This window comes from Prosthecobacter sp. (assembly GCF_044222345.1).
Taxonomy (GTDB): Bacteria; Verrucomicrobiota; Verrucomicrobiia; order Verrucomicrobiales; family Verrucomicrobiaceae; genus Prosthecobacter.
In genome coordinates this window covers 1-57,671 of record NZ_JBGANL010000023.1, presented here as the reverse complement: position 1 = coordinate 57,671, position 57,671 = coordinate 1, and the positions used below count along the sequence as shown (strand labels likewise).

The following is a 57,671-nucleotide window of genomic DNA, read 5'->3' as shown; positions in this document are numbered from 1 at the left end:
GCAAATCCCGCGAGAAGCCCGAGGTGCTGAAGCCCGGGCAGATCGAGGAAGTGACCGTCGATTGCTGGTCCACCAGCCTCGTCATCAACACCGGCCATCGGGTGCGCGTGATGATCACCTCCAGCAATTTTCCGCGCTTTGATGTGAATCCCGGCACAGGCCAGCCGTGGAGTGAGGAAGGTGAGAAGGTGAAGCAGACGAACCGGATTTATTGCGATGCGGAGCATCCGTCGCGGCTCATTGTGCCGGTGGTTGGGGTCGCGGCAGATGCTGAGTAGCGGGGCACGGAGAGAGCCGTGCGGACGCGTGCAGTTGAGGTGGTGGTGGCCCTACGGGCTTGCCGGAGGGGGGGGGCAGCGAAACACGTGCACGGGGGCGAGGGGCCTTGGTGTGTGCTTTCGTGAAGCGGAGCTTTCCTGATCCAGTTGCGGCGCAACTGGGCAACTTGGTTAGAGCATCTTCTGCATCCAGAGCACATCGAGCCAGCGGCCGTGCTTGTGGCCGACTTCCTTGAGGTGGGAGACTTTGATGAAGCCGAATTTGGCGTGCAGGGCGATGCTGCCAGCTTGATCGGCATCGATGCCGCCAAGGACGGTGTGGTGGCCGATTTTTTTGGCGAGTGCGAGGAGCTCGCCGAGCAGCAGGCTGCCGATGCCTTTGCCCTGATGCTGATGGTGCAGATAGATGGAATCCTCCACGCTGTGGCAGTAGGCCTGGCGCGGATGGAAGCGGCTGAGAGAGCCCCAGCCGATGATCGTGCCATCTTCTTCGGCGACGATGACGGGGTGCTCCGGGCCGTGGGCGTCAAACCAGTCGCGGCGCTCCTGCTCGGTGCTGGGGACGGTTTGATACGTGCAGGTGCTGTGCTCCACGTAGTGATTGTAAATGGCATTGATGGCCGGGAGGTCGGCGAGCGTGGCTGGACGGAGAGAAGGCATGGGGAAGCAGGGGGTGGGGGAATGAAAGCGTCCAAATGACGAATGTCGAAATCAGAATGACGAAGTGTGAACGGAGCGGGTCTGCGGGGCCCGTTTTCAAATCTTGACTCGGTGGCGGGGAATCTCCATTCTCGCGACCCTCAGTCAGAATTCACCAATCACTTAACGAACACATTTATTATGGCCATCAAAGTCGGAGTCATCGGAGCAGGCGGCATGTTGCAGTATCACGCGGCGGGATTCCGCCAGGCAGGCGCGGAGATCGTGGCTGTGGCCGATGCGGCTCCCGGAGCGGCAGCCCGGGCGGCGGAGAAGTATGGCATTCCCACATCGTATGAATCCGTGGAAGCCATGCTGAAGGGGAGCCCGGAGATCAAGGCGGTGAGTGTCATCGTGCCAAACAAGTTTCACAAGCCGCTGGCCATCCAGTGTCTCAAGGCCGGGAAGCATGTCTTTTCCGAGAAGCCGCCGGCGCTGAACGCGAAAGAGGTGAAGGAGATCATCGCCGCCGCCGAGAAGGCCGGCAAGAAAGTGCTCTTCAACTTCAACAACCGTGCGCGTCCGGAGTCCCAGGCGATGATGAAGTACATCAAGGACGGCGTGGTGGGCAAGATCAACTCTGCGCAGGCGAAGTGGATCCGCCGCACGGGCATCCCCGGTTTTGGCGGCTGGTTCACCACGAAGGATCTGGCTGGTGGTGGTGCGCTCATCGACCTGCTGCACATGGTGGATCTGGCCATGTATTTCATGGGTTATCCTGAGCCTGCCTACGTGATGGGCCAGGTCTTCACCGACTTCATCCAGGACAAGCAGTTCAAGGGCCCCTGGGGCATCCCCGACCGCGTGGGCGGCACGACGGATGTGGAAAACGCCGCGCACGGTTTTGTGACCTTCAAGACCGGGCAGGTGCTCAGCCTCCAGGTTTCCTGGGCGGAGATGATCAAGCGCGAGGAAGTCTCCGTGGTCTTCCAGGGCACGAAGGCCGGTGGCAAGGTGGAGCGTCTTTTTGGCATCGACGGTCTGGACAACACCGCCATCGACACCTGCGAACTCTACGTGCAGGAAAACGGCAACAGCGTGAACCGCAGCATCACCGTGCCGGCTTGCGAGGATATGGGCCGTATCGGCTCCGCCGCGAACTTCATCCATGCCATCGAAGGCAAGGCTCCTGCGCTGAACACCCCTGAGCAGGCCCTGCGCCTGATGCAGGTGATCGACGCGATCTATGCCTCCGCGAAGTCGGGCAAGCCGGTGGCGATCTGAGCTGTGGAATGATTGATATCAGCGGGGAGAATGAGCGCAGGCTTGTTCTCCCCGTTTTGTTTTGAGATGATCTGAATNCATGAACAAGCTGACGCCTCTTCTGCCACAGCATCGGAAGGCTGCTGGCTTTGCTCCGTCGGGGGTTATTGAGATGCTGCTCCTGGCCTACATCGTGGCCGCTGTCTTGAATTATGCCGTGGGAAACTGGATCTTCGCGACGGCAATGCTGGCGCCATTGGCCGGGCTTTTCTGCTGGGCACAGTACACTGACCGACGGGATCGCTGCAAGATAGGTGATCAGATCCAAGTGAGCCTGGGACCGCATTCAGGAATGGAAGGCGCGATCGTAGGTGCGAACAAAGGTGGAACACGTCTGACGGTGCAATTGTCCTCTGCAGAGCAGCCTGAACCCATAGACTTCTTCAACTATCAGATCAGGAAAGTAAAGCCGACGCCTGAGCCATCTCAGCCCGCAGCGAGAGATTGAATGAAGAGACACCCCCTCGTGCAAATGGATGAAGTGAAGAGCTGCATGCTGAGCTGAATTCAAAAAAGAGCGATGCCAGTTCGTGCCGGCATCGCTCCAAGAATTTGCCGCTGGTTTTACGCCAGTCCGCCGCGATCGCTCGTGAGCGTGGCATCGCCATACTTCGCACGGGTGGTGGGCGTGTAGTCCAGCGGGGTCCAGGCGGCGTTGTTGGCGGAGGAGGCGACGACGGCTTCGATGAAGGCCATGCCGGCCACGCCTTCTTCGATGGTCGGGTAGTCCATGTCCAGCGGGTTGGGGGTGGTGCCGGCGTTCACGGCGCGGATGTGGTTGGCGAAGTTTTTGTAGATGTTGGCGAAGCCTTCGAGGTAGCCTTCGGGATGGCCGGAGGGCGTGCGGGTGCAGGCGGAGGCGGCGCTGCCGAGGTAGCCGAGGCCGGTGCGGTAGATCTGCTTGGGCTTGTCCAAGGAGGTGACGATCATGGTGTTCGGATCGAGCTGGGACCATTCGATGCCGCCGAGGGAGCCGTAGACGCGGAGGCTGAGGTTGTTCTCGCAGCCGATGCTGATCTGGCTGGAGTGCAGCACGCCCTTGGCGCCGTTGGTGAAGCGAAGCAGCACGTTGCCATCGTCTTCAAGGCGGCGGCCTTCTTTGGCGAGGAAGATGGTGAGGTCCGCAGCGAGCTCCTTGATGTGGAGGCCGGTGACGTATTCAGCGAGGTTGATGGCGTGGGTGCCGATGTCTCCCATGCAGCCGGCGGCGCCGCAGATGGCGGGATCGACGCGCCAGGAGGCCTGCTTCTGCCCGGTGTTTTCCAGCATGGTGGCCAGCCAGCCCTGCGGGTATTCGACCACGACTTTGCGGATTTCACCGAGCTTGCCTTCTTCGATCATCTGCCGGGCCTGGCGCATGAGGGGGTAGCCGGTGTAGTTGTAAGTGACGCCGTAGAGCTTGCCGGTTTTCTTGACGATGCCTGCCAGTTCCTTGGCCTGGGCGAGGTTGAAGGTGGCGGGCTTGTCGGAGAGGACGTGGAAGCCAGCCTCCAGCGCGGCTTTGGCGGCGGGGAAGTGCAGGTGGTTCGGGGTGACGATGGAGACGAAGTCCATGCGCTTGTCCGCAGGCAGGGCGGCCTCGGTGCGGATCATCTCCTCGTAATTGGCGTAGCAGCGTTCGGCGGGCAGGAAGAAATCGGCGCCGCTGTCCTTGGAGCGCTGGGGGTCAGAGGAAAAAGCGCCGCAGACGAGTTCAATCTGCTGATCGATCGATGCTGCGATGCGATGAACGCCGCCAATGAAGGCGCCGCGTCCGCCGCCGATCATGCCATAACGAATTTTCCGGCTCATAAAGAAGTGTTCGGGGTGCTAGGTTCTCGGTTCAGGGTTGGGAGAGTGAAACGCGAGTGTGCGCAGAGGGTGCGGGGGGTCAAGTGCATCTGCGCGGCGGGATGCAGGGCTGACGGGCGTGAGTGGTCCACAGGGTGTGCCGCAGGCAGGAGGGTGTCTGCGGTTTCCAGAACGTGCCGGGGCTGCTGCGGCGTCGGGTATGTTTGCGGCGTGCTGCGGACTGAAGTCCGCGCTCCGGCCTCGCCATCCGGGCACAAAAAACCCCGGAAAGGATGGCCCAACGCGCTCAGGCAGCCTCTCCGGGGCAATTGTCGTCGAAACACCGCAGAGCGGTGCGCATGGCGACAAAGGGTTATGCGGCCATCAGGGCCGGACCGCTGTGCTTCATGCGGCTGCGGAATTCCGTGGGGGATTCATCAGCGATGCGACGGAAGCTGCGGTTGAAGTGGGAGAGGCTCTGGAAACCAACGTCATAGGCCACTTCGGTGATACGAGCGGCTGGCTTCATGAGCATGCGCTTGGCCTTTTCCACGCGGGCGCGGTTCACGAAGTCCGTGAAGGTCAGGCCGGTGGCGCGCTTGAAGAGCTTGCAGAAGTGGAAGGGACTCACGTTCACCGCGCTGGCGACGGCTTCGAGGGACATCGGCTCGGCCAGATGGTTGTGGATGAAGGTCTTGGCATTGCGCACGGCTTCGGGCTCATGCGTGGCGGTAGCAAACAGCAGACGGTGAGCGCTGTCTCCCAGCTGAAGGGCAAAGGACTGCAGGATGGCGACGGCGGCCTCATAGCGTGCGGGCTCCATGACGGGAGCGTGTTCGAAATGAACCTTGGCACCACGGATTTCTGCGGCGGTGCGGTTGTCATCCAAAAGGGCCTTGGCCACGGGGGCGAAGTTTTCGGCATTGGCGGGCTGGAGGCGCACGCCGCCAGTCAGCATGATGGCGATGGTGTTTTTTCCGACGCGCACCGGGACCTGGGTTTCCACCACACCGGCCACGCCCTTGCGGGTGATGATGCTGTCGATGGGAGAGTCATCCTTGGTGGCTTCGAGGCTCAGAGGCAGGCTGGTCAGCGTGTGGAAGGCCTTCTGGTAGTGCTGGAAGAGCTCACTCTCAGCCAGGTTCTGGATGAAACGTTGGCGGGGGGTGGTGTGGGCAGTTGAGGTGGTGTTCATAGCGCGTTCGTGGTTTGTGTTCACGGCTGCTATGATGCCCCGAGGCGAAATTTGCGATATTGTGGTCCGATACGGTACGTGCCCTCGTGTGCGACCGCAATTTTGGCATAGTGGTTTCCAGTAGAGCTGACTATTCCTTGTGCCGGGTGCGTGGATATTGCTGTGGTTCAGTGCGCTCTGCCCCTAGTTCACCGGAAACCTGAGGCCAAGGTTTGCAGGCCGGGGTAATTCCGTTCGCGCCCGGCATCAAGCAGGCGTGCCAGCCTGCCGGCGACGCTGCTCGGGAGCCATGTCAAACATCACCGTCAGATGCCTGCGGTCCACCCTGCAATACGCCCCCGGATGAACGGTGAGCTCGCGGGCACGCTTCCAGTCTGGCACAAACATCACGTCCCCACCACATACTGGGCAAAGCAGGCGAAGTGTTTCTTGAGGCACTGCCCATAGTGCCTCCAGGAAAGCGGGCTCGTTTTTAAAAATGAGTTCTTTCATCGGGGTTCGTCACGCGCATCAGGCGGTTACTCGTGACATGAGCGAACGTAGCAGACAGTGTGCAAAGTAAGCCCGACAATGAAGCGTCTGTTCACTTTGTCACCGGGCGATTCCACACATGCATCACCGCATAGCTGCGCCACGGGCGCCAGGGCTGGGACAGATCTTCGGCCTGCTTGGCAGTGACGCCGCCGAGATTGTTGCGGACGGCGATGTCTTCTTTGGGAAAAGCATCCGGCCAGCGGAGGGCGCGCATGGCGATGTAGTGCGCGGTCCAGGGGCCGATGCCGGGCAGGCTCACCAATTGAGCAATGGTGGTTTCGGGATGGGCACCGGGGTCGAGCTTGAGAGCGCCTGAGCGGAAGGCTTCTGCCAGACCAATGATGCAGGCTGCGCGGGTGCGGATGATGCCGAGGCGGGCGATGTCATCGATGGTGGCGCGGCTGACTTCCTGCGCCTGCGGTGTCAGGCGTGTGAGTTCAGGAAACGGCGTCTCTATTTTCTCGCCGAAGGCTTCGGCATAGCGGCAGGCGATCTTCGTTGCTGCCTGCACGGTTATCTGCTGGCCGAGGACGGCGCGCACGGCCAATTCAAAACCATCGAACGCACCTGGCACACGCAGTCCGGGATTTTGCAGGACGCTCTTCTTCAGCGTGGCATCCTGCATCAGATGGGCGGAGATGAGGTCGGGACGCGCGGTGAGATCAAACATGTGGCGCAGCCGGCCCAGTAGCGCGGGCAGGACCGGGGTGAGCGAATGGGTGAACACCACCTGCAGCGCGTTCTTTGCCGGTGCATGGGACACCCTGATCCAGCCGGTGTGATTGCCAAGGCGAATGGTGCGGGCATAGGTGTCTGCGGTTACGAACTCGACTTCGTGGATGGCGCGGGTGGCGAGGAATTTGAGCATGGACTGCCAGTCATAGGGCGGGCGGTAGCCGAGCTGGAGCGTGGAGGTGTCCGTGGCGTGCATTCCGCCCGGATGTGAGGCGGCTTCTTTGCGCAGACGTGTGGGCGGCATGCGGTAATGGCGGCTGAAGGCGTCATTGAAGCGGCGCAGACTGGAGAAGCCGCTGGCAAAAGCGATTTCGATGACCGGCAGGCGGGTGTCGGTGAGGAGTTGTTTGGCGAGCAGGAGGCGGCGGGTTTGAATCAGCTCAATAGGGGAGACTCCAAGCTCCTGCTGAACGATGCGGCGCAACTGGCGGGAACTGAGGCCAAACTGCGTGGCGATGTCTTCGAGGCCTGCGCCTTCATCCGCCAGACCCTCGTCCATGCGGAGCATGATCAGATTCGCCAGCCGATGCGCATGATCCACCGGCGCATGGCCTGGAGCCAGCTCCGGCCGGCAGCGCAGGCAGGGGCGGAAGGCCGCCTTCTCCGCAGCCCCGGCGTTTTCAAAGAAGAGGCAGTTCTCGCGCTTGGGAACCTTCACCGGACAAATGGGGCGGCAGTAGATGCCGGTGGAGGTGACGCCCACGTAGAAGATGCCGTCAAAGCGTGGGTCGCGGGATTTCAGCGCAGTGTAAGCGGCATTGTCATCGATCAGGTTCATGGAGTTCAACAGGCTAGGCTGTGCAGCTCTTGCGGACTGGCCGTTTTCGGACATGGAGTTATTTTATCTTCGTGGCCGAAAATGGCCAGCAGCCATTGCCTGAAGGCGGCATGATCTGCTCGAACGAAAACCGCACTGACATGACATCCCGCTGCTATTTTTATAAAACCATGCCCTCGCCGGTGGGCCTGCTCACGCTCGTGGCGGGTGAGCAGGGGCTGGCGGCGGTGCTATGGGAAAACGATGACCCGAAGCGCGTGCGCCTCAGCCCGCTGCATGAAGACACCAAGCATCCGGTGCTGCTGGAGGCGGAGCGGCAGCTGACGGACTACTTTGCCGGGAAGCGCGAGAAGTTTGAGCTGAAGCTCGATTTCACCGGCACGGAGTTTCAGAGGCAGGTGTGGCAGGCGCTGCTGACGATTCCCTTTGGCGAGACGCGGAGCTACGCGCGGATCGCGGAGCAGATTGGCAATCCCGGTGCGGTGCGTGCGGTGGGTGCGGCGAATGGCAAGAACCCCATCTCGATCATCGCGCCATGCCATCGTGTGATTGGCTCCAATGGGAAGCTGACCGGGTTTGCGGGCGGGATGGAGGCGAAGGCGTTTTTGCTGAAGCTGGAGTCGAAAGATTTTGTCCTGCAATAGCTGCGAACTTCACGGCACCATCTCCACGCGCACCTCCACCGCAGCGCTGCGGCCTTGATCATCCAGCACATGCACGCGCCATTTGCCGGCGGCTGCGGTCCACATGACGGGTGTGGCGGGATCGCTGGCTCCGAGAAAGCGGGGGCCGGCAAACCAGAAGACGCGGTTCACGCCGGGGGCGGTGTCCGCACGCAGCGGGATTTTCTGCCGTGCGGCATCGGAGGCCTGCAGGGTGTACACCAGGGCGGAACGAGGTGAGACGATCTTTGGCACTGCGGCTGCATCTGCCGCGACGAGTGATTCAGAGCTGGCTTCCAGAGGTGGCGGTGTTTTGCGCGGAACACCGGCGAGCTTGAACATCTCCAGGAGGTCGGGCGGCCAGAACTCAAAGACCTCGCGTTTCAGCGCGCGTTTGCCGTCAGCACGCGCGACGCGAAGGCCGCTGGCGGCATCGATCAGTACTTCGCGATGGATGTCGCAGGGCGTGATTGGGGAGACGCCGGGAATGAACCCGCCTTGTACGCGATGCTGACAGTGTGGGGTGGGCAGCTGGCCAGAGACTGCGCAGAGCTCCACCTGTGAGACGCCGGCAGGCGGCTTTTCGCGTTTCATTGGGAGGCGCAAATGACGAAAGGTTTCAAACAGCAGCGGTGCGGCGCACTCGCGGGCGATGAAGGCGGGATTGGCTTTGCCGTTGAAATTACCGATCCACACCACCAACACATAGTCGCCGCGCATGCCAGCGGCCCAGGCATCGCGAAAGCCGTGCGAGGTGCCCGTTTTCCACGTCACTGCGGGATCATCCATCACGGGTTCGCCTTCGCGCGTGCGCAGCATCTCACGTGTGAGGTAGCGGGCTTCATCGGTGAGGAGCGGCTGTGCTTCCACGATCTGCTCCGCTTTGAAATAATTCAGGTGACGTGCAGTGCCATCGCTGGCCAGCAGAGCGTAGAGTTCGGCCAGTTCTTCCATGGATACTTCGCCACCTCCGAGAGGCAGGGACAGGCCATAAAAATCCGCAGGGTGAGGCAGGGCCACGCCTGTCTCTTTGAGGAAGCCGTACAGGCCGGGTGCATCGAGGCGCTGGGCCAGAGCGACGGCCGGAATGTTGCGGCTGTGATACAGCGCATCTGCGGCTGAGATGGGGCCGGCAAAGTTGCGGTCAAAATTCTCGGGGTTGTAGCTGCCGAAGGCCATGCGGCCATCGCGTAGAAGAGTGTGTGGGTGGATCAACCCCTGCTGCATGGCCAGTGCATAGATGAAGGGCTTCAGGGCTGATCCCGGCGAGCGCCGTGCTGGGACACCGTCCACCTGACCTTGAATCTTGCTGTCGAGAAAGCGGCTGGAACCCACATAGGCCAGCACCTCGCGCGAAGGCGCATGGACCAGCAGCGCGCAGGCATTGGTGATGCCCACCTCGCGTTTGCGCTGCACGTAATCATTCACCGCCTGCTCCACACCTTGCTGCCGATTGAGATCTACGGTGCAGCGAAGCGGCGCTCCGGAACTGGCGCGATCGTCGGCTGGTTTCTCGGTGAACAATCGCCGTGCCAGATGGGGGGCTTCACGTGGTACGGGCTGCAACTGTCGCAGCGTGAAGGATGCATCCAAAGGATCGGCAGGCTGGCCGCGCTCTTCGCGCAAACGATCCCACAGGCGGTGCTGTGCGGCGGCGAGGCTCGCGTTGTCACCTGTGGCACGTGGTCTGCGTGTTGTCGGGCTTTGCGGCAGCACGGAGAGTGCCACGGCCTCGCGCAGGGTCAGATCCTGCGCGGATTTGCCACACCACAGAAGGCCCGCCGCGCCCACGCCTTCCACGTTCCCGCCATACGGTGCCTGATTGAGATAAGCCTCCAGAATGTCGTCCTTCGAGTGGTGCTTCTCGATCTGCACTGCACGCAGCATCTGCCAGGCTTTGCCCCATGGTGTGCGGGTATGCAGATCGTAGCGCAGACGCGCAAGCTGCATCGTGATGGTGGAGCCACCGCCGCGAGCCGAACCTGAAACGACACCCCAAGCCGCGCGCAGCATCGAGAGCGGATTCACTCCGGGGTGATCGTAGAAATGGCGGTCCTCAAGAGTTAGCGTTGCCTTGATCAAGGCCGGGCTGATCTCCGCCAGCGGGGTGAAGCGGCGATACTTGCCATCTGGTGTCAGGGCGAGATGAAGCAGCCTGCCATGGCGATCCTCCAGCGTGCGCGAGAAACGAAACTCCGGGGGATACAGCTCCGGCTGGGGCAGCAGCAGCCAGACCAGCGCCAGCAGCAGGAGTACCGCGCCAGAGCAGCGCAGGAAACGCATTCGCAGCAGACGATGAAGCGCACGCATGACGGTTACTCCACGTCGATTTTCCCGCCGCCGTCGCGTCCTTTGGTGCCGCGGTCATACATGCTCTCCGCAAACACGGGCGGGATGACGTAACTGCCTGCGGCGATGGGTTTGATGCGATAGCTGAAGGTCTTGACTTCACCTTTGCCGAGGCCGCAGAAAAACACATTGCGGTCTTCGCGCACATCCACGTAGTCGGCGCCCGGCATCGTGCCGCGTCCGGGTTTGAGGCCGTTGGGCTCCAGTTCAAAGCTGCCGGGCATCAGATCGAGCACCGCGAGGTTGCGCAGTGCATTGGGAGAAACATTGCGTACGGTCAGTCGCACCAGCGCACCTTCACCGACCTTGAGTTTGGCCACGGCCTTGCCGTCTGCTCCGATGATTTCGCGGAACACTTCCAGGCCATCCACGATGCGCTGGGTAGGCACGCCGGTGTCGAACCCGGCTTCCGTCACCTGATAGAACGCGCCGAGGTCGCGGCCTCCACCTTGAACGAGTCCGAAGCGCAAGCCGCCCGCCTGCGCGCTGAAGTTGCTCTGGATCAGGCCGGTGGTTTCTGGCACCAGCGGGACGGGGGTGCCGCCTGTACGCGGCAGCTCCGTCAGTGAAACACGCACGCCTGACTGTTTGGCGAGATCCGAGTAGGCCTTGATCGCGAGGATCGTGGTGGCGGCGCTGATGGTGTTGAAGCGGTTGCGTGCGAGGGGTTCGGTGACGATGGCGAGATCGTCATAGCCAAAATTTCCCGCGAGTTCCGGGAAGTGTTTGCAGGCCACGGCGAAGCCCTCGGCCTGGCTCACCTGGGGATCGAGATAGTACCAGCCATTCCAAGAGCCGAGCGCTTTGCCTTTGCGCACCGTGGCCCAGTAGTCCTGCATCAGCGTCACCGCTTCAGGGCGCTTTTGCAGCAGTGCATAAGTGCCTGCGAGATACGCGGCGGTGAGGTGGCCTCGCCATGCTTCCTGAAATTTCTGGCGCAGGTTGTCGCGTAGATTCAGCACAAAGGTGGAGGTGTTTTCGCCCTGCCGCGTGAGCAGATAAATCGCCGCCGCCTGAATGGCCGCCTCGTCGAGGCTGTCCACCTGGCTGCGTGCCATCTGCCGCATGCGATTGCGTGCGCCTTCGAGCAGTGCGGAGGGGACCGCATGTCCGGCATCCCGTGCTTCGGTGAGGAAGCGTGTCACGTAGACCGAGAGATAGTCCACGCCTGCATCGGCATCTGAATCCCAGTAGCCGAAGCCGCCGCTGGAATGCTGGCGGCTGCGCAGCAGGGCAAATGCATCATCCAGCTGCCTTGCGGACTCCGCCGCATCAAATCCAAAGTCCACCTCCTTCGCCAGCAGCAGGCGTGAGACAGCGCGGCTGGTGATCTGCTCGGAGCAGCCATAGGGATACGCGTGCAGGTAGGACTCCAAACCACGCGCAAGACCCAGCGGCAGGGCGGAAACGTTTGCGTTCAGTTTGCGATACTGCGGGAACATTTCACGCGTGACCTTCACCTCATGAGTCTTCTCACGGAAGTAACCGCTCTGCACGTTGGTGATGAACGGCGCGGCGGGTCGCACGCTCAGCGTGGCACGCCGCAGCACCACCTGACCGGCGGCTTCGGCTTTGAAGGTGATCTCTGTACCGCCGAGCTCCTCTTTCACCCGAATGCGGAAGCGCACTGTGTCCTCCTTGCCAGCGGCCACATTGACCGCACCCTGCGGGGAGGCGATGACTTCGAGATGTGGAGTGACCTGCGCCACGATGCTGATCGGCGCATTTGCCTCGGCGCCTTCGAGGTTGTTCGCCACGGTGAGCGAGGCGGTGAATTCATCTCCCGGTGCGGCAAAGAACGGCACATTCGGAGTCAGCACGAGAGGCCCGCGCACGATGCTGCTCGTTTCAGCGCGGCCCACCGAATCCTCAGCGACGGCCACGGCCATGATGTTGAGCTTGCCGGCGAAGTAATCCGGCACCGTGTAGCTGACTTCCTGGCGTTCGGGGCCTGCAGCGATCAAGCCCGACCAGAACACCACCGGCGGCTCCTTGCGACGCTTGAAGGGATTCAGGTTCAAGCGCAGCGGCTTGTCGGCATCCCCGCCGAAGGCCTTGTTTTGCGCGATGAGCGAGAACTCGGGCAGGATCAGGTCCATGAGCTGCTCCGTCTCGACTTCGAGGGCGCGTTTGCGGTTCAAATAGGCGAGCGGGTCCGGCAGCTTGTAGTCGGTGATCTGGTGAATGCCTGCGTCCACGGCATAGATCACGATGCGGCATGGCTTCGCAGTCTGGTAGCCGATCTTCATGACATCCCCAGGCTTCACTTTTTCCGGTGAGTCGATCCTCACCTCGATGCGTCGCTTGTCGGGATTCGCCACGAAATGCTCCACCGCATAGCTCAGCGGCGAGGTGAAGATCTCTTTAGAATCAAGCGCCCGCACAAAGGAGGCGTTCACGTAGGCGGAGCCTTCGATGTCATTCGGCACCGTGATGTGCTGCACGCTGGAAGTCGTGCCTGCTTTGAACCATTGCCAGCCGAGCACACGCTCTCGCTCAATGGTGATGAGGCCCGCGCCGGTGTAGGTAGCGCTCAGGCTCGCTTCCAATGACTCACCGCTGTTCCACGTGCCGCGCGCCAGTTTGATGCCCAGCTCTGCGTCACGCTCCATGCTGCGGTCAAGGTCTCCCTTGCCCACCACGGTGAACGCTGTGGCGCAGACAATGTTGTTTTCCGGGTCGCGTAATTCGAGGCGGAACTCACCCGCCGCATTCGTTGGCAACGCGTAACTGGCGCCTTCCGCTGGCAGAGCAAAGCGGGCCTCCGAAACCATGGATTCGCGCTGCGTCGAGACGTAGGCGTAGCTGCCGCTATTCTGCTTGGTGAGCACGGACACGTGTTTGATCTGAATCAGACGCGCCACGAGATCCTTTGGCACATAAGGTTTCAAATCCGGCCCCACCGCCATGAAGCGCACATTGGTCGCCGTGTCCTTGCCGAGGTAGTCGAGTTTGGCATCCGGCTTGTAGCCGACCACATACGGCAGCGCGGCCACGAGGAAGTTTTTCCCGCTGCGCACACTGCGTCCACCATCGGCCTCGAAGCCCTCGATCAGCAGGCTCACCTGGAAGCAGCTTTTGTCGAAACGTTCCAGCGCCAGATCAAACTGGGCCGCGCCGGTGTCATCCGTCTTCTGCTCGCCGAGATTGATCTTCTGCCCGGCCTCGGTCTCCTCGGTGTCTTCTGCTTCCGGCAGCCGGTTGTGAAAGATGAAATCGGGGAACTGAGCAAACGCGAAAGCCCCCGGGCTCAATTCCATTCGTGCTTTGAGCAGACGCTTCGCCGCCGGAAAGCCAAACAGTGTTTGCAGGGAAACGTCCGCCTTGATGTCACCCGGCTGCAGCCATCCGGCGAGTTCATTGCCGGTGAGGGTGACATCGATCTTCATGCGGTCCGGCTGGAAATCCTCCACCTTGAACAGGGTCTGCCCAAGACGGATGCGTTCATCAATGCCTTTGACCAGATACAGGCGCGCGATGTAGCGGCCCGTGGGATCGGACTCATCGGTCTTCATTTTCAATTCGATGAAGCCGTCAGCGGACAGTACGATTTTTTGGGTGTCGATCACTTCGTCCTTCGCATTGACCAGATCCATTTCGAGAGGCAACCCTGCGAGGCCTGCGGCCCAGTCACGGCGCTTCAGCACGGCACCCACGTGGATGTCATCTCCGGGACGATACACACCGCGCTCCGTGAACACGAAGGCCTCGAGAGCCTCCTGATCTGATGCCTGCACGCCACCGATGTCGAAACGTGAGAAATCGAGCAGACGGTCGGGACGATCGAATGGCAGGAATGACAAGTCATTGCCCAGCGTGGCGACGATGGCCACGGGGCGCTTCTCCCGCTGAAAATTGCTGACGTCTGGCAGCAGCACATGGCCGTCGGCGGTGGTTTGCTGCAGCAGATACTCACCGTTTTTCGCCATCACTGTGATCACGGCGCCGTTCACCGGTTCGCCGCTCTGGATGCTCTGCACAAATACATCGCGCGAGCCGTTCGCGTTTGTTTTGACCATCAGGCCGAGATCAGTGACGAGCACAAAGCGGTTTGTTGTTGCCTGCCCCATGACCCGCCAGTCGTCCTCCACATCATCTCCCTCCATGGCTTTTTTGCTTTCCGGGACAGGTTGCACGCCTTCCGCCGTGAGGAAAAACAGGCCACGCGAAGCATCCGCATCGGCGGGATCGGGCGCCTGCAGCGCGCTGGCGAAGTCGATCACCGAGTAGCAGGCCTGAAACTCGTTTTTCATCGCCACCGGCTGCACACGGCGCAGGAAGTGGGCGATGTTGGATTCGTCAAAGCTGTCGTTCATCGTGAAGTAAGGATTCGCGAAGTCCCCCTCCGTCATCACTACCAGGTGGTTGACCTGCTTCGCAGGCACGCGCGCCATCTTCAAGCGCAGAAACGGCACGCCACGCGACTGCAGGGAGAGCTTGCGTTCGCCATTGAGCGCCAGGATGCCGCCCTTGCCCAGCAACTGCACTTCCTTCGGGAAACGTGGCGTGGATTGAAAAGAGCGAAACTCCCGACTGAGCCGGAAGCCGCCCAAGGCCTCGACTCCGTGCGTGATGCGCACGAACAGACGGCCCTGCTTCTCCGTGAGAAATTTGAAGGCATGCCGCGTCGTCGCCGGATGATCATCGCTGAGCTCCAGTTCGACCGGCTTGAGCGACACGGGCGCATACTGCCGCAGCACATCCTCCGTCACGTCATTGACTCCGGGTGGGACGCGCTTGCCTCTCACATCCGTGATCCGAAAATTGGGTGGTTCCTGCCAGACGCCGAGGTGCTTGAGCAGATTCTCCGTGGTGACATAGCCCTCGGTGTTGATGAACAAAAACTGTTCCGGCTCGCCATCATCAGCCTTCAGAATCTCCGTGTTCGCATCGGCGATCTTGAAGCCGCTGTCCACGTCAGGCACGCGCACTTTCGAGGTGATGTCGGCTGTCAGCGAGCTGCCGCCGACCGTGGAGGTGAGTTCCTTGTGCAGCGTGATCTTCAAGAAATCCTCCTTGGCCGGAACCTGGATCCGCGCCGTGCGAATCCAGAACTCGCGCTGCAGCTTTCCTTCCGTGACCGAGAACAGCGCATCCGGCTTCTGCCCTTTCCAGTCAAAAATCTTCGCGCCACCCACGACTTCCAGTGAGACCAGTTGCTCGATCTGCGCCCTGTCGAGCGGGTGAGTTGAGGTGAGACCCACCACGACGTTTTGCATCGAAGGATCACGTGGATCGATCTCAAATTCTGAACTGGTCACCGTAAGCTCCAGCGGCTGGGTCCGCCCCTTCCAGACTGGTTGTTTTACCACCACTTCCTTGGGCAGCTGAGCCGGATCAAGCTGCACAGTGTACTCCTGACCGGCGGGCCAGTCCTTGGCGGGGGTGAAGACCAGCAGCTTGTCCGTGCTCCAGGTCCACACGCCCGCGTGTGCTGGCTTGAGCGTGACGCCAGAGGCCGCCTTGCCCACGGCATCCAATCTGGCCGCCGAGGCATTGAACTGCAACGTGATGGGCTGCGGCTGCGGTTTGTTTTTGATGATTGGCGTGACCGCTGGCATCAGGAGCAGCCCCTTAGCCTCACGCACTTCAGTCCGCACTTGGGGGCGCGGCCGATGTGCATCCCGATAATGACGCACCTGTGGCACGATGAGAAACATCAGCCCGGTGATCACGATGGCGAGGGCGTAGCAGCCGGGATGTTTCCGCACCTGATCATCCGCCGCACAGGCAAGACGCGGCACCCAGGCAGGCGGCTGGTAGTGAAATTGCCCAAACAAAGCACGCATGAAGCGTGCAACCCATGAACCGGAGGAGTCGGACATATATGTATAAATTGTGACTGAGAGTAATCGACCGGCCTTTCCGTGCTCGGGGAATCTTGAGGCAAAAATTGAAAATTATTCCCTTGATTCTGCCGGGGGAGCCGGTTGTGCGGCCCGCAGGCATCGCTCGTCCATGGGGGGCGGGCAAGCAGGGTTCCGGCGATTGAGTTGATCAGGTGCTTTCCATGCGATTCGTATAAGATGTGTAACTTTGGTTCCCATACCTCCAAGTCATCCACAGAGACCTCATGCAATTCACGCACGCCACCGGCAGGTTCATGCCCACACGCTGGACATTGGTGCTGCGTGCAAACGCCGCATCGCCTGAAGGCAGGGCGGCGTTGAGCGATCTATGCGCCGCGTACTATCAACCGGTGTTTGTTTTTTTGAGGCGGCAGGGATTTGATGAGGATGCGGCACGTGATCATGCACATTCGTTCTTTTCCCATTTGCTGCAGCGTGGGTTTCCCGGGCCGGACCCGGAGCGCGGGCGGTTTCGCAGCTATCTGCTGGGTGCGGTGAAATACTTCGTCAGCGGATTGCAGACTCACGCACGCCGGGCCAAGCGTGGCGGCGGCATGGTGCATGAATCCTTGGATGCCGAGGTGGACGGTTCACCTGCGCTCATGATCGGAGACCCCACGGTCACCCCCATGGTGGAGGCTTTCGACCGTGAATGGGCTGTCGAGGTGATGAACCGGGCTGTGGCCGCGCTAGCAGCGGAGCACCTGAACGGACGGGAAGGGCAGTTTGAAGCGCTGCGGCCGTGGCTGATGGGTGACGAGGTCGCATCCCACGCAGTGACGGCGCGTGCTTTGGGCATGAGCGAAGGCGCGGTGAAAGTGGCCGTGCATCGCCTGCGCAAACGATTCCGCGAACTGCTACGGCATGAAATTGCGCAGACACTGGACGAGCACGAAAACGTCGAGGACGAACTGCGCTACCTTTGCTCCGTGCATGGATAAATGGGTGTAACATTTCGCTCCGAGTCTTCAAGGAACAGGCATGACACCCCAAACATCACATCCCTGCTCTCAATGCGGCCAGCCCATTCCCGAGGGCTCTGCCAATGGACTTTGTCCGCGCTGTGTCTATGCCAAGGCCCTGGCACCGACGATGGACGGAATATCAGGGCCTCATGAGCCGCCGAGTTTGGAAGCCGTTCGAGCGGCTTTCCCCCACCTGGAAGTCTCCTGCCTGATCGGCAGCGGTGGGATGGGCGCGGTCTTCAAGGCGCGCCAGCCGCAGCTTGATCGTTTTGTCGCGCTGAAGATCCTGCCGGAGGAACTCGCGGGGCAGCCAGGGTTCTCCGCACGCTTCCAGCGCGAGGCGCAGGCGCTCGCAAAGCTCAGTCATCCGCACATCGTGACCGTGCATGACTTTGGGCAGTCGGGCGGATTCTTCTACCTTCTCATGGAATTCGTGGATGGGATGAATCTCCGCCAGTTGATGCAAGCAAGGCGGCTTACACCCAAGGAGGCGCTGAGCATCGTGCCACCCGTATGCGAGGCGTTGCAATGCGCGCACGATCACGGCATCGTGCACCGTGACATCAAGCCCGAGAACCTGCTCATCGACAAGGCAGGCGTGGTCAAAATTGCTGATTTTGGCATCGCGAAGATGATCGGCGGTAAGGAGGGAGCCTTCGCATATGACAATGAGCCGGGAACCAGCGTGCCCGGTTCACTCCCCTGCGGCACCCCGGATTACGCAGCGCCGGAGCAAGCGAATGGCACCGCCGATCATCGGGCGGACATCTACTCTCTCGGTGTCGTGCTTTACGAGATGCTCACCGGCCAGCGGCCGAAGGAAAAAATTGAGATGCCCTCAAAGCGTGTGCAGGTGGATGTGCGCATCGACGAGATCGTGCTGCGGGCGCTGGAGCGGACACCGGAGCTGCGCTACCAGACGGCGGCAGAATTCCGCACGCAGGTGGAGGCGGCTGTGCAGCCACGTGCCATTTCCCAGCCCGCACTCAAAAGAAAGAATGGCTGTCTGCGCCCGCTGATCATAGCGGGTGTGATTCTGCTGGCGTTGCTTGGCCTCATGTTTGTCATCTATCTGGCATCTCGTGTCGATGCACCGCGTGCCACTGCAAGACACCGAACTGCGGTCTTTGGTCCCGTCGTTGAACGCATCATTCGCCTGCCAGGAGGTGCTCCCCATGAATCCTTTCTCGATCTCGACACCGGGAAGTTCGTGGCAGCGCCCGAGGATGTTCTCAAAGCCATGAAAATTCGATTCACCCAGGGGCAAACACCACCTGAAGTGGAAGCCCCGATCCGGCAGTGGGCGGAAGAAACAGGTGCTGATCTCATGGCGGTCAGCACAGAGCCGCGCATCACGCTGGTATTTTTGGGTGGATCGCTGGTATCTACAGACCTCTCATTTGCGAAAGCGGAGGCGGCGCAGGTGATGCTCATGGCGGATCGCGCAGCAGACGCCAAAAGCCCCGCACTTCCATTTGTGCGTTTCGACCAGCCCGAACTCGATCCAGACGGAGCAGCGAAAGCCATTCTATTTCACACTCAAGACGGGAGTTCGGGCCTGTTGCAGGTGGTTGGATTTGCGGACAGCTCCGCCCGCATCAAACTGCGTTACAAGCTCCTCGCTGATTCATCGGAGGCTGCAGCGGGACTTGCGGAGAGCAGGACGCGAACATTTTCCCTGCATCACACCTTTGCCTCCGACATCATCTCCGGCGGGCTGGATGCCATCATCCGGGATGGCTCCGGACATGAGGCCAGGGCGACAACCGACAATCAACAAATCATGGTGAGAGCGCCGGGAGACATCATGAAACGTGCGCAAAATTTCATCACCGTGACGGACTGGACAGACGCGCTCCAGCGCGGTCCCAATTACCAATATCCGAGCGACACCGTGATGCATGCGGCACGCTCATTCTTCTACGCTTGCGCCATTGAGGATGCGACAGAGGCGTTTGACGATCTGCTCTCACCCACGGTGCTGGCCGAGCTGAAAAACGACACCCAGAGCAAGGAGTTTGAAAACTACCAGATGGGCGGTGCGCCTGATGCTGCATGGGAAAAATCACTGCGTGCAGACTGGCCAGGAAAGAAGGAAGCCATCCAGCGGTTCATGCGTGCATGGAACCGCCACCCGGTGAAGCGCATCACGGAGAGTTCAGGCATTGCCCTCGGATTCGGCAGGAAGCATTTCTGTGATGTCACGTTTGAGGGAGCCCCCAGGAGCTCTTACAAGGTCATGATTGAACCGGTGCGAACACCGGAAGGCACTCAGCAGGATTCCTTTTTCTTCAGCAGCCTGCCACCATGGTGGAGCGAAGAGCCGCGCTGAGACATGGTTTGACACTGCATCGGGTTTCGCCTTTGCAGGCTGTGGCCCTGGCCGCGGTGGCGGTGGAATGCAGCCTGAACCCCCTATTGGATGCGACGCCTTCGACTGGCAGTACCGGAAGTCCGCCCGTCCTCGGGTATAGAATCACGCGGGTCAAAACGCCAACGTTCGGCTCTGCCCCTGTTGCTCCACCGAAGGTCTCCGCACCTACGGTTCCAGGAGAACCGACAAAGCCAACGACAGGAGCCTCTCAGCCAGTCATCCGTATCTATGCCGTCGCAGCTGTTCTGCATGCAGGCTCTGCGGATGAAATCAAACACGAGGAGGCCATGTTTCAGTTAGTCCTGCATATCCATGAAGCAGGCTTGAATTTCGTCGTGTACGCTCATTCTTTGGGGTTTGCTAAGCGCTTTTCCCTCTTGAGTTTGGGGTGAAGAAGGTCAGCGCCATCGAGCCGCGGTGGAGCAAAAGGCCGGGCTGCGTAAATATGTTTTTCTTCGTCTGGTTTTGATGCTGATGGCGAGATACATGGATCGTCCAAATGCGTTTGTTTCTTCTCCTGATGAACCGTCCGTTACTGCCACTCGCCCTCCTGCTGTCCGCTTATGCCCCCACTCACGCCATTGAGGCCCAGGGTCGCGCCGTGATGGATCAACGTCACATGGCTTTGTTCCAGGAGACTTGTGTTTCATGCCATGGACCGGAAAGGCAGAAAGGGAAGTTTCGTGTGGACGACCTTCCGTTTGAGATCAAGGACATCGAAACGGCGGAGAAGTGGCAGAAGGTTCTCAATCAGATGAACTCCGGCGACATGCCGCCGGAGGACGAGAAGCAGCCGGCGAATGCTGCGAAGGCTGATTTTCTCGATGATCTGGCAAACGTGATGGTCGCGGCGCGGCGCACTTTGGGGGATCAAAATGGCGTGATCACCATGCGGCGGCTGAACCGCCGTGAATACAAGAATACGTTGCGGGAGTTGCTCGGCGTGGACGTCAATGTGTCTGATCTGCCCGCAGACAGCGGCGCGGGTGGCTTTGACACGGTGGGGGCGAATCTTTTCATGTCGGCGAACCAGTTTGAGCAATACCAGCTGCTGGGACGCGAGGCTGTGGAGGAAGCGTTTGCGTGGCAGGCGGCGGCGGGCGTGGAGAAAAAGCTGCACTATGAAGCCGAGACGACGACGCCCATCGTGAAGAAATTCGTGGAGTATCAGATTGATGCGCAGAAGCGGGCGCAGAACTGGGTGAAGGCGGTGGAGGAAGCGGCGGCCAGGCCTGAGAACAAGGACATCGTGGCCAAGATCCGCAAGGAATCGAAAAACGACAGCATCTTCCGGCGCGAGTGGGCACGGATTCCCGGCGCACCGAATCCACGTACCTTTGGCTTTGATAAGAAAGGCGAAAACGACGCCGATCTGGCCAACGATTCACTGGGTGCAGGCTGGCTGAAGTATCACCAGTACTACATGGCGCAGCCTGCGGTGGAGAAGGGGGCCTATCTTGGCACGCAGACACGGCATCCGGCGGAGCTCAATGTGAACTACATTGAACTGCTGGTGCCTTTTGACTGGCCGGTGGGAGATTACATCGTGCGCGTGAAGGCCGCAGCGACCAAGGACGCACCTGCGGAAAGGCGTTTCCTCGACTTCGGCATCTATGCGCGGACGGGGCGTGTCATGGCCACCCATGAAATCACCGGCACGATGGAAAATCCCCAAGTGATTGAGATTCCGCTGACTCTGACACGCAGCAACATGACACGTGAGAACCGACTGCTGTTTGTGCGTGAAAAGGGCAGCTGGGACACCAATGAGGAGGGCGGGCGCAAGCGGGCCGAGGCAGTGAAGCGCAACGGCATCGGGCCCGAGCTGACGCTGTGGGTGGACTGGATCGAAGTGGAGCGTGTGCCGAAAACCGACAAGCCCAAGCCGCCGGGCATCGCAGCGCTTGGTATTCCACTGGATGACAAATCTCCCGCTCCTGCCGCGCCCGAACTGCGCACGGCGCTGGAGCGGTTTGCCACGGAGGCCTTCCGTGGCACAACGCCACCGAAGGAGTACATCGATCGCCTGCTAGGTCTCTATGACGTGCGCCGCAAGGCGGGAGACAAGCACAGCGCAGCGCTGAAGGAGACTCTGGCCGTGGTGCTGTCCTCCCCCATGTATCTCTACCTCGCGGAACCTACGTCAGACGAGAAACGTCGGGAGCTGACGGGGATGGAACTCGCCACGCGGCTTTCGTATTTTCTTTGGAGTGCGCCGCCGGATAAGCAGCTGCTGGATCTGGGGCGGAACGGTGATTTGAAAAAGCCGGAGGTGCTCGCAGCGCAGACGGAGCGCCTGCTCAATGACCCGCGTTCCGCAGATTTCCTCGAAGCCTTCACGCATCAGTGGCTCGGCCTGGATCGCATCGACTTTTTTGAGGTCAATCGTTCACTGTATCCGCGCTTTGACAGCGGCACCAAGGTCGCCGCCAAAGGGGAGATCCATGAAACCATGGCGTACCTCATGCGAAACAACGCCAGCCTGCGTGACCTCCTGAAGTCTGATTACGTGCTGATCAATCGCGTGCTCGCCCACTACTACGGCATTCCTGGAGTGAAGGGAGATGGCTATGAAAAAGTGTCGCTGCCAAAGGACTCACCACGCGGTGGCTTGCTCGGCATGGCAGCCATTCACTTCATGGGTGGCAATGGCGAACGTACCAGCCCGGTCGAACGCGGCGCCTGGGTGCTGCGCAAGCTGCTGCATGATCCGCCACCACCCGCGCCTGCCAATGTCCCCGCGATCACACGGCTTGCAGGCAAAGTGCTGACCACGCACGAGCGATTGCTCGCGCATCAGGAGGACCCGCAGTGCGCCAGCTGCCATCGCAAGATCGACCCCATTGGCTTTGGCTTGGAGAACTTCGATGCCGCCGGACAGTGGCGCACCGAGGACAGCTACATGGCGGTCGACGCAAACGGCAAGCCTGATCCCAAAAGCAAAAAGACCTGGACCATCGAAGCCGCAGCGGCGCTCTACAAAGGCCCGGCGTTCAAAGACTTCTTTGGGCTGCGCGACGTCATCGCCTCCAAATCAGACGCCTTTGCCCGCAGCTTCAGCGAGGCCTTGATTGAGTTTGCGCTGGGCCGTCCACCCGGCTTCCGTGATCAACCCCTTGTCGCAGGCATGATTCAGCAGGCCGACAAGAAAGACCTCGCCATCCGCGAGTTCATTCACGCATTGGTCGCAAGTCAGGAGTTCCATACGAAGTAATCTCTTAACGAAAAAGCATCATGAGCACCTCACCCATCCGGCGCCGCCACTTTCTTCAATCCAGCACCGCGCTCATTGCCCTGCCGGCACTGGAATCTCTTGGCTTCCGCCGCTTTGCCTCGGCGGCGGCTCCAGCAACTCCACCAAAGCGGCTGGTCTTTCTCGGTTTTGGCTGGGGGATCACGACGGAGAGCTGGTTTCCGGACATCAAGCAACCGGGAGCGGATTACACCCTGCCTGAAGGACTTAAACCACTGGCACGGCACAAGGCGGACTTCAGCGTGGTGCAGGGGCTTTGGAACAAGTACAGCAACGATGGCCACTGGGGCAGCACCATGTGGCTCACCGGGGCGAACCGTTTTGGCGAACCGGGGCAGAACTTTCACAACAGCATCTCCGCCGATCAGGTCGCGGCAGCAAAGCTCGGCCTCGACACCCGCTTTGCCTCCCTGCAACTCAATGGCAGCGAAAATGCGGAGGCATCAGGACACGGCCCAGGGCTCTCGATGGCATGGGATGTCAGCGGCAAACCCATCGGCGGACACAAAGGCCCCGTGGAGGCCTACCACAGGCTCTTTTCCAAGGACACCACGCCCATCGAGCAGCAGAAGGCCATGCTGGCGCAGAAGCGCAGCGTGCTGGACACCGTGATGGAGAATGCGCGCGTCATGCAGCGAGGTCTCGGAAAAACGGACAAGGGCAAGCTCGATGAATACTTCCAGGGCATCCGCGACATCGAAACACGCCTGAGCAAGGACGAGCAGTGGATCGGCGTGCCGCAGCCCAAGGCACCGATACCCGAACCTGCACCCGGTCTCGCTGGAAAAGAAGAGATCAAGATCATGTATGACATCATGCTCGCGGCAATGCAGACAGACAGCACCCGCGTGCTCACCTACCGCCAGCCAGTCAGCACCCTGCTCACCAGCATCGGCATCAAGGTGGCCCCGCATGACATGAGCCATTACCACTCGACCATGGGTGAAAAGTTGGAGGCTTCCAAACAGCGCGATCTCACGCAGAGCGATCTGCTCGCGGGATTCCTCGACAAACTCAAAGCCACCAAGGAAGCCGACGGCAGCCGTCTCTTTGACAACATCGCCCTCGCCTACGGCAGCAACATCCGCACGGAACACAGCCTCGACAACTGCCCCACGCTGCTCACCGGCGGAGGTGCCGGCATCAAGCTGGGCCACAACATCGTCGCCCCGAAAGACACGCCGCTGTGCAATGCGTGGCTGACGCTTCTCCATGGTGTGGGCGTGAACGTCGAGCGGCATGGGGACAGCTCCGGCGTGCTGAAAGAGCTCATCGCCTAGTCTCATTCACCCATTTCATGAAGCCGTTCCTTCTCGTCGCCGCATTGCTGCTGGCAAATCTCCATGCCGCTGACATTGAACTCACCGAAACCCTGCAACTGCCCGAATGCCACAGCCTCGGCTGGGTGCGGGCCAACACTCAGGTGAAGGGCCAGAAGAACTGGGATGGTGTGCTGGATGAAGCGAAGTGGGGCACGCCTTCGCCGCAGCAGGCGGTGGAGCGGAGCTGGGACTGGAAACTCACTGATGAGCAGTGGCAGCAAGCGGTGAAAGAAAAGGGCGAAGGCAAAAGAGAGGACGTGAAGTTTGACCTGTGGATTCCGGATGGCGTGGCACAGGCCAGGGGCATCGTGGTCATGTCCGGCCATGGCAGCGGAGAGGCGCTGTACAAGCATGCTGAGCTGAGGAAGATAGCGCGAGAGCTGCACCTGGCGCTGTTCAAGTTTAATGGGAACCCCATGCAGCGTGGGTTCTGGCCGCGGAGCCTGCTGTATGAGCGGCTCAAAACATTTGGGCAGAGAGCGCAGCATGCGGAACTGGAGAATGCGCCCCTCTTTCTCTACGGCCACTCGAATGGCACCGGCTTCTCCGCCATCTTTTCCGCCGAAAGCACCCGCGTCTGGGGTTGGGTTTCCATGCGCCCAGGCACGACGTATCAAGTCTATCAACCTGGTGCAGCCCAGATCCCCGGATTGGTGATCTTTGGGGAAGATGACGCCTTCTTTGCCCGGCCCTCAAAAGAAGAAAACATGGGCGTCGTCGAAGCCATGAGGAAGAAGCACAACGCGCTCTGGAATTATGCCGTCGAACCGAAGACGGGACACGGACCGGGGGAGAAGACCTGGCCGCTGGTGTTTTCCTTCCTGCGCCACACCTTCGCAGCACGCGTGCCTGCGGACGCGGACCCGCTCAAAGGTCCGGTGAAGCTGAATGTACTGATGCTTGAGAGCGGATCTCTCGGCAAGAATTGGGACGTCACCCAGGGCGGCTATCAAACTCTGACCACGGCCCCCTTCGCCTCATTTGCTGGAGACAAAACCACGGCCTCATGGCTCATCAATGCGGACTATGCAGCGGACTGGCAGATGTTTCAGCGCGACGGCCAGATCGCCCGGCCGTGAAGATTGGGAGACATTTCCAGGTGAGTGCGTTCGTTTAGACAGCCTTCCACTTACCTGCCATGATTTCCCGCTCCCGTTTCCTGCTCTCTCTCGCTGCTTCAGCCCTGTGCACCGCCTCCTCCTGGGCGGCTGACAGCGTCAAGATCGTCCTCGTCGCCGGCAAGGTGAAGGAGGTGGACAAGGCGGGCCATCATGACTACCTCGGCGGCTGCCGCCTTATGCAGGTGCTGCTCAAGCAGACGCCGGGTGTGGATGCGGTGCTGGTGAACGAAGAATGGCCTGCCGATGAGAAGGTGTTTGAGGGCGCGGCTGCCTTGGTTTTTTACACCGATGGCGGTGGCAAGCAGGCCTACCTCGGCTCACCGGAGCATGTGGCCACGGTGCAAAAGATGGCCGATGGCAAGACGGGACTGGTGAACCTTCATCAGGCGGTGGAGTTCACACCGGCGTTTGCAGCGCAGTCGATGAACTGGACCGGGGCGGCGTACAATGCGCTCTCCAGCCGCGGCCATTGGGACAGCGTGCATGATGTGTTTCCGAAGCATGCGATCACCAGCGGTGTCACACCGTGGAAGATCAATGACGGGTGGCTGAACCACTTTCAGTTTCCCGCCGAGATGAAGGGGATCACGCCGCTGGTGTGGTCGGGCAAAGAAAAACTGGGCTCGCCGGAAGGTGGAGACAAAGACATCGTGGCGTGGACCTATGACCGCCCAAGCGGTGGGCACTCGTTCAGCTTCAGTGGGCTGGATGCGCATGGTGCCTGGGAACAGGCCGGCATGCGGCAGTTGGTGATCAATGGCGTGCTGTGGTCTGCGGGTGTGGAGATCCCGGCAGGTGGTGCGAAGTGCGAGGCTGACAAGGCGCTGATTGATTCCTTTTTGACGCCTCGCATCGCGCCGCCGAAGAAGGCGAAGCCTGAGGCGGCTCCAGCTGCGCCTGCAGTGAAGTAAAAAGCCAACTTCCGACTACTCCAGCGCTCACGCGAGCGCGAAGCGTCTTGGAGTGCGGTGGGAAGCGCAGCGCCACACCGCTTTTCGCAGGCCGGACGGCACGGGAAGACCTGCGACACTCAGCGCCTCGCGAAAGCGGTGTCGTCGATGCAGGCTTGCGCCGTGCATCTCTGCCACCGCACTCCATGACGCTGGCGCGTTGCTTGAATGCTCGTCGCAACGTGGGCGACTTCTCACCAACAGATCACCGCGACCGAAACACCTCGCTCATCAGACACTCAACCATCAGCGTGTTCAGGCCAAGTCCCTGCTTCTTCACTTTGTCGTGGAGCTTGTCGATGATGAAGTCATCGTTGAGCTCCATGGTGCGCCCGGTGGTGTAGGTGAGGATCTGGCGGATGAGGTGGCGGCTGAAAAGGTCGGCACGGGTGTCGTGGATGAGTTTCTTGAAGCTGGCGAAGTCGGTGTAGGTCTCGCCGGAAGGGAATTCGCCCGTGGTGTCGATCTTGGGAGGCGGGGCTTTTTTGTTCACCTTCGGGTAGTTGTCGCGCCAGCGACCGACGGGGTCGAAGGATTCCAGGCTGAAGCCGAGCGGATCAATTTTTCGATGGCACTCGGCGCAGGCGGCATCGGCGCGGTGTTTGGCAAGGCGGTCGCGGATGGTGGTGGCTCCGCTGACATCTGGATCAATGGCGGGAACAACATCTGGCGGCGGCGGTGGCGGGACGCCGAGAATGTTTTCGGTAACCCAAACGCCACGGGTCACGGGCGAGGTTTCCACGCCGTTCGCACTCACGGTAAGCACGGCAGCCATGCCCATGAGGCCACCACGATGCGCATTGCCTTTCAGGCTGACCTTTTGGAAACCATCGGCGAGGCGCAGGGTCTTCTGCTCGGGCAGTTCGTAAAGTTTGGCCAGCTTCTTGTCCACGAAGCTGTGATCGCAGTCGATGAACTGCATCACGGAGCCATTGCTTTTCAGCAGATCGCGGAAAAAAACTTGGGCCTCGGTTTTCATGGAGGTGGGAAGATCCTCCGCATAATAGGCGCGCACGACCTCGCGCGGCGGGGGCATGCCGCCGAGTTCACGGAGGTTCAGCCAGCTGTCCAGAAAGCCGCCCACAAAACCGCTGATGCGGTCATCGGCGAGCATGCGCTGAATCTGCTTTTTCAGCTCGGCATCCTGTGTGAGCTTGCCGGACTTGGCGGCGGCGAGCAGCGCTGCATCGGGTGGAGCAGCCCAGAGGGCGTAGGAGAGGCGCGAGGCGAGATCGTAGGAACTCAGGGCTTTCGCGGACTCTTCAGTGATCTCGCTGAGGTAAAGGAATGAGGGGGAGCAGAGGATGAGCTTCAGTGCATCCAGCGCGGCCTGGCGCGGTGTGGCTTTTTCGGCCAGCCGCTTGTCATAAAGAGCGCGGATGGGTTGGCGGTCGGCGTCGGTAAGAGGGCGGCGGTAGGCTTTCTCGGCGAAGGCCTGGAGCTGCTCCATCGCATGCTCTACCTGGAAACCGTCTTTGCCAAACACGGCGATCTCCTCGGCGCCGCCTTTTTCTTCAGGCACGGGCCCGTTGATCTTGATCTCGCTGATGCGGATGTGTGGCAGCTTGCCTTCCAGCAGGATGTGGGCACGGCCAACGCCCGAGGATCCTGTGTCCGCCTTGAACTCGTCCTTGTAGCGTTTGTTGATCGTCACCACGGAGGCGCGTGATTCATACGGACCGTTCGGGAAGATGAAGCGCGGTGTTTGCCCGGCCTCCAGCCACACGCGGAATTTGAACCAGGTAGGCGTGTTGTCCGGCACCACGGTGCTTGCGAGCAGCGGCTCAATGGCCTGCGGGTAATGGATGTGGCCTTTGGTGACATCTCCCGGCACAACACCAAGGATGAAAGGCTCTGAGAAGTCGATGCCAAAGATGGCGGGATCGTAGTGCGTGTCCCGGTGCATTGCGGCAGCCTCCACCTCGATGTCGTAAAGGCCGGAGACGGGCACACCCTGCTTGAAGTCTTCGATATGGCCGTAGCCGCCCTGACGGGTGTCGGTGTTCGGCTGCTCGTAAAGACAGAGGTAACGGAAGTTGAAGGCGGACTTGTGGGAGCCGGTCAGCTCCTCGTACTGAACAAAGTGGCTGTTGAAGCGCCAGTTCTTCGGCTCGGTCGCCGGCTTGCCGAGTCGCGCCTCGACGAGGCGATTCGCGGACTGGAAGTATTGATCCACGAGAAAGCCGGAGGTCACCAGCGACTTGCCGATGTTGTCCATGTGCTGGCTCGTCTTCTCTTTTGGGAAATCCGCCGTGAGGCCCAGCGTGTCCACCCTGCGGCCAAACAAAACGGCGAGGGTGTTCTCATACTCGCGGCTGGAAAGACGGCGCATGACGGTGCGGCTGCCAGTGCTCTGAAATTTGCCATAGGCGGCCACTGTGCCTTCGCGCAGCGCGCGGATCATGGCGAGGCGCTCTTCATCAGTGGGCTGATCCGCCTTCTTCGGCGGCATCTCCTTCAAGGTCAGCTGGTCGATGATGTCGCGCGCATCGATGAGATCAGGAACGGACTTCAGCGGCAGCGCAAACTTCTCAAAGGCGCGATCGCCCTTTTGCACATCCGCGTCATGGCACTCCAGGCAGTATTTCCCGAGGAACTGCTGGGCGAGCTTGGGGGCATCGTCGGCGGCATGGGCCGTGGTGAGGAGCGCGAGACAAAGCAATGCGCTGAGGCGCGGGGTCGGAGCCATCATGCTCATCAAGAGAAGCGCCCGGTGCTGTTGCCAAAGGAATCCGTTTCCACGCCCATCTTCTGCGCGATGTCCACGAAGAGATTGCAGAGCGGCACCTTGTTGATGCCCTCACGCGGCACTTCGCGGAATTCACCATGCTTGTAGCCGCCACCCGCGAGGATGATGGGCAGGTCGGAGTTCTTGTGCGAATTGCCATCGCCCATGCCGCTGCCGAAGAGCACGGTGGTGGAATCCAGCAGCGTGCGGTCGCCATCGTTCATCTTCGAGAGCCGCGTGATGAATTTGCCCAAGTGCTCGATCTGGTACTTTTCCAGCGTGATGAGGCTCGCGATGGCTTCCGGGTCATTGCCGTGGTGCGAGAGGCCGTGCCAGTCTTTCTTGATGCCGAGATGCTGCGGCATGAAGTCGCCGCCGATTTCCAGCGTGGCGATGCGCGTGCTGTCCGTCTGCAGCGCCAGCGCGATCAGCTCATAGAGGATCGGCAGGTCTTCCACGGCGTTGTGATTTGCGGGCTTGTCAAAAGGGGCCTTGGGCTTCGGCTGGCTGACCCAGCGCTGGCGCAGTTCCAGGCGCTTCTCCACGTCGCGCACGGAAGTGAGGTACTCATCCAGCTTGTCTTTGTCCTCCTTGTTCACGCGCTTGGAGAGGCGGTTCGCCTCGTCCATCACCGAATCGAGAATGGATGACTGCACCTTGTTTTCCTGCACCCGGCGTGCCTGGCGTTCCGTGGAGTCACTGACGAAAAGCTTCTCGAACAGCTGTGAAGGATTTGTGACGGGAGGCACACGCACGCCCGACTTCGTCCAGGCGATCTGGCAGCCGCCGTGAATGCCGCCTTCTGAGCCGACAGTCAGCGAAGGAAACCGCGTCTCGAAGCCGATCTCGTCCGCGAGATACTGGTCGATGGTGACATTGCCATCCGGGCGGTTTTGCGCCTCGGAGTTCAGCACCCCGGAAAGGAACGAATGCACCGCGAAGTGCCCGCCCTTCACACCGTGATCAAGGCCGCGAAAGACCGTCATCTGGCTGCGGTTTTCCCACAGCGGCTCCAGCAGTGCGGTTTTCTCATAATCGCGGCCCTTGGTGGTCGGAAAGAGCTGCTTCGTCTGATAGCCCAGCAGATTGCCGATGGCCACAAACCGGCGCGCTCCAGCGCCTGCTCCCTTGGCAGCTTTGATCGCGGAATTTCCGCCCACATTCGCAGCCATGAGGGAGGGGAGTCCTGGCAGGGCGAGGGAGGTGCCCAGAGATTGGAGAATGAAACGGCGTCTGTTCATGATTTGGGGGTCCGGCTAATACGTAGCCAGAGCACCCCGTGTTGCAGCAGGAAACACGCCCTTTTACTCGGATTTCAGCCCCGCCGTGTTCACCGCGATCACGCGATACTGGTGCTTTTTACCGGCCTCAGGGGCTTTATCGGTGAAAATCATCTCCACCAGCGGATTGGTTGGCGTGTCGCTGTATTGCAGGCCTTGGAAAACCGGACGGCCAAAGGAGTTCTTCGGTTGCTCTGGCACGTTGCCGATCTCTTTGCCATCACGTTCGATGATGAAATGGGCCAGGCCGCTTTCCAGGTCGGCTTTCGCTTTCCAGGTGAGCACGTTGTCTTTCACCTGCAGCCCCGTAGGCGCTGGCGGCGGGGTGGTGTCTGGGACGGCGGTGTCTTTGACATAGACCTCCCAGGCCTTGGCGACCGCTTCATTCGGCAGCCACACGGACTTCTCTTTTTCGCCAGCAAACTTGGCGGCAGGCGTGGCTTCAGTCCCGAGCAGCGCAGCGAGCCAGGAGTTTTTCGTCGGCATCGGATTCAGCGCGCCGCCGCTCTTTTCTGGCAGCCTTGTGGTCAGGCAGGCATCCAGCCAGCGGATGGTAAAGTAACGCTGATTGCCGCACTCATGCGAGGTCAAGGGATCGACCGATACGCCGATGAGTCCGCCCTTCGCACGCACAGCGGTGAAGAACGTTTCGTTTGCAGCCCATGCCCCGGCAAAGCGCCCTTCCTTGACCGTCACACCTTCCTTGGTGCCCAGATTGCACATGATCGGCACCCCAGCGACTGTCTGAGGCAGAGCGTAGACCTTGATTGTGGGCCGCGCCGGATTGGCCTCCAGCATCGGCACGCCGGAGCGCAAACACGCGGCAGCCACACGGTCCGGATGCAGAAGCGTCATGCCTCCCGCCCAATGACCGCCGCCACTGTGTCCCCACAGCGCCCACGGCACCTTCGCGAGTTCAGGATGGCCGGATTTCGCTCCCAGATCCACCAGCGCCTTTTGAAACGCCGCATCCGATCCATTGCGCGGATCGCACCACATCTGGCAGTCGGCCTTCTCCGGCTGCTCATAAGACGGTGCCAGCAATGCGCAGTCGTGCTTTCTGGCAAGCGCCTGCCAGTGCAGGTCATAGGCGCCGGTGAGGCCAGATTTGCACGAGCCCTCACCGCAGCCGTGCTGGTGCACGATCACCCCGCGCAGGGATTTCACGCCTGGCGGCACCCACACCGTGTAGTTCACCGGAAAGATCAGCTCCCCCGGCTGGGTGGAGGCTTCATAGCGCACGCGGTAGTAGGGCGGATCAGCCGCAGGAAACACATCATAGGGTGGCTGCTGCGCAGACAACGAAGCTGTCAGCACGAGAAAAGAGAGGAGGGCAAGGGAACGCATGGAAGCAAACCAACAGGGAATGAAGTGAGAAAGTTGCAAGCGAGACGAGAAATCACTGTGCAGCCCCGTTGTTCCTGCCCCACCCGATTCAACTCACCATCCACGCACCATGAGATCTGCCGCACTCCTCTCCATGTTCCTATTCGCCGCCGTAGCTTCGGCCGAGGATGGTTTCACCTCGCTGTTCAATGGCAAAGACCTCACCGGCTGGGATGGCGACCCCAAGCTCTGGAAGGTGGAAAACGGGGAAGTCATCGGCACCTGCACCGGACCCGATGCCATGCCCAACAATTCCTTCCTCATCTGGCGCGGCGGCGTGGTGAAGGATTTCGAACTTCACGCCACCGTGCGCGTGGAAGGCGACAACAACTCCGGCATTCAATACCGCAGCCGCGAGCTGCCAGAGGTCGCACCCTGGGTCATCACGGGGTATCAGATCGACATCCATCCCGCGATGGAGCACACAGGCATGACCTATGAAGAAAAGGGACGCGGCATTTTCGGCCTCAATGGCACCAACGTCATGCTCGACCCTCAAGGCGCGCTGTGGAAGCTCTCCACGCATGAGCCGGTGAAGGTCGATGTATCGCAGTGGAACGAGTACACCATCATCGCACGCGGCAATCATCTCGTGCACAAGATCAACGGCAAGATCACCTCTGAACTGACCGACTACGATGACAAGAAACGTGCCCTGTCAGGATTGCTCGCCATTCAGCTTCATCGCGGCAATCCGAACAGCGTGCACATCAAAGACCTTCGTCTTAAGGTGCTCCCGGTTACAGAGCCTTCGACCTTTGATCCCGCAAAACTTCCTGCCGGGGCCGTGAAGATCGAGAAGCCGCGCACGAAGAGCCCGCAAGGCACCGGCCCCGTGGTGCCGCCGACGAAGAAGTGAACCGCACGCTTTATGAAACGCCTGCTCGCTCTCATCTTTCTTTCGTCACTCTCCATTAGTGCTCCGTCATTTGCTGCGGAGCCTCCCAACATCATCCTGATGATGGGCGACGACCACGGCTGGGAGGAGACAGGCTACAACGGCCATCCCCATGTGAAAACGCCGGTGCTCGATGACATGGCCGCGACATGTTTTCGCTTCGAAAACTTCTACGCTGCACATCCGAGCTGCTCGCCCACCCGCGCCAGCTTCATGACGGGCCGTCATCCGAACCGCATGGGCACCTTCAATCCCGGCTTCTCCATCCGCCCGGAGGAGATCACCATCGCGCGCATCCTTGCCAAAGCCGGCTACCACTGCGGCCATTTTGGCAAATGGCACCTCGGCCCGGTCAAATCTTCTTCACCAACGAGCCCTGGCGCGATGGGATTTCATGAGTGGGTCTCACACGACAACTTCTTTGAACTGAATCCGTCCCTCTCGCGCAACGGCGGCCCGCCTGAAGTCATCCATGGCGAAGGCTCCGCCGTCATCATCAATGAAGCCATCAAGTTCATCGACCGCGCCTGCAAAGATAAGAAACCCTTCTTCACCGTCGTGTGGTTCGGCTCCCCGCATGAGCCCTACAGCGGCCTGCCGGAGGATCTCGGGCTCTACGATGATCTGCCCGCCAAATACAAAGACAAGAAGGTCAGGCTCACCTCCAACGAAACCGGTGGCCCGACGACACGTCCTCTGGGCGAGGTATTGCGCGAACGCTACGCCGAAATCACCGCCATGGACCGTGCCATCGGCACGCTGCGAAAGCATCTCGCCACCAGCGGCCTGCGCGAAAACACGCTGCTCTTTTACTGTGGCGACAACGGCACCTCTGCCGATGGCTCGCTCGTCCTGCCGCATCGCGGTGTGAAGGGGCAGGTCTACGAGGGCGGCGTGCTTGTCCCCGGCCTCATCGAATGGCCCGCGCGCATCCCGCAGCCACGCAGCACGAAATTTCGCGCCACTACCAGCGACCTCCTGTCCACGCTCTGCGCCCTCACCGGCCAGGCGCTGCCGGACCGCCCCATCGATGGCACCGACCTCCTGCCTGTGCTGGATGGAAAAATGACCGAGCGCCCCAAGCCGCTTTGGTTCTGGCAATTCGACGCCACTCATCTCAGCAAGGCCGAGCCCTATATCGATCCCCAGCTGCAGCAAGGCACTACGCCTCTTGCCAAAAAGGCAGGAGGCAAAGCCACGCGCGACTTCAGCAATTATCGTCATACCACCATCACTGACGCCGATTACCTCGGCCCACGTGCCATCATCGACGGTCATTACAAACTGGTGGTGCATGAGCAGAAGAAGGGCGGGGCAGTGAAACAAGAGCTTTTCGATCTCGCCACAGATCCTGCTGAAAAGACCAGCGTCTTTGAGCAACAGCCCGACATCGCCAAAAAGCTGCAAGCCGAACTTCACGACTGGCAGCAGTCCGTGCTGCACAGCCTCACCGGCGCGGACTACCGCAAGTAGAAACATTGCACGCCTCCAATATTTATTGTCCGGTTTCGTTCCCCACCGCGAGATACCACACCGCAATCCCACGTTTGCTCTGACCTTTTATGACCAACCTAGCCGCCGTACTCCTCACCCTTTTCTCGCTCGCGACCTTCGCGAGCGCCGCGCCACTTGTCTTTGAAGGCACCGAAGGGCCCGGCAAGGGCAAGCACATCGTCTTCCTGGCCGGGGATCACGAGTATCGCTCTGAAGAGTCACTGCCGGCCATCGCGCGTCTGTTGGCCAAGCATCAGGGTTTCAAGTGCACGGTGCTGTTCGACATCGACAAGGAAGGCGACATCGTGGCGGGTGAAGTGGCGAACATGCCGGGCATGGAGGCGCTGGACACGGCGGATCTCGCGGTGGTCTTCCTGCGCTTTCAGCAGTTTCCGGCGGAGCAGATGAAGCACTTCGATGCATACCTTGCCCGTGGTGGCCCGGTGGTCGGACTGCGCACCGCGACGCATGGATTCAAGACGACGAAGGATGATCCTTACGCGAAGTATTCCTTTGATAGCAAGGTCAGCGGCTATGAGCTGGGCTTTGGCCATCAGGTGCTCGGACAGACATGGGTAGGCCACTACGGTACGAATCACAAGCAGAGCACGCGCATCGCCATCGTGCCGGACAAGGCAACGCATCCCATTCTTCGCGGCGTGAAGGACATCTGGGTGCAGGCGGGCGGATACGTGGGCAAACCGACGGATGGCGAGATTCTGACGATGGCCCAGCCGCTCAATGGCATGACGAAGGATTCTCCTGCGGATGCCACCAAACCACCGATGCCCAGCGAGTGGACACGCACCTACAAGTCCGCCTCTGGCAAAGCTGGCCGTGTCTTCACCACGCTCTACGGCACCTCGGAAGACATCACGAATGAAGGCTATCGCCGCATGATCGTGAACGGCATCTTTTGGGCGCTGGGCTTGGAGGATGCGATCAAGCCTGACCTCGATGTTTCATTTGTTGGCCCGTTCAAGCCGAATACCTTTGGCGGCGGTGCCTATGCCCATGGCGTCAAACCCGAGATGTATGCCGGATTTGCCTCGGTCATTCCGGCGAACCACGACACGAGGAGCCGCAAGAGGGCGGAGACAAAGCCAGCAGCGGCGACGACCACGAGTGCTGCAGCTGCCAAGGTATCTGTGAATACGGGCAAACCTGCCCGCTATGTGCGCATCGAGATTCCCGGTGACAAACGCTGCCTGCAAATCGCGGAGATCGAAGTGATGAGCGGTGGCAAGAACGTGGTGAAGGGCGGCAAGGCCTCGCAATCAACAACGACCAACGGCGGCGTCCCGGAACGCGCCTTTGATGGCAACAAGAGCCCGGACTGGGGCAAGGGTGGCCAGACGCATACGAAAGAGAACCAGCCGAACCCATGGTGGGAAGTGGATCTGGGCTCCAGTCAGGCCATCGACACGATCAGCCTATGGAGCCGTCAGGGCTTTTCGGACCGTTTGGGCGACTTCACCCTTCAGTTGCTCGATGAAGCTCGCAAACCAGTGTTTGAGATCAAAAATGTCGCCGGTCCGGAATCCATGGTGATCGATGTGAAGGGCGGCGGCAAGCTTGCCTACCTGACCTTTGACGGCAAGCCGGGCAAGCCTGCGCAGAAGAACGCCGGCGGCGGCGCTGCTCCTGTGAAAGAACCTGAACTGGCCGAAGTGCCTGCAGATTACAAAGACCCTGCACCTTTCGCTTTTGGCAAAGGTGATGTCGTCGCCATCCTCGGCAACGGCCTTCCCGACCGCATGCAGCACGATGGCTGGATGGAAACGCTGCTGCAAAGCCAGCTTCCCGATCTGCAGGTGCGCTTCCGTAACATGAGCACCAGCGGCGACCGCCCCAACAACTACCCACGCAGCAGCGGCGCCACGCACATGACGGACTACCTGCGCCATGTGAAGGCGGATGTCGTGTTCGGCTTCTTTGGCTACAACGAATCCTACGACAACAAGCCGGAGGAGTTTCAGAAGCAGCTCGTCGAGTTCGTGAAGAAGACCCGCGGCAGCAAGGCGAATGGCAAATCCTTCCCTCGCATCGTCCTCTTCAGCCCCATCGCCCATGAAGACACGCGCAATGTGAATGTGCCAGATGGCAAGGCGCACAATGCGCAGCTCGAAGCTTACACGAAAGCCACTGAGGCAGCTGCAAAGGAAGCTGGCGTGGCGTTTGTGGACCTGTATCACCCATCGCTGGAGCTGTTCAAAGCCGCGAAGGAGCCGCTGACCATCAATGGCGTGCATCTTTCCATCGAGGGAGATCGTCAGCTTGCGGAAGTCATTGCGAAGGCCTTGCTCGGCAAGCAGATGAGCGCGTCGCCCTCCATGGAGCCGCTGCGCGAAGCCGTGATGGACAAGGAACTGCACTGGTACAACCGCTACCACGCCTCCGACGGCAATGACGTCTGGGGCAGCCGCTCCACGCTGAGCTTTGTCGATGGCCAGAACAACGCTGTGGTGCTGCAGCATGAGCTTTCCATGCTGGATGTGATGACTGCAAACCGCGATGAGCGCGTGTGGGCGCGCATCACGGGCGGCGACAAAAAAATCGACGACAGCAATGTGCCGAAGCCCGTGCCGGTGATCTCCAACGTGGGCGGTGGCAGCAAGAGCAGCAGCGCGCAGAAGGAAGGCACGTTGAAGTACCTCAGCGGCGAAGAGGGCATCCAGCGCATGGCGGTGAAGAAGGGATTTGAGGTTCATCTCTTTGCCGACGAGACGCGCTTCCCGCAGATCGCGAATCCGGTGCAGATGCAGTTCGACACCAAGGGCCGCCTCTGGGTCGCCGCATGGCCGACGTATCCGAAGTGGGAGCCGCTGAAGGAGATGAACGACGCGCTGGTCATCCTGCACGATGACAACAATGACGGCAGCGCCGACCGCGCCACAGAGTTTGCCCGCGTGCAAAATCCGCTGGGCTTTGAGTTCTGGAACGGCGGCGTGCTCGTCACCCGCCAGTCTGAGATCCTGTTCCTCAAGGACACCGACGGCGATGACAAGGCGGACGTGCAAACCATCATGCTCATGGGCCTGGACAGCTCCGACACTCACCACGGCGCGAACAATCTGATCTATGGCCCTGATGGCGGTCTCTACTGGCAGAGCGGCGTCTTCATGCAGCACAATTACGAGCACCCTTGGGGTCCATCCCTGAACGTCGGTGCCTCGGCCATGTATCGCTTCGATCCACGCCGCTTCACCATCGCCAAGCATGCGGACAATTCACCCAATCCGCACGGCACCTCGTTTGATTCCTGGGGCTATCAATATGCCACGGACGGCACCGGCGGCCGTGCGTATCAGGTGCGCCCTGAAGGCAACGGCTTCAAGATGTATGAACTGCTCAAGAAGGAAGTGCGCCCGGTGACCGCCAGCGAGGTCGTCAGCAGCACGCACTTCCCCGACGAAATGCAGGGAGACTTCCTTATCTGCAACGTCATCGGCTTCCTCGGCGTGAAGCATTACCACCTCGAACGCGACGCCGACAAAGGCACCGTCTGGGGTGAACCCGCAGGCGACGAGCTCAAGGTGAAAACCACCCAGGCTGATGGCACCGTCACTGAAGAGACCTCGCGCGGTTTTCTCATGAGCGGCGACAAAAACTTCCGCCCCAGCGACGCGGTGTTTGCGCCGGATGGCTCGCTCTATCTCAGCGACTGGCAGAACGTCATCATCGGCCACATGCAGCACAACGTGCGCGATCCCAACCGCGACCACAAGCATGGGCGCATTTATCGCATCACCGCCACAGGGCGTCCGCTGCAAAAGATCGTGGCTGTGGATGGTCAGCCGATCCCTGCGCTGCTGGAAAACCTCAAACACCCCGCCGACGGCGTGCGTCACCGCACCCACATCGAGCTCAGCGAACGCGACACCAAGGAAGTCATTGCCGCCACGCAGGCGTGGATGAAACAGTTTGATCCGAACAAAAAGGAGGACGCGCACCACCTCCTCGAAGCGCTGTGGATTCATCAGCAGCACAACGTGCGGAATGTGGAGCTGCTCGGTCAGTTGCAGAAGTCTCCCGAGCTGCACGCCCGCAATGCTGCCAACGTCGTGCAGCATCTCTGGTTCAATGTCGAAGCCTCCATGCACGGCGGCGTCATCGCCGGTGAAGTGGAGGAAAAGGCGAAGAAGTCTGGGATTCTCAGTGACACACCCGAGCTCACCACCATCCGCATCGCCACCATTCCTGAGCGCATGATGTATGACGTGAAGGAACTCAGCGTGAAAGCCGGCAAGAAGGTGAAGCTCACCTTTGCTAATCCCGACTTCATGCCGCACAACATCCTGCTGGTGAATCCCGGCAAAGCCGAGGAAATCGCCACCAAAGCCATGGCCCTCGGGGCCAAAGGCTTCGACACCGGCTTCATCCCCGAAAGCACCGATATCCTCTGGCACAGCAAGCTGCTCGACCACGGCAAAGAACAAGTCATCGAGTTCACCGCCCCCACCAAGCCCGGTGATTATCCCTATGTGTGCTCCTTCCCCGGCCACTACCTCATCATGCGTGGGGTGATGCATGTGAAGTAAGGTGCAGGATTCATTTCTCGTCTGAGATCAAGGCGGGCCAGAAATGGCCCGCCTTTTTTGTCCGGTTTCGCCTCCTGATGAGAGATAAAAAACTGCCTGCACACGTTCCTTTGCATTCGCCCTATGACCAAGCCTGCCGCTTTCCTTCTCGCCCTCGCACTTGTTTCAACGTGCGCTGTAGCTCAAAACACAAAAGCGGCACGGAATCCGACCATGGCGGTGAATCCACTGGACGCGAAAAACACGGACTCCGGCAAGCCCCCGCCGCCTGAAGACCCGGCGCTGGCGAAGTATTACATGGAGGAAAAAGCCGCGCCGCTGCCACCAGTGACGGCGGCCGTGGATACAGCGCTACCATTGGTTCTGGCAAAGGGAGATCACGTCGTGTTCATTGGGAATACGCTGTTTGATCGCGGCGCGCAGTTCCCACATTTCGAAGCAATGCTGCTCAAGGGGCATGCAGACAAGCAGCTCGTGGTGCGCACGCTGGCGTGGTCGGCGGATGAAGTGGACCTGATGCCGAGGCCCACAAACTTCGGCACCTTGAATCAGCACCTGTTTGCACAGAAGGCGGATGTGATCTTCGCGGCGTTTGGCTTCAATGAATCCTTCGGTGGGCTGGAAAAACTGGCCGATTTCAAGCTGCGGCTCACGGCGCTGGTGCAGGAGTTGAAGACGCATGCCTACAACGGCAAGACAGCGCCACGCGTGGTGCTGGTTTCGCCCATCGCCAATGAGAATGTGACCGGCGTCCCGGCGGCGGACATGAACAACGCCCGGCTTGCCGCCTACACCAAGGCGATGGGTGAAGTCGCTGCAGCGCAGAAGGTGGGATTCGCCAACGTGTTTGAGCCCATGCTGCCTGCGATGAAGGGGCTCACCTTCAACGGCGTGCATCTTGAGGACAAAGGCTGCGCGGTGTTCGGCGAGGCCCTGTATCGCGCCACTTTCGAAGTCAGCGCTCCAGAAACCACGCCCGAACTGCGCGCCGCCATCGCAGACAAGAACCGGCAGTTTTTCCAGCGCTACCGCCCGCTGAACGGCTTCTACTACACAGGCGACCGCAACAAGGACTATGGCTACCTCGATTTCCTCCCAGCGATGCGGAGCTTTGATGTCATGGTGGCCAATCGCGACCAGCGCATCTGGGCCATCGCACAGGGCCAAAGCTTCGCCGGTAAAAAAGTCGATGACTCCAATGTCCCTGCCATGCCCGCGACCAAGGAAAGCAAAGGCGCGAACGAATGGATGACACCCGCGAATGAACTCGCCTCATTCAAGGTCGATCCACGTTTCGAAGTGAACTTGTTCGCCAGCGAAGAGCAGTTCCCCGAAATCGCCAATCCCATCCAAATCCGCTGGGATACGCAGGGCCGCATGTGGGTGAGCACTTCGCAGGCCTACCCGCATCTCTACCCCGGCCAGGAACCGAAGGACCGCCTGATCATTCTCGAAGACACGAACAACGATGGCCGGGCCGACAAATCCACAGTTTGGGCGAACAACCTGCACATCCCGCTGGCCTTCGAATTTGGCGACGGCGGTGTCTATGTTTCCGATGAACCCCACCTCACCTTTCTCAAAGACACGGATGGTGATGGCAAGGCAGACTTCAGCCGCCAGGTCTTCACCGGTTTTGGCACGGAGGACTCCCACCACGCGCTGCATGATTTTGTCTGGAGCCCGGATGGCGATCTCATCATCCGTGATTCCATCTTTCTTCACTCACAAATTGAAACCGCCTACGGCCCCGTGCGTCTGGACAACTCCGGCTGGTTCCGCCTGCGCACCGACACACAGAAGCTCAGCACCTTCGGCAGTTACCCGAGCACGAATCCCTGGGGCGTGACCTTCGATGACTGGGGCCATCACGTGGCCAGCCATCCCATTTTCGCCAGCGCCTTTCACGCCACCAATCCGCCTTATCCCGAGCAGCATCCCGGCGCTGGTAAAATGCCCGCGTATTCCGGCACCTGCGGCCAGGAGTTTGTCGACTTCGATTTCTGGCCGCAGGAGCTGCAGGGCGGCTTCATCAAGGCGCGCTACAAACCCACGAACAACATCGAGATGCATCAGTGGATCGAGATGGACGACCACTACGAGGAAAAGAAAATCGGCGATCTCATCTTCTCCACCAACCTCAGCTTCATCCCCACCGATGTGAAGGCCGGTCCCCGTGGCGACTTCTACATCTGCGACTGGTACAACCCCATCAAAGGCCACGCGCAGTACTCGCTGCGTGACCCACGCCGCCTGCGCACCAGCGGCCGCATCTGGCGCATCGTGCCGAAAGGAGCGAAGCTCGCCGAACCACCGACAGTGGCTGGCGCACCGATCCCCGCTCTGCTCGATCTCCTGAAGAGCCCGCACTACCGCTGGCGCTACCAGGCCAAGCGCGAGCTGCATGAACGCTACGCTGCTGAAGTCAAAACCGCGCTGGATGCCTGGGTGGCCAAACTCGACCCCAAGGATGCGCGCTTCCGCCATCATCAGCTCGAAGCCCTGTGGACCTACCGCACTCTCAGTACGGAAAACACCGCCCTGCTCAAAGAGCTGCTCAACTGCGAAGAACACCACGCCCGCGCCGCAGCGACGACGCAATTGCGCTACACAGATCTTCCAGACCGCATCGAGCAGCTCCGCGCACGTGCGAATGACGACAACAGCCTCGTGCGCATGGAGGCCGTCATTGCCGCGAGCTACATTGGAACCGAAGACGCGCTGAATGCCGTGCTCGGTGTGTTTGACCGGCCCATGGGCGACCATCTGACCTACGCCGTGCGCACCGCACTCGGCAGCGAGGCGCTTTCACGCCACTGGAAGGACAAGGAGAACAAGAAGATTGCCGCATTCATGGATGCCTTTGCCGCCAACTACAAACGCGGCCCCTTCGAGAAGAAAAAGACCGCCGAAGAAACCGCTTTCGACAAACAGCCCGGTGTCGCCAGGATCACCATCAACTGCGTGCGTGAGCGCATGCTGTTCGATAAAACCGAATTCAGTGTGAAGCCTGGACAGTCGGTGAGCCTCGTTTTCAACAATCCAGACGCCACCGCCCACAATCTCGCCATCTGCCAGCCCGGCAGCGTGGAAGAAATCGGCCTGGCCGGAAATGAAATGGCCAAAGACCCGGATGGCATCAAAAAGGATTTCATTCCACCGACAGACAAGATTCTGCACCACACCAAGCTGCTCAATCCCAACGCCAGCGAAACCCTGCGCTTTACTGCTCCCAAATCACCCGGGGACTACCCCTACCTCTGCACCTTCCCCGGCCACTGGGTCATCATGCGCGGAGTCATGCATGTGAAGTGAGGCTGTCCATCAACCTTTCTTCGGCTTCTTCACCGCGACTTTTTTCCTGGCAGCCTTCTTCACCGGCGGCTTTTCGGCGGATGGCTCCAGCGGCACTTCCGCACTCAGGTCGATGCCAAAGATCGACGAGAGATCGGCTTCGGCCAGATCACCGGTGCTGTTGGAGAGATCCGTGATCGTTGCATTGCTGGCGTTGGAAAGCAGTTCAGCCTGATCCACACCCCGCAAGGTGAAGAGCAGTTCCGGCTTGGTGTCGAGCAGCACCCCGACACCGTAGAGCACGGCGGAGACATGTTTGCACATGTCGGCATGGTCCGGGCAGGAGCAAATGAAGCGAATCTCCTTCGGCTTCGGAAACAGACCGTCGTCCGGATCGGTGAGCACCCTCATCAGTCCATCCCCCAACTTTCCAGCGAGCAAATCCAGCATCGAGCCGACCTGTCCTGCGCTCGATTTCACGATCTTCTGCCACTGCTTCTTTGGCAGCGGTTCGATGGTGATGCTTGTGTCATACAGCTCTGATCCCGCCACCACAGCACTGAGCTTGCCTGATTCGATCTTCAGATCATACACCTTTCCCTGGCGCAGGTAGCTGCGTCCACGCGGAAGCCGCGATTCATAGTCCTGATAAGACTCCAGATTGCGGCACCAGGACTGCCCCCAAAACGTCGTGCTCAGTTTCTTCTGTCCCGCTGGAGCTGGCAGTACTTCAAATTTTTCTCCACGCTTCTTTCGCTTCGCGATCTCGCGCTGAACCTGTTTTTTTTGTTCTTCAACATCTTGGTAAGACCACCACATGGGGGTCTTTTACACGACCGCAGAGTTCACATCAAGAGCGACAAAGTTCAACAGTTCCTCCGCCCCCATGTCGGTGAGCAGTTTTTCGGCGCCGCCGTCTCCGGTGATCAGATCGTGGGCGAGGCTCATCTTCTCTTCGATCAAGGCATCAATGCGCTCCTCAATGGTTCCCTGGCAGACAAATTTGTGAACCATCACGTTCTTTTTCTGCCCGATGCGGAAGGCGCGGTCGGTGGCCTGGTTTTCCACGGCGGGGTTCCACCAGCGGTCAAAGTGAATGACGTGGCTGGCGGCGGTAAGATTGAGCCCTGTGCCGCCGGCTTTGACGCTGATGACCATGAAGGGCGGTCCATCGGGCTGGTGGAAGGATTCCACCAACTGCGGGCGCTTCTTCACGGCAGTGCCGCCGTGCAGGATGAGGCCCTCGCGGCCAAAGACGGTGGCGAGGAAGCGGGCGAGGGGATCACAGGTCTCCTGGAACTGCGTGAAAATGAGCGCGCGTTCACGGCGCTCGGCCAGTTCACCGCAGATTTCCGCGAGGCGCGTGAATTTGCCACTGTCTGCAGGGTTCCAAGCACCATCGCCGTTCCAGTGGCTGGGGTGGTTGCAGATCTGTTTGAACTTTAGCAGAAAGCCCAGCACAAGCCCCTGCCGCTTGATGGGTTCCATCTCCTTGTCAGCGAGCATCTTGGCGAGTTGGTCGACGAGCTTCGCGTAGATCGTGGCCTGGCGTTTGGTGAGGCCGCAGAAGGCTTTCGTTTCGATCTTGTCGGGCAGGTCGGTGATGATGCTGCGGTCCGTCTTCATGCGGCGCAGGATGTAGGGCTGCACCAGTTTGCGCAGCGGTGCAAAACCGGTGCTGCTTTTCGCACAGCGTTTCACCGCATCGGCAAAGGCGGCGGAACCACCGAGCAGGCCGGGATTGAGGAAGTCGAAGAGGCTCCAGAGATCGCCGGGGCGGTTTTCCACCGGCGTGCCGGTCAGGGCGATGCGAGTGGGTGCAACCAGGCGCTTCACGGCTCTCGTGCTGGCGCTGCCAGGATTTTTGATGGCCTGGGCCTCATCCAGTATGACGACGCTCCATGGATGCTGCTGCCAGGATTCGGTGCGTTGCAGAAACTGGTAGGTGGTGAGCATGGCATCAAAACCGCGCAGGGCTTCGGGAGGATGCTGGACTGCATGGTCGAGTGCTTCACGCGAGGACTGTGATGGATGCGCGATGAAGATTTTCAGGTCGGGGGCGAACTTGGCGACTTCGGCCTTCCAGTTGCCGACGAGGGAGGCTGGGACGACGAGGAGGGCCGGCGCTTTCGATTCTTTTTGCCGAGCAAGGAGCAGGGCGATGACCTGCAATGTTTTGCCCAGGCCCATGTCGTCGGCCAAACAGGCACCAAGGCCGAGTCGAGTCAAAAACTGCAGCCATGCAAAGCCTTGGAGCTGATACGGACGCATGGTCGCACGCAGATTCTGAGGCGGTGCGGCCTCGGCAGGCGCGCGCATCTGATGGAGCAGATGTGCGAGATTTTTGCCCGCCACGATTTCGCTCCAGTCGTGCACCATTTCCGTGCGTTCTTCTTCCATCGCTGCCTGACGAGGATCAAAGCCCGCGAGCAAGCGCATGCCGTCGAGGAAACCGATGCCGCCTTCGCCCGTGGCATGCTGAACCCTTTGCCAGTGAGACATCACCTGCTGGAGTTGGACCCCGTCGACTTCGATCCAGCGGCCGCGGAGTGAGACGAGGCCGGTGTCGGCGCTGAGCAGCTTGTCCCATTCGGCGTCGGTGAGCGGCTCGCCTTCGAGGCTGGCGGCGATTTTGAAGTTTAGGAGGGCTCCGGCGTGGAGGGAGGATTGCTTGGGGGCATCGATCGTCACAGAGACGGCGGGGCGCGGGCCTTTGCCGCTGCGCCACCAGTCGGGGAGTTTCATGACGATGCCGCTCTCTTGAAAGACTGCGGTGTCGCGCAGAACGCGGAAGGCCTCCTGGGGAGACATGGCCATGGGTTGAAAGAGGCGCTTGGTCTCCAGCCATTCGCGGATGAGTTTGGATTTTTCTGCGGCGGTGCGTACCGGAGCCAGAAGGGCGTTGAGTGCGGTTTGATCTTTCTGGCCGGAGTAAAGCTGGAGGGCACGGGCCAGCGGCAGGTGCTGTGGCTGGCCGGTGGCGCTGAGTTTTTCGGTGAAGGTGGCGAGGAAGGCGAAGGGGCGCTGGGTGTCGGTCTTGTTTTCGGCGAGGTGGAATGTCACGCGGCCAACGACATGCCAGGCTGGGCACTCCTCGCGCAGCCAGGCCTCCACGCCGTGGGTGGCCAGTTGATTGATGTGCTGCGCGAGTTCGAGCCACCAGCGTTCGAGGACCTCGGCGGTGAGGTATTCCGCGCCAGCGAAGGGGGGGGCGGTGGCGATGAAGGCTTCTCGGTCAGCAAACACTGAGGTTCTCAATGCATCCTTGGTCTGGCACAGGCGGGTGAAGAACTGCTGGGCGAACTCCCTGAGCCATCTCCAAGGCGGCTCCATCTCGGCGGTGAGCAAATCGGTGCTCAAAATTCGAAAAATGGCGCTGGGAGAGCCAGCGGAGGCGATTTTTCTGTCCGCCGCCGATGCTGCCACGCCTTCGTGGGAGAGAAAACCTGCGGGGGTGAGGACGGGGGAGAGCATGGGCTGTGTTTGGACGAGGAAGCGTTGTCAAACAAGGAGTGGGAATGCGGAAATTCAGCAATCCTCGTTTCCCAAAGGCCACTGTCCATGCTATCGCTCCGGTTCCCCCGCCGCTGACCGGCGAGGGCCTCAATTCCTCGCATGTCCAGCCTCATCACCGACCTTCCCATTCTGCTCCGCCCGTTCGACGCACGCACCCGTCAGGAGGCGGAACGCCTTGCGGACGATGATGCCGTGAGGGGACTGGAACTGCTGGAGGATGAAATGATGGCCGAGGTGCGGCTGGATGACCGCCCTGCCCAGGTGCGCTGGCTGCGCGGTGAGCATGGCTGGCACGGCGAAACCGACGTGGATGACGATCAGGAACTGGAGGATCTGGCCCTGTGCACCACGCTGGTGGCCTTGCAGCGCCGCGAGGCCCGTGGCACGCTGCCGATGGTTCCGGTGGAGGAAGAGGATTTTGAGCACCTGCTCACCGCCAAGCTCGAGCGCCCGCTGACGCCCGATGAGGAGAATTATCTGAGCAAGATGGAGAAGCGCTATGAGCGCGTGCGCCTGACCGGCAAGATCTTTGACCAGGACATGGTGCGTCTGCACCCGAAGTGGGCGATCCAGAGCCTCGACCCAGTGGCGCTGTGGCCTGAAGCGCCCAAAACCCTGCGTGAGTTCTGGAACTATATCGCACTCGCGCTCGCGGACAAAGGACTCGCGGTGCCGGCTTTCCTGCGCGGCATGTCCGACATCGACGGCACCCGTGAAGCCCTGCGTGAATGGCGGCACGCCAGCACCGTGCCGACGTGGCAGAAGCGCATCCGCGAGTTCATCGACGCGCGTCAGGATGACCGGCACACCCACCGCCAGCCGCCGCGTGTGTGTGACTTCCGCCTGCTCATCACGGTGAATGATGCGCGCCTGCAGATGCGCCTTGAAGGTGAAACGCCATCCCCGTACACCACGGTCGATGCCGCGCTGCTCGACAACCTGCGCCGTGAACACCGTGATGGACGCATTGTGACTTCAGGCGGTTCGGAGCTGCTGCTGGTCTCCTGTCTGTCCCAGAGTGATGAGAACTGGAACGACTCCTTCCGACTGGAATCCAAACATCATGCGCTATGGCTCGCGACGCTGTTCCAACAGCCGGCGCTGCAGGAGCGCATGATCACGCTGGATGAACTGCCTTTCCACCGTGTGGCGGAGCCTTTGAGCTGGGTGGCACGCCTGAGTGAAAACGGCCTGAATCTGACCCTTCAGCTTGAAACTGCGGACGGGACTCCCGCTCCGCTGCCGCTGCGCATTCTGCGCGGGGTGCAGACGTTGTACCTGAGCTCGGACACATTGTTCAGCGGTCCGGTCTGGCTGCATGACGAGTCACGCATCGATGCAGCTGTCACCATGCCGCTGGAGGCGCTGGCCACCGCCGAGGGCATCTCCTTCATGCGTGAGATCGACATCCCGGTGCCCGACGCGATCAAGAGCCGTGTGCGCCATGAGGATCTGCATGTGAACATCACCGCCGCCTGCCTGGCCAAGACCTCGCACTCCGGCGGCGCTGAGTTTGTCACTCTCAAAGCCGAAGCGGTCGATGGTGAAGGGCGCGTGCGTGAGATGCTGCGCTTTTCCGGCTGGCAGCCGGTGGATGAAAAAAAAACGACTGACACCGACACCGACGCCATCGTCTGCCGTGACCGGCGAGCTCTGAGGGATGCCGAAGAGCTGATGAACCAGCTGCGCCGCACCTGGGACATGGAAAATGACGCCTGGCGCGTGCGCATGGCGAAAGATTTCCCGGACATGTTTCATGCCTGGGCCGGGCAGCTGCCTGAAAACGTCAATTTGAAGACGGATGAAAGCTTGCAGACGATTCTCGCCGATCCGCTGATTGCACGCGTGCGCATCGAGGCCACCCAGGCCGGCAGCATTGACTGGCTGGACCTGCGTCTGGTTTTTGACATCGAAGGGATGGACCTCAAGCCCGCCGACATCCGCCGCCTCATCGCCGCGAAGGGAGAGTTCGTGCGTCTGGCGGATGGCAGCTGGCGACGTGTGAAGCTGGAGCTCAGCGATGAGCAGCAGGAGATGCTCGACCGTCTCGGTATCGACCTCAATGAGAACAGCGACGAGGCCCATCGCCTGCACTGGCGGCAGCTCGCGCAGGAGAATGCGGCGGAGATCGTCAATCCGAAGGCCTGGAGCAAGATCGTGGAGCGCATGGAGGAGGCGAAGCTCGATGCGCGCCCTGACGTCCCCCAGGGCTTGAACGTCACGCTGCGTCCCTATCAGGTCGATGGTTTTCATTTCCTGACCTATCTCACCTCCAATCGATTCGGCGGCATCCTGGCGGATGACATGGGCCTGGGCAAAACCCTGCAGGCCATCACGTGGGTGCTGTGGCTGCGCTCCCGCAAAAAAGCTGACGGACCGCACCTGCCCGTGCTTGTGGTCTGTCCGAAATCGGTGCTCGACGTGTGGGCGCTGGAGTTCAAGAAGGGCTCGCCGGATCTGCGGGTGCTGGTGCTGCATGACCGCGATCTGTTTGATCTGAACCTGGTGATGACGCAGATCGACGTGGTGGTGATGAACTACGCGCAGATGCGTGGTTTTGATGGCGAGCTCGCCGCCGTCCGCTGGCTTGCAGCGATTCTCGACGAAGGCCAGCACATCAAGAACCCGGATTCGAAGGCCGCCAAGGCAGCGCGCCAAATTCGCGCCGACAACCGTCTGGTGCTGACGGGCACGCCGTTGGAAAACCGCCTGCTTGATCTTTGGAGTCTGATGACTTTTGCGACACCCGGAGCCCTGGGTGAGCGCGCCTACTTCCACCGCCACTTTGACCGCCGCAAAGATCCGCGTGCCTCGGAGCGACTGGCCGCGCGCCTGCGTCCGTTCCTGCTGCGCCGTACGAAATCCCAGGTGGCTCGTGACCTGCCTTCACGCAGTGAAGAAAACCTGCTCAGCGAGATGAGCGGACGCCAGGCAGAGCTTTACAAAGAAGAACTGGCCCGCGCGCAGCACATGGTGCTGAACAGCTCCGGCTTTGACATGGTGAACCGCCGCCGCTTTGCCATTTTGCAGGCCCTGACGCGCCTGCGGCAGATCTGCTGCCATCCGGGTCTCGTGGACAAAACGGCGGAGAATGCAGAGAGCGCCAAGCTCACCTCCACCCTGGAAGTGATTCAAGGGCTGCATGATGAAGGCCACAAGGTGCTGCTCTTCAGCCAGTTTGTCTCCATGCTGAAGATCATCCGCACCAAGCTGGAAGAGATGAAGCTGCCGTACCACTGGCTCACCGGAGCCAGTACGGACCGTGCTGGAATCGTCAAAGCCTTCCAGGAAGATGAAAACGCCAGTGTGTTCCTGCTGTCCCTCAAGGCCGGCGGCAGCGGTCTGAATCTGACCGCCGCGTCCTACGTCATCCTGTACGATCCATGGTGGAACCCTGCCGTGGAGAACCAGGCGATTGACCGGGCACATCGTATCGGCCAGACGCAGCCTGTCATGGCCTACCGCATGCTGACGAAGAGCACGATCGAGGAAAAGATCATGACCTTGCAGCACAAGAAGAACCTCATGGTTAACAACGTGCTTGGCGAAGGCGGCTTCACCAACCTGCTGGAGAAGGAGGACTTCGACTTCCTGTTTGATATTGAGGCGGAGAGGACGGTTTAGTATCGCTCTATCTCATTGAAATGCGGATGACGGCATCGTGGGGTGATGGGACCTTTTCTCGCGCCTCTTCATGGCGCTATCTGAATCAATGGCCTGTGGGTGCAAGTGGGACCCAGGCTTGCCGTTTCGCGACTGCGCCCCCGGCTGAGTCCGTGGGTCTTCCAGACCTGATGCGGTGAGGCATTTTGAGGCGAGTGGCAGGATTTTGCAGAGAGGTCTGCAATCGATGCCGCAAGATCATCAGTTGCCGCGTGTTCTGTGCGATGCATAATCGCATGCACCGTGCGCATGCTCCTGTAGCTCAACGGTTAGAGCAGGGGACTCATAATCCCTTGGTTGCGGGTTCGAATCCCACCGGGAGCACCACTGAAGAATGTCGGCACCGACGTTCATGATCTTTGAGCTGCCGCTGCAATGTACTTTTTGATGCGGTGCCTCATGACCACACCCGCGAAACGCCTTCCAATCGCAAGTCTGGCGTACGCGATCTCGACATCGATCCTTTGCAACAGAGACGAGAAGTCCTCTTCTGCGTATATGTCATGACCATGCGCTTTCTTGATTTTCCGATGACTTCCGCCGCTGGGTCAATCGCATCAGGTATCGGAAGAAGCATCTGCCTCATTGTCATGCTGCTGGTGGCGGGTTGCTCCTCCTATGGGCCGGAGCGCCCGGGTGAAAAAATGTACCGCGATGTTCTGTTTGCTGCACCGGGCGGGCACAAGCTGCACATGGACTTGTATGTGCCTCAAACAGCCAAACCCGCACCCGTGGTGCTGTGGATTTTTGGCGGGTGCTGGAGGTTTGGCAGCAAGGGCTACCATGTGAACGTGCGGGATCTCACCAGCGCAGGCATCGCGGTGGCTTCCATTCAATACCGCATGACCAACACCGCAGTGTACCCAGCGCAACTGAAGGACTGCCAGGCCGCTGCGCAATGGCTGCGCGATAACGGCGCTCGTTACGGAATCGACGCCAGGCGCATGGGGGCCAGCGGTGAATCGTCCGGGGGGCAGCTGGCAGCACTGCTTGGTGCCACCGAGGGAAAGTCGCGCATTCGGGCGGTGTGCGCGCTGTATCCGGTGACCGATCTGATCGAACTGGGAAGCTTGTATGCGAAACGCAGCGTCGGGCTGAACCTCATCGAGAAACTGCTGGGAGGAGCCATCGAGCAAAAACTCGACCTGGCTGCAGATGCGAGCCCCGTCTTCCATATCAACTCCTCACTGCCGCCGTTCCTCATCATCCATGGAGATCGTGACAGAATCATTCCAGTGGAACACAGCGAGTGGTTCTTTCAGGCCCTTTCCGCAGCCCGAGTCAAAGCCCAGCTCATTGTGGTGCCTGACAAAGGGCATTGGTTTCGGCTGAACAACGAGCAGTTCGCTGAAGTGTCGAGATTTTTCCAAGTGCACCTGGCCAGGTGAATCCCGGCATTGAGCCGAAAGCAAACCGGTGCGGGAACCGATTTTCATGCGGCTTTTCCCGCATGGTGCACCCGGCAGGGATCGAACCTGCGACCAGCCGATTAGAAATCGGCTGCTCTATCCACTGAGCTACGGGTGCCTCGCTTAACCGGCGCGATCATAAGTCCATCTGCGCCTTGAGCAAGGGCGCGCTTCATTCCGGATGCAAGCCGAACATTTGCAGCACCACGCGGAGCATGTCTCCGAGCTTGTTGTCATAGGGGCGCTCGGGGTGCAGGATGGCCCAGCCGCGCTGCCTGCCGATGGCGGCGAGGCTGCGGGAGGGGTGGACGAGGACGCCGTAGCCGGCGTATTCGAGCAGGGGCAGGTCGGCGGCGCTGTCGGAGTAGCTCCAGCTTTGAGAGCGTTCCTGGTCGGTGAGTTCGGTCAGGCCGGGCACGACTTCTTCCATGGCGGTGATCTTGGCCGCGTGCTTGTTGTTGCCAGTGACGAGCCTGGGCATGCTGGGAAATTTGGCACCGACCTCAAACCGCGTGGCGAGGCAGTGATCAAACCCAAGGGCGTGGGCGATCTCATGCGCGTAGAAGTCGGGGCTGGCGGTGTTGAGCACCAGCACGCGGTGCTGGTGCTTGTGGCGGAGGATTTCGGCGCGGAGAGATGGGTAGGCCCACTTCGGCACACAGATTTCGGCGAACTCTCTGGCATATCTGGCCAGGCGCTCGCGAGGCATGCCGCGCAGGTAACTCAGAAAGGCGCGCTTGGCGGTGGCGGTGCTGACGAGACCGCAGGCGCGAGCCAGTGCGACTGGCACGAAGAGTCCGTGCAGGAGCACGCGCCAGGGCTCGCGGTGCAGCACGAAGTTGCAAAAGAGCGCCTGCGTGTCGAACGGCAGCAGCGTGTGATCGAGATCAAAGAAAGCGTAGGAGCGTGCAGGCATGACGCGGAGGGGAAGGCGGCGCAGAGCCTAGCGCCGCGTTTCCATCTGGCAAAACATTCCCAGCCTTGACGGATGCAGCGGCGGACGGCAGTGTACGCACCCTTTTTCCCCCAAGACCCTCATGGCCCAAGAAACCACCCTCATCCTGCTCAAACCTGACTGCGTCGCACGCGGCATCAATGGCGAAGTCCTCAAGCGTCTCGAAGACGAAGGCTTCCGCATTCGTGGCTGCAAGATGCTCCAGCTCACGGATGAACTGCTCAAGGAGCACTACTCGCACATCGCGGACAAGCCTTTCTTCCCGGATGTGGCCAGCTTCATGAAGAGCAAGCCGGTGATTGCCGTGGCCATCAGCGGAGAGAACATCATCTCCCACGTGCGTGATCTCCTGGGCCCGACGGATTCCAAGATCGCGCCGAAGGGCACCATCCGTGGTGACTTTGGCTCTGACAAGATGACCAACGTCGTCCATGCCTCCGACTCCCCCGAAGCCGCCGCAGTCGAACTGAAGCGCTTTTTCAAGGATGGCGAGATTTTCAGCTATTGAGGCATTCGGCTTTGCCGCTACACTCGCGGCGCAGGCATTCCCCACGCCGCTGTGGTGAAATGGTAAACACAGCAGACTTAAAATCTGCTGGGAGGTAACTCCCTTGCCGGTTCGAGTCCGGCCAGCGGCACTGCTTGTTTTACTGGGTGAAAAGGGCGTTTTCCCCAGTGAAATGAAGGAATGCAAGGCGTAGCCGGAGCAGGTTGAAGAGGTTAAAGGCAACGATGGAAGGGGGTGGTATGGGGGTGACTTCGTTGTTGCAAAGTGTCACCAAGAGTGTCACCAATTGGTCACCATGAGCAGCGAGACTTTTTGGAAGAGCCGGACCGTGCGGAAAATTCGCGGTGTCACTGTGTCGTTTTACCGCCGTTACGAGGGGTCGAACTTCACGATGGACTTCAAATGGATGAAGAAGCGGGTGCGTGAACTCACCGATTGCGCGACGGTGAAGGAGGCCGAGGAGGCGGCGAAGGCGAAGCTGCAAAAGATGCAGGAGGCGGGCAATGGGGTCGAACAGATGCGGGCCGGACAGGCTCGACGTTCGCTGAACATTGCGACGGTGAAGCAGATCCACGATGCCGCGAAGACGGGGGACAAGATTTGTTCGGACGGGGCGATGCGCGCCTACCTGTCGAGCTGGCTGCGTCTCGCGCGAGTGGTCAATGATTCCAACCCTTGGAGCGTGACGATTGACCAGGTGCTGACCAAGGAGAACGTGCTGCGGTTCTATTCGCTGGGCCAGGGCGGCAAGGAGGGTGCGGTGAACCGAGTTGATAAACTGGACTGCAACAGCGGCTTGAATGCGTGCCTGCGTGGCGTGAAAGCTTTGTTCCGGCCTGACATGATCGACGCGAAGTTTGCCGGGCTGCACGTGCCGGACGTCGCACCGATCCGGGCGATGTGGTCGCTTCCCGAACCGGACCATAGTTTCGCGCCGTGGGATCACGACGTCTATGCGGCGATGGAGAAGGCCAGCACGGAACTGCGCACGATGCAGATCGCCGGACCGCTGGCGCCGGGGATGCTGGTGAAATCGGTCTATGCCTCACGCGGGACGCCTCTGCATGAGCTGGGCGACAAGGCGGGGATTTTGCAGGCGGTGGGTGCGGACAGCGCGCGCGTGGCTTGGGCGCTCGATGGCGTGACGGTGACGCATGAGGTGCCGCTGGACCGGCTGCGGGCGGTGAAGCTGGACTATGCGGAGCTGTGGCTGGTCAACACGATGCTGCGACGGCTGGGCCTGCGCAATAAGGAGCTGCTGGCCGCCAAGCGGGAGTGGATTGAACAGCGGCCCGACAAGGATGGGAAGCCGCAATGGGTGCTGAGCATTCGGAAACGTGCCGACTTTGACCCGCTCAAGGACGGTGCACCCCGCAATCTGGTGCTGGATGATGAGCTGCGCGAGATCCTGCTGAAGCGTGAGGGGCTGCTGATTGCACCGACGCTGGCGAACGAGGCGCGCAAGGAGCTGGTGGAACGACTGCACAACACCTGGCTGCGGCAGTTCATTCCAGACCGCACGAAGGGCAACCACGAGCTGAGAATGTGGGCAGGCTCGATTGTGTACATGCGGTCGGGACTGGCGGCAGCGAGCTACTTTCTCGGACACAAGAGCCAGGTCACCACGGAACGCTTTTACGCGACGTGGTTTCAGAATGCGGAGGCTCTGGACGGCGAGGCGGTGGGACGCGCTCTGGTGGCCGAGGCAGCGTGATTGCCGGCGAAGTGGGACAGTAGGTTAGAACAATGTCTGCGCAGGGAGACGGCTGTTTAAACCTCTGTCCCGCAGCGACGCTAAGCGTCTATTCAAAGCAGGCTAAAAATATGCTTAATCATGAATATTGGACCTGTTCCCAATCCATAGTATGTTTGTAAACAAGTAAAAAAATGCTTGTCTGCCTTAATAAAATCATTAGGCTCCGCATCCATCTCCCGCCCTCTGGAGGGAAATGCTGTAGTTTTTACCGCACTCTCGTTCTATGGACTATTCATTTGCACACATGAAATCTGATGGCTTACTCGACGAACTCGACGTTGCAGTCATCTGCCGCCCATCCAAAGGGATGGGTAAGATCCCAAATGCTCCTTCAACTGTAGTCGATGATTTTTCGGTGGCTGATGTTGTTGCATGTTGCGAGGAATCTCGCGAGATCAGCAAAAATAAGACTCTGATAAAAGCCTAATTCACACCTTGAATCGAAACCGGAGGGTGCATTGCACCCTCTTTTTATTAACACCTGTGTAGTAAAAGTATGGGGCTCCTAGACGGCGAAGACGCAAAGATTGACCACAAAACTGTTAGCACTCTTTTGGAAGGGGTTTCGATTTATTGGGACAAATATCTCAAAGACGAGACGGGGTGTTCTCCTGAATTTACATCTAAAGGTGTTGATCGCTTGTGTCGTTTTGCTTCGAAACACATTTTCACTTCGGAATTTTTTCCGAAGCAGCCAGGACCTTTCAAAAGGGCTGCTGCCCTTGTCATTCTTGCGCGACATCTCGAATGCGTCAGCTTCATAGGCACGGCTTCTGTTTACCTGAAAGACGAAGAAAAATTAACGGACTACAAAGCCAAGTTCGCATTTTATTGTATCGCTCCCACTCTCAAGCAACTACGCCTCACCAAAAGCGCGGCTAATCTCGAAAAAACTTGGGCTCCAGCGACCAACCACCTACGTGCTGAAATGATTGCATGGTTAAAATGGCTGGAGGCTCCAAGCCTTGACGGTGTGTTCGATGGCCCGCGTCTCTGTCGAGCGATCATGGCGCTGTCTATGATTATAGAGCAGTCATATTACATTACGAAAAACAATCTGATTTGCGACGTGATGGAAAAGCCCTGCCCAATCACTGGCGACGATAACGCGGTAATTAAGAACCTCCTGATGGATATGAACGATTGCAGGTAGTCTTGAGCAATTGTCTACGAGAAGTGCAGTTGCCTTGAGTTATTAAACGCCATATTCGTGCGCGGAAGACCGGCAGGTTCACTATTTGGGTTTTGATAAACTGCGTGTTTTTGCTGGGCTTTTTGTATTCTCGGCGAGGGCGTCATCAAAGAGGGCGCGGATGAATTCGGCCTTGTTGGCGTAGCCTTTCTGCGCGGCGAGCTTGGCTAGGGCAGCGTCTTTCTCGGCGCTGATGTAGGCCCCGGCGAGCTTGGTACCGCTTTGTCGTTGGTTCGGCATTTTTATGAAAACAGGGGTTCGCTCTGTTATAACTTCATTTACTGGCAATAATCCTGCATGAAATCAAACCCATCATTTTTGAGAATAATCTTTCTTTTGGCCACCTTTGCCTCAGGCCTGCAAGGCCAATCTTTTGCGGCTGAGAAATCAAAATATTTTGGAGCCAAGCTGATTGAGCTCGATTCCCTGATTGATCAATCCAAAAGAAATAACGTTCAATTCATGGTGACCGACTCGCTTAAGATCATGGGGAGAGTGGTTATCAACAGAATAAGAACACCCATGACAGCAGTCGATTTTGCCAACGCGAAAGCAAAATTTTTTGCTGAAGAAGGAACGCTAATTTCAAAACCAACGTCCGGGTGGTTTGCTACTAACGACTCGACCTATGAAGCTGTTACTGGATCCAATGATACGAAAATACACATATACACCCGAGTGATGAAGTCAGATTTGGAATGTTACTGGATTATCGGCACCATGAGTGAAGGTAATTGGAAAACAAATGGGGAAGCGCTCCGCACGCTTATTGACTCATTTAAATTCAATTGAACCTAAATTGATCTTCCCAGATAGTGGCGGTTGCTGAGCCTCATCTTGTTAGTTTCTTGTTGATTCCCAGTGCTTTGCTTCTTGAGGCGGAAGGATCTTGCCTCGCAGCCTTCGATATTCAGAGCCGTATCACCAAGGAACGCTTTTACGCGACGTGGTTTCAGAACGCGGAGGCGCTGGATGGCGAGGCGGTGGGGCGCGCTCTGGTGGCTGAGGCGGCGTGATTTGCTCTTTGAACTGGGATTCGAGCCGTTGCCTGCATCCGTTTTGTTCGCCCTTGGTTTAGTGTTGAGTGCGGTGATATGCAAGAAGTCCGATCCCTGTAAAAATGTTGGCCGCCACCCAAAGCTCTCGTCCCAAATGAACCTTGATGATCGGGTTGTAAAGCAGAGCCAAGCAGACCAAAAACCACGTCCAAGGTGATTCAGACGGCGGGCGGGCGCAAATGAGAGTCCATACTGCCCACGAGCAAACTGCGACTCTCAAAATCATGTAGAATCCGTATGGCAGCGAAGCGCATCCAAGAAATGCAAGCGCAGCAACGATGAGAGTGAAGTGGCGTCGTGAAGATTCTGTCATCCTGAATCAGTTCCCAAAAATCTTGGCAAGCAGCCACAAGCCAGCCAACAGCATCAATGCAGGAATGATGAGCTGAAGAATGCATCCGACACCCATTGCGGCACCGCCTGCGGCGGCACCAAGGGCCTCAGATGCTCTTTCTTTCGGGTCTGACTTGTCGGAAGAAAACAGTGCAAACACTCCAAATAGGACGGCTAGGCCGCCAATGATCCAAAGTATTGTGGTCATGGAATACGGGGGCTAAATCTTTTGATAGGCTGCGGTGGCATTGAGTTGGGCGAACAGTGTGGATGGTGAACAGGTTTCAAGTTTTGTCAGGCGCTTTATTGCCCACATTTATGTAGGAAAAGTACGGAACGTGGCGCTCATGAGTGTCGTTTTACCCTCCTAGGCCGTTGCTGGGCAACAAAAATGTGGCTTTGCAACGGCCTAGGAGGGTCAATTCCATGTGTGAATAATCCCAACACCACACCCAAACTGGAGGAACGGCTGCGCGGCGTAACGCGGCTGAAGCAGTCCAGCAAGCGGACGGAAGAATGCTCTGTGCCATGGTACAAGGCCGAGGCGGCGTGATTTGCGGGCGGGGTTAGTTGCGGGACTTGCGGGCCTCCACGTACTGCGCCATTGCATTTGCCACCTTGTTAGGCTCCATATTTACTGTGACCATTTTTCTTGTGCAAACGATGCGCTAACAATTACTCACGAATGCGATTTACCTGAATGGCTAGCACATCCAACCAGAACCGAGAGCAAAAGCAGCATCCCATAGTAGGCATCATTGTGTTGTTGTTGCTGGCAATGGCGGTTTTTCTGCTTATGCCGGGCATGGCGCTTATTGCATTCTTCGCCGACACTTTAGCATTGCGTCTCGACCCTGTTCAGATGTGGGCGTTCAGCATTGTCATATCACTTTGCGTATTCGTTGTTTTACGAATTTTGGCACCTGATACGAGTGTCGCAGGGTGGCGTTATTTAATACTTTGCGGCACGTTAGCCGTGCTGTTTATTCTCTTTTTCTTTGGCCTCAAGGCCCCTTTTTCTAAGCGTTGGGTCGTTTTATTTATCCCGGCTGGTGAGCCTTCCTCTCACCGGAACACAACAGGTACGACAGATAGCCAAGCGGTGAGCGTGAACACCACACCAGCCGATACGCGTGTTGAGATTCCGCGGGCGCTTCCAGTTGAAACGCCTGACGAGATCCCTCGGGCTCTTCCGGTTTCCGACTCGTCTCCGCCATTAAAACCGCTTTTGTCGTCGTTTCCTGCTCAGGAAACACGTCCAGTGTTTTACAGCGTTACTGGAGTTGGAATCGGCGACACCCTCAATGTCCGAAATGGACCCGGCGTCAGTAACACGATTTCCGCGAGATTGCCCAATGGGTTCAACGGCATCCGCATTATCGGCCCACCCATGATGAACGGAACTACTGAATGGGTTCAAATTGAATTTGAAGGAGGCTATGGATGGGTAACGAAGCAATACCTTCAAGCCGAATGAACGCAAAGCTCAAAATGTAGTTTCAACGCAACAGCTACGATCCATGACGAATTACATTCTATCTGCGCTCGACATAGTTGGCTCAT

General features: G+C 59.6%; 40 protein-coding genes and 3 tRNA genes (1 of these 43 running past the window's edge). 26 read left to right on the top strand and 17 right to left on the bottom strand.

Translation table 11 applies throughout. The annotated features are described in order from the left end of the window. Nucleotides 1–278: the final stretch of a CocE/NonD family hydrolase gene (locus tag ACILSL_RS13885; RefSeq protein WP_395732639.1), read on the top strand. It extends 1,585 nt beyond the left edge of the window; only the last 278 of its 1,863 coding nucleotides appear in the window; the start codon falls outside the window, past its left edge; the stop codon is at nucleotides 276–278. Between the two features lie 171 nt (nucleotides 279–449). On the opposite strand, the gene ACILSL_RS13880 is transcribed toward ACILSL_RS13885, so the two are convergent. After that, nucleotides 450–938, bottom strand: a complete 489-nt coding sequence (locus ACILSL_RS13880) for a GNAT family N-acetyltransferase (protein WP_395732638.1) — start codon at nucleotides 936–938, stop codon at nucleotides 450–452. 180 nt (nucleotides 939–1,118) lie between these two features. Here ACILSL_RS13880 and ACILSL_RS13875 point away from each other — a divergent pair, with 180 nt between their 5' ends. Both ACILSL_RS13875 and ACILSL_RS13870 read left to right on the top strand, forming a co-directional pair. Then, nucleotides 1,119–2,201, top strand: coding sequence for a Gfo/Idh/MocA family protein (locus ACILSL_RS13875; RefSeq protein WP_395732637.1), 1,083 nt, complete (start codon nucleotides 1,119–1,121; stop codon nucleotides 2,199–2,201). A 79-nt stretch (nucleotides 2,202–2,280) separates the two neighbouring features. Further along, nucleotides 2,281–2,688, top strand: coding sequence for a hypothetical protein (locus ACILSL_RS13870; RefSeq protein WP_395732636.1), 408 nt, complete (start codon nucleotides 2,281–2,283; stop codon nucleotides 2,686–2,688). 116 nt (nucleotides 2,689–2,804) lie between these two features. Here the strand turns inward: ACILSL_RS13870 and ACILSL_RS13865 are convergent, their stop codons facing one another. The 4 genes from ACILSL_RS13865 to ACILSL_RS13850 form a co-directional block, all read right to left on the bottom strand. Then, nucleotides 2,805–4,031 (bottom strand): Gfo/Idh/MocA family protein, encoded by a 1,227-nt coding sequence (locus ACILSL_RS13865; protein WP_395732635.1) that lies wholly within the window; start codon nucleotides 4,029–4,031, stop codon nucleotides 2,805–2,807. 352 nt (nucleotides 4,032–4,383) lie between these two features. Next, on the bottom strand, nucleotides 4,384–5,205 hold the full coding sequence (locus tag ACILSL_RS13860) for a helix-turn-helix transcriptional regulator (protein WP_395732634.1): 822 nt from the start codon (nucleotides 5,203–5,205) through the stop codon (nucleotides 4,384–4,386). Nucleotides 5,206–5,451: 246 nt separating this feature from the next. After that, complete coding sequence (locus tag ACILSL_RS13855; RefSeq protein WP_395732633.1) at nucleotides 5,452–5,592, bottom strand: hypothetical protein; 141 nt, start codon at nucleotides 5,590–5,592, stop codon at nucleotides 5,452–5,454. A gap of 196 nt (nucleotides 5,593–5,788) precedes the next feature. Next, on the bottom strand, nucleotides 5,789–7,246 hold the full coding sequence (locus ACILSL_RS13850) for an AlkA N-terminal domain-containing protein (protein ID WP_395732675.1): 1,458 nt from the start codon (nucleotides 7,244–7,246) through the stop codon (nucleotides 5,789–5,791). Nucleotides 7,247–7,392: 146 nt separating this feature from the next. Between ACILSL_RS13850 and ACILSL_RS13845 the strand changes: the two genes are divergently transcribed. Next, a complete protein-coding gene (locus ACILSL_RS13845) occupies nucleotides 7,393–7,896 on the top strand; it encodes a methylated-DNA--[protein]-cysteine S-methyltransferase (RefSeq protein ID WP_395732632.1) in 504 nt (167 codons plus the stop codon). Nucleotides 7,897–7,905: 9 nt separating this feature from the next. Here ACILSL_RS13845 and pbpC read toward each other — a convergent pair whose 3' ends face one another. Both pbpC and ACILSL_RS13835 read right to left on the bottom strand, forming a co-directional pair. Beyond that, nucleotides 7,906–10,224: a penicillin-binding protein 1C gene (gene pbpC / locus ACILSL_RS13840; RefSeq protein WP_395732631.1), complete on the bottom strand. Its 2,319-nt coding sequence runs from the start codon at nucleotides 10,222–10,224 to the stop codon at nucleotides 7,906–7,908. A 5-nt stretch (nucleotides 10,225–10,229) separates the two neighbouring features. Next, entirely contained in the window at nucleotides 10,230–16,088 is a 5,859-nt protein-coding gene (locus ACILSL_RS13835) for an alpha-2-macroglobulin (protein ID WP_395732630.1), read from the bottom strand. Nucleotides 16,089–16,336: 248 nt separating this feature from the next. Here ACILSL_RS13835 and ACILSL_RS13830 point away from each other — a divergent pair, with 248 nt between their 5' ends. The 6 genes from ACILSL_RS13830 to ACILSL_RS13805 all read left to right on the top strand — a co-directional run bounded on the left by ACILSL_RS13830 (nucleotide 16,337) and on the right by ACILSL_RS13805 (nucleotide 26,058). Next, the gene (locus tag ACILSL_RS13830) at nucleotides 16,337–17,053 is read left to right on the top strand and encodes an RNA polymerase sigma factor (protein WP_395732629.1); all 717 of its coding nucleotides are present in this window, start codon (nucleotides 16,337–16,339) and stop codon (nucleotides 17,051–17,053) included. Between the two features lie 40 nt (nucleotides 17,054–17,093). Beyond that, nucleotides 17,094–19,409, top strand: coding sequence for a serine/threonine-protein kinase (locus tag ACILSL_RS13825; RefSeq protein WP_395732628.1), 2,316 nt, complete (start codon nucleotides 17,094–17,096; stop codon nucleotides 19,407–19,409). 562 nt (nucleotides 19,410–19,971) lie between these two features. Beyond that, nucleotides 19,972–22,665: a DUF1592 domain-containing protein gene (locus ACILSL_RS13820; RefSeq protein ID WP_395732627.1), complete on the top strand. Its 2,694-nt coding sequence runs from the start codon at nucleotides 19,972–19,974 to the stop codon at nucleotides 22,663–22,665. A gap of 20 nt (nucleotides 22,666–22,685) precedes the next feature. Then, nucleotides 22,686–23,984 carry a DUF1552 domain-containing protein gene (locus ACILSL_RS13815; protein ID WP_395732626.1) on the top strand — a complete coding sequence of 433 codons (1,299 nt, stop codon included), beginning with the start codon at nucleotides 22,686–22,688 and terminating at the stop codon, nucleotides 23,982–23,984. Between the two features lie 17 nt (nucleotides 23,985–24,001). Next, nucleotides 24,002–25,105 carry a hypothetical protein gene (locus ACILSL_RS13810; protein WP_395732625.1) on the top strand — a complete coding sequence of 368 codons (1,104 nt, stop codon included), beginning with the start codon at nucleotides 24,002–24,004 and terminating at the stop codon, nucleotides 25,103–25,105. 59 nt (nucleotides 25,106–25,164) lie between these two features. Continuing rightward, nucleotides 25,165–26,058 carry a ThuA domain-containing protein gene (locus ACILSL_RS13805; protein WP_395732624.1) on the top strand — a complete coding sequence of 298 codons (894 nt, stop codon included), beginning with the start codon at nucleotides 25,165–25,167 and terminating at the stop codon, nucleotides 26,056–26,058. 244 nt (nucleotides 26,059–26,302) lie between these two features. Here ACILSL_RS13805 and ACILSL_RS13800 read toward each other — a convergent pair whose 3' ends face one another. From ACILSL_RS13800 to ACILSL_RS13790, 3 genes are all read right to left on the bottom strand, one after another. Continuing rightward, on the bottom strand, nucleotides 26,303–28,789 hold the full coding sequence (locus tag ACILSL_RS13800; protein WP_395732623.1) for a DUF1592 domain-containing protein: 2,487 nt from the start codon (nucleotides 28,787–28,789) through the stop codon (nucleotides 26,303–26,305). A gap of 5 nt (nucleotides 28,790–28,794) precedes the next feature. Beyond that, nucleotides 28,795–30,066 carry a DUF1552 domain-containing protein gene (locus ACILSL_RS13795; protein ID WP_395732622.1) on the bottom strand — a complete coding sequence of 424 codons (1,272 nt, stop codon included), beginning with the start codon at nucleotides 30,064–30,066 and terminating at the stop codon, nucleotides 28,795–28,797. A 63-nt stretch (nucleotides 30,067–30,129) separates the two neighbouring features. Further along, nucleotides 30,130–31,452, bottom strand: coding sequence for a hypothetical protein (locus ACILSL_RS13790; protein WP_395732621.1), 1,323 nt, complete (start codon nucleotides 31,450–31,452; stop codon nucleotides 30,130–30,132). 109 nt (nucleotides 31,453–31,561) lie between these two features. Between ACILSL_RS13790 and ACILSL_RS13785 the strand changes: the two genes are divergently transcribed. From ACILSL_RS13785 to ACILSL_RS13770, 4 genes are all read left to right on the top strand, one after another. After that, on the top strand, nucleotides 31,562–32,350 hold the full coding sequence (locus ACILSL_RS13785) for a DUF1080 domain-containing protein (protein WP_395732620.1): 789 nt from the start codon (nucleotides 31,562–31,564) through the stop codon (nucleotides 32,348–32,350). 12 nt (nucleotides 32,351–32,362) lie between these two features. Then, a complete protein-coding gene (locus ACILSL_RS13780) occupies nucleotides 32,363–33,862 on the top strand; it encodes a sulfatase (protein WP_395732619.1) in 1,500 nt (499 codons plus the stop codon). Between the two features lie 89 nt (nucleotides 33,863–33,951). Then, entirely contained in the window at nucleotides 33,952–38,424 is a 4,473-nt protein-coding gene (locus ACILSL_RS13775; protein WP_395732618.1) for a PVC-type heme-binding CxxCH protein, read from the top strand. 213 nt (nucleotides 38,425–38,637) lie between these two features. Further along, nucleotides 38,638–41,739, top strand: a complete 3,102-nt coding sequence (locus tag ACILSL_RS13770; RefSeq protein ID WP_395732617.1) for a PVC-type heme-binding CxxCH protein — start codon at nucleotides 38,638–38,640, stop codon at nucleotides 41,737–41,739. Nucleotides 41,740–41,748: 9 nt separating this feature from the next. Here the strand turns inward: ACILSL_RS13770 and ACILSL_RS13765 are convergent, their stop codons facing one another. Together ACILSL_RS13765 and ACILSL_RS13760 are read right to left on the bottom strand one after the other, a co-directional pair. Next, complete coding sequence (locus tag ACILSL_RS13765; protein WP_395732616.1) at nucleotides 41,749–42,537, bottom strand: hypothetical protein; 789 nt, start codon at nucleotides 42,535–42,537, stop codon at nucleotides 41,749–41,751. A gap of 9 nt (nucleotides 42,538–42,546) precedes the next feature. Then, a complete protein-coding gene (locus tag ACILSL_RS13760; protein ID WP_395732615.1) occupies nucleotides 42,547–45,192 on the bottom strand; it encodes a DEAD/DEAH box helicase in 2,646 nt (881 codons plus the stop codon). A gap of 141 nt (nucleotides 45,193–45,333) precedes the next feature. Between ACILSL_RS13760 and ACILSL_RS13755 the strand changes: the two genes are divergently transcribed. From ACILSL_RS13755 to ACILSL_RS13745, 3 genes are all read left to right on the top strand, one after another. After that, the gene (locus ACILSL_RS13755; protein WP_395732614.1) at nucleotides 45,334–48,858 is read left to right on the top strand and encodes a DEAD/DEAH box helicase; all 3,525 of its coding nucleotides are present in this window, start codon (nucleotides 45,334–45,336) and stop codon (nucleotides 48,856–48,858) included. A 290-nt stretch (nucleotides 48,859–49,148) separates the two neighbouring features. Continuing rightward, nucleotides 49,149–49,224, top strand: a tRNA-Ile gene (locus tag ACILSL_RS13750). A 203-nt stretch (nucleotides 49,225–49,427) separates the two neighbouring features. Further along, complete coding sequence (locus ACILSL_RS13745) at nucleotides 49,428–50,285, top strand: alpha/beta hydrolase fold domain-containing protein (RefSeq protein WP_395732613.1); 858 nt, start codon at nucleotides 49,428–49,430, stop codon at nucleotides 50,283–50,285. A gap of 63 nt (nucleotides 50,286–50,348) precedes the next feature. Here ACILSL_RS13745 and ACILSL_RS13740 read toward each other — a convergent pair. Both ACILSL_RS13740 and ACILSL_RS13735 read right to left on the bottom strand, forming a co-directional pair. Next, nucleotides 50,349–50,424: transfer RNA gene (locus ACILSL_RS13740), tRNA-Arg, on the bottom strand. Between the two features lie 54 nt (nucleotides 50,425–50,478). Next, a complete protein-coding gene (locus ACILSL_RS13735; RefSeq protein ID WP_395732612.1) occupies nucleotides 50,479–51,222 on the bottom strand; it encodes an HAD family hydrolase in 744 nt (247 codons plus the stop codon). A gap of 121 nt (nucleotides 51,223–51,343) precedes the next feature. Between ACILSL_RS13735 and ndk the strand changes: the two genes are divergently transcribed. The 5 genes from ndk (at nucleotide 51,344) to ACILSL_RS13710 (ending at nucleotide 54,678) form a co-directional block, all read left to right on the top strand. After that, on the top strand, nucleotides 51,344–51,769 hold the full coding sequence (gene ndk / locus ACILSL_RS13730) for a nucleoside-diphosphate kinase (protein WP_395732611.1): 426 nt from the start codon (nucleotides 51,344–51,346) through the stop codon (nucleotides 51,767–51,769). Nucleotides 51,770–51,814: 45 nt separating this feature from the next. Further along, nucleotides 51,815–51,899, top strand: a tRNA-Leu gene (locus tag ACILSL_RS13725). 165 nt (nucleotides 51,900–52,064) lie between these two features. Further along, on the top strand, nucleotides 52,065–53,483 hold the full coding sequence (locus tag ACILSL_RS13720) for a hypothetical protein (RefSeq protein WP_395732610.1): 1,419 nt from the start codon (nucleotides 52,065–52,067) through the stop codon (nucleotides 53,481–53,483). A 286-nt stretch (nucleotides 53,484–53,769) separates the two neighbouring features. Further along, nucleotides 53,770–53,952, top strand: coding sequence for a hypothetical protein (locus tag ACILSL_RS13715; protein ID WP_395732609.1), 183 nt, complete (start codon nucleotides 53,770–53,772; stop codon nucleotides 53,950–53,952). A 69-nt stretch (nucleotides 53,953–54,021) separates the two neighbouring features. Continuing rightward, entirely contained in the window at nucleotides 54,022–54,678 is a 657-nt protein-coding gene (locus tag ACILSL_RS13710) for a hypothetical protein (protein ID WP_395732608.1), read from the top strand. A gap of 81 nt (nucleotides 54,679–54,759) precedes the next feature. Here the strand turns inward: ACILSL_RS13710 and ACILSL_RS13705 are convergent, their stop codons facing one another. Next, on the bottom strand, nucleotides 54,760–54,957 hold the full coding sequence (locus ACILSL_RS13705; RefSeq protein ID WP_395732607.1) for a hypothetical protein: 198 nt from the start codon (nucleotides 54,955–54,957) through the stop codon (nucleotides 54,760–54,762). 57 nt (nucleotides 54,958–55,014) lie between these two features. Here ACILSL_RS13705 and ACILSL_RS13700 point away from each other — a divergent pair, with 57 nt between their 5' ends. Together ACILSL_RS13700 and ACILSL_RS13695 are read left to right on the top strand one after the other, a co-directional pair. Next, nucleotides 55,015–55,509, top strand: coding sequence for a hypothetical protein (locus ACILSL_RS13700; protein WP_395732606.1), 495 nt, complete (start codon nucleotides 55,015–55,017; stop codon nucleotides 55,507–55,509). Nucleotides 55,510–55,565: 56 nt separating this feature from the next. After that, on the top strand, nucleotides 55,566–55,733 hold the full coding sequence (locus ACILSL_RS13695; protein ID WP_395732605.1) for a hypothetical protein: 168 nt from the start codon (nucleotides 55,566–55,568) through the stop codon (nucleotides 55,731–55,733). Nucleotides 55,734–55,791: 58 nt separating this feature from the next. Here ACILSL_RS13695 and ACILSL_RS13690 read toward each other — a convergent pair whose 3' ends face one another. Both ACILSL_RS13690 and ACILSL_RS13685 read right to left on the bottom strand, forming a co-directional pair. Next, the gene (locus tag ACILSL_RS13690; RefSeq protein WP_395732604.1) at nucleotides 55,792–56,088 is read right to left on the bottom strand and encodes a DUF6804 family protein; all 297 of its coding nucleotides are present in this window, start codon (nucleotides 56,086–56,088) and stop codon (nucleotides 55,792–55,794) included. Between the two features lie 6 nt (nucleotides 56,089–56,094). Then, the gene (locus ACILSL_RS13685; RefSeq protein ID WP_395732603.1) at nucleotides 56,095–56,316 is read right to left on the bottom strand and encodes a hypothetical protein; all 222 of its coding nucleotides are present in this window, start codon (nucleotides 56,314–56,316) and stop codon (nucleotides 56,095–56,097) included. Nucleotides 56,317–56,538: 222 nt separating this feature from the next. Between ACILSL_RS13685 and ACILSL_RS13680 the strand changes: the two genes are divergently transcribed. Together ACILSL_RS13680 and ACILSL_RS13675 are read left to right on the top strand one after the other, a co-directional pair. Then, complete coding sequence (locus ACILSL_RS13680) at nucleotides 56,539–56,661, top strand: hypothetical protein (RefSeq protein WP_395732602.1); 123 nt, start codon at nucleotides 56,539–56,541, stop codon at nucleotides 56,659–56,661. 147 nt (nucleotides 56,662–56,808) lie between these two features. Beyond that, nucleotides 56,809–57,585: an SH3 domain-containing protein gene (locus ACILSL_RS13675; protein WP_395732601.1), complete on the top strand. Its 777-nt coding sequence runs from the start codon at nucleotides 56,809–56,811 to the stop codon at nucleotides 57,583–57,585. The last annotated feature ends 86 nt before the right edge of the window (nucleotides 57,586–57,671 follow it).

Bases quoted from the DNA above. Each gene is read 5' to 3' on its own strand.
- ACILSL_RS13720 (WP_395732610.1), top strand. From the start codon at position 52,065: ATGAGCAGCGAGACTTTTTGGAAGAGCCGGACCGTGCGGAAAATTCGC.
- ACILSL_RS13880 (WP_395732638.1), bottom strand. From the start codon at position 938: ATGCCTTCTCTCCGTCCAGCCACGCTCGCCGACCTCCCGGCCATCAAT.
- ACILSL_RS13810 (WP_395732625.1), top strand. From the start codon at position 24,002: ATGAAGCCGTTCCTTCTCGTCGCCGCATTGCTGCTGGCAAATCTCCAT.
- ACILSL_RS13805 (WP_395732624.1), top strand. From the start codon at position 25,165: ATGATTTCCCGCTCCCGTTTCCTGCTCTCTCTCGCTGCTTCAGCCCTG.
- ACILSL_RS13825 (WP_395732628.1), top strand. From the start codon at position 17,094: ATGACACCCCAAACATCACATCCCTGCTCTCAATGCGGCCAGCCCATT.
- ACILSL_RS13700 (WP_395732606.1), top strand. From the start codon at position 55,015: ATGAAATCAAACCCATCATTTTTGAGAATAATCTTTCTTTTGGCCACC.
- ACILSL_RS13785 (WP_395732620.1), top strand. From the start codon at position 31,562: ATGAGATCTGCCGCACTCCTCTCCATGTTCCTATTCGCCGCCGTAGCT.
- ACILSL_RS13790 (WP_395732621.1), bottom strand. From the start codon at position 31,452: ATGCGTTCCCTTGCCCTCCTCTCTTTTCTCGTGCTGACAGCTTCGTTG.
- ACILSL_RS13865 (WP_395732635.1), bottom strand. From the start codon at position 4,031: ATGAGCCGGAAAATTCGTTATGGCATGATCGGCGGCGGACGCGGCGCC.
- ACILSL_RS13855 (WP_395732633.1), bottom strand. From the start codon at position 5,592: ATGTTTGTGCCAGACTGGAAGCGTGCCCGCGAGCTCACCGTTCATCCG.
- ACILSL_RS13710 (WP_395732608.1), top strand. From the start codon at position 54,022: ATGGGGCTCCTAGACGGCGAAGACGCAAAGATTGACCACAAAACTGTT.
- ACILSL_RS13830 (WP_395732629.1), top strand. From the start codon at position 16,337: ATGCAATTCACGCACGCCACCGGCAGGTTCATGCCCACACGCTGGACA.
- ACILSL_RS13845 (WP_395732632.1), top strand. From the start codon at position 7,393: ATGACATCCCGCTGCTATTTTTATAAAACCATGCCCTCGCCGGTGGGC.
- ACILSL_RS13795 (WP_395732622.1), bottom strand. From the start codon at position 30,066: ATGAACAGACGCCGTTTCATTCTCCAATCTCTGGGCACCTCCCTCGCC.
- ACILSL_RS13735 (WP_395732612.1), bottom strand. From the start codon at position 51,222: ATGCCTGCACGCTCCTACGCTTTCTTTGATCTCGATCACACGCTGCTG.
- ndk (WP_395732611.1), top strand. From the start codon at position 51,344: ATGGCCCAAGAAACCACCCTCATCCTGCTCAAACCTGACTGCGTCGCA.
- ACILSL_RS13800 (WP_395732623.1), bottom strand. From the start codon at position 28,789: ATGATGGCTCCGACCCCGCGCCTCAGCGCATTGCTTTGTCTCGCGCTC.
- ACILSL_RS13770 (WP_395732617.1), top strand. From the start codon at position 38,638: ATGGCGGTGAATCCACTGGACGCGAAAAACACGGACTCCGGCAAGCCC.
- ACILSL_RS13875 (WP_395732637.1), top strand. From the start codon at position 1,119: ATGGCCATCAAAGTCGGAGTCATCGGAGCAGGCGGCATGTTGCAGTAT.
- ACILSL_RS13675 (WP_395732601.1), top strand. From the start codon at position 56,809: ATGGCTAGCACATCCAACCAGAACCGAGAGCAAAAGCAGCATCCCATA.
- ACILSL_RS13745 (WP_395732613.1), top strand. From the start codon at position 49,428: ATGACTTCCGCCGCTGGGTCAATCGCATCAGGTATCGGAAGAAGCATC.
- ACILSL_RS13690 (WP_395732604.1), bottom strand. From the start codon at position 56,088: ATGACAGAATCTTCACGACGCCACTTCACTCTCATCGTTGCTGCGCTT.
- ACILSL_RS13775 (WP_395732618.1), top strand. From the start codon at position 33,952: ATGACCAACCTAGCCGCCGTACTCCTCACCCTTTTCTCGCTCGCGACC.
- ACILSL_RS13820 (WP_395732627.1), top strand. From the start codon at position 19,972: ATGAACCGTCCGTTACTGCCACTCGCCCTCCTGCTGTCCGCTTATGCC.
- ACILSL_RS13705 (WP_395732607.1), bottom strand. From the start codon at position 54,957: ATGCCGAACCAACGACAAAGCGGTACCAAGCTCGCCGGGGCCTACATC.
- ACILSL_RS13715 (WP_395732609.1), top strand. From the start codon at position 53,770: ATGAAATCTGATGGCTTACTCGACGAACTCGACGTTGCAGTCATCTGC.
- ACILSL_RS13835 (WP_395732630.1), bottom strand. From the start codon at position 16,088: ATGTCCGACTCCTCCGGTTCATGGGTTGCACGCTTCATGCGTGCTTTG.
- ACILSL_RS13780 (WP_395732619.1), top strand. From the start codon at position 32,363: ATGAAACGCCTGCTCGCTCTCATCTTTCTTTCGTCACTCTCCATTAGT.
- pbpC (WP_395732631.1), bottom strand. From the start codon at position 10,224: ATGCGTGCGCTTCATCGTCTGCTGCGAATGCGTTTCCTGCGCTGCTCT.
- ACILSL_RS13765 (WP_395732616.1), bottom strand. From the start codon at position 42,537: ATGTGGTGGTCTTACCAAGATGTTGAAGAACAAAAAAAACAGGTTCAG.
- ACILSL_RS13815 (WP_395732626.1), top strand. From the start codon at position 22,686: ATGAGCACCTCACCCATCCGGCGCCGCCACTTTCTTCAATCCAGCACC.
- ACILSL_RS13755 (WP_395732614.1), top strand. From the start codon at position 45,334: ATGTCCAGCCTCATCACCGACCTTCCCATTCTGCTCCGCCCGTTCGAC.
- ACILSL_RS13860 (WP_395732634.1), bottom strand. From the start codon at position 5,205: ATGAACACCACCTCAACTGCCCACACCACCCCCCGCCAACGTTTCATC.
- ACILSL_RS13685 (WP_395732603.1), bottom strand. From the start codon at position 56,316: ATGACCACAATACTTTGGATCATTGGCGGCCTAGCCGTCCTATTTGGA.
- ACILSL_RS13870 (WP_395732636.1), top strand. From the start codon at position 2,281: ATGAACAAGCTGACGCCTCTTCTGCCACAGCATCGGAAGGCTGCTGGC.
- ACILSL_RS13760 (WP_395732615.1), bottom strand. From the start codon at position 45,192: ATGCTCTCCCCCGTCCTCACCCCCGCAGGTTTTCTCTCCCACGAAGGC.